Raw genomic sequence first — 56,597 nt, forward strand, 5'->3', positions numbered from 1 at the left:
GCGCCCGCGAGGGTCCCCCGCCCCCAGTCACCCCGGCTGCCACCCCCGCCGCACCGCACCCCGCGGGGGCCGGGGCCTCGGTCGTGGAGGGGCCGTGCGCCCGGGGCGCGCGGGTCGCTCAGTGGGCGGCGCGGGAGCTCCGCGGGTGCCCGGCCTGGTCGGACAGCTGGCGCAGGCCGTTGACGATGCCGCCCACCAGGTCGCCGGCGGCGAAGGAGTTCGTCATCGACAGCACGGCCAGGGCGCACGCGCGGTCGGGCAGCCGGCGGGCGGCGGAGGCGCCGGTGACCACCTCGATCACCCGCTGGCCCGGCGAGACGGCCAGCAGCACCGAGTCGGCCGGGTGGCCGCCGCGGGCGTGCAGCTCCTCGGCGCGGATGCGGGTCTTCGGGCCGAGGTCGCCGATCCAGAGCGTGAAGCGCAGGCCGGTCTCGCGCGAGGACATGGTCAGCGCCTCGTCGAGGCGGGCCAGCTCGCGGTAGCTGAAGACGTTGTCGTAGCCCTCGTCGGCCCGGTTCGGCGCGGTGTCGACCGTTCCGGTGTCGTGGGCGTCGGCATCCAGCACGCGGGTCATCGCGGGTCTCCGGGGAGTGTCGTCGGGGAGGTCGGGGTCACCGGGTCACGGGTCCTCGGGTCACCAGGTGCCGCGGGCGCCGCCGAGCGGGCCGCCCGCCGCGGGGGCCGGCGCGCCGGCCGAGACGGCGGTGGCACCGTGCGAGGCACCGCCCGCGCCGCCGGCGATGACGTGCGAGCCCACGGCGCTCGAGCCGTGCCCGCCACCGTGCCCGCCACCGTGCGCACCGCCGTGGCCGTCGCCGGAGCCGATCGCCGCGGGCTCGCCGTAGAGCGAGGAGCCGACGGCCTGGGTGTCGCCCTCACCGGCCGCGTGGGTCGGGGCGCCCGTGGGCTGCGGCTCGTACCAGACCGGCTCGTGGTCCCACGCCTGGCCGGGCCGGTACCGCACGCCCTGGCGCTTGCGGCCGCCGGGCAGGTAGGTGAGGGCCCACAGGAGGAGGTAGACGGCCAGCGGCGCGACGAGGAAGACGAGCAGGGTCTCGACGACGGTCACGCCCCGGAATCTACCGTCCGGGGAGATCAGCTATGCGTCGGCATGCCAGCCCGGCGGGTGCCGGTGCGCCCACGGGCGGGCCTGCTCCAGCTGCGCGGCGAGCGCGACGAGCGTGACCTCGTCCGCGGGGCGCCCCACCAGCATCGTGCCCACCGGCAGGCCGTCGCCGGTCCAGTGCAGCGGCACGCTGACGGCGGGCTGCCCGGTGACGTTGTACAGCGCGGTGAAGGCGGCGTAGGCCTTCTGCCGCTCGAAGTCGGCCGCTCCGTCGCCGTCGGCGTCGAACCAGCCCAGCGGCCGCGGCGTCATCGTCGTCACGGGCGAGAGCAGGACGTCGAACGCGTCGGTGGCCTCGACGTAGCGGCGGGAGAACAGCCGCAGCGCGGTGAGCGCCTCCATCGCCGCCTGGGCCGACAGCGCCAGGCCGCGGCCGCGCAGCTCGCGGGTGAGCGGCCGCAGCTCCCCCACCCGCTCGGGCGGGACGGGCAGCAGCGTCCCCGACAGCGACCACACCCGCTCGAAGGCGGCCAGCACGTCGGGGGTGAGCAGCCCACCGGGGACGTCGGCCACCTCGTGCCCGAGCGACTCCAGCAGGGCGGCGGCGTCGTCGAGGGCCGCGGTCACCTCCGGCTGCAGGACGGCGCCGGGCATCGGCGACTCCAGCGCCCGCCCGATCCGCAGCCGGCCGACCGGGCGGTCGGCGGCGGCCAGGAAGGTCTCCCCCGGCGGCAGCGGCGGCGCCCACGCGGCGTCCCCGGTGACGGGGCCGGCCATCGCGTCGAGCATGGCTGCGGCGTCGCGGACGGTGCGGGCCAGCGGCCCGTTGGTGCCGAGGCCCGTCACGTCGCTGCCGAACGGCGCGTTGCTCACCCGGCCGCGGGTGGGCTTGATGCCGAACAGCCCGTTGACGCTCGCCGGGATGCGGATGGAGCCCCCGCCGTCGCTGCCCTGCGCGAAGGGCACCATCCCGGCGGCCACCGCCACCGCCGCGCCGCCGCTGGAGCCGCCGGCCAGCCGCTGCGGGTCCCAGGGGCTGCGGGCCGGGCCGACGAGGTCGTTGTCGGTGTAGCAGGGGAAGCCGAACTCGGGGGTGTTGGTCTTGCCGAGGCTGATCGTCCCGGCGGCGGCGAGCTTTGCGACGACGGCGTCGTCGGTGGTGGGCACGAAGTCGGCGAAGACCGGACAGCCGAAGGTGGTGCGCACGCCCGCGGTGTTGTTGAGGTCCTTGATGGCCGTCGGCACGCCGAGCAGGGGCGGCAGCTCGCCCCCGGCCCGCACCCGCGCCTCCGCGGCGGCGGCCGCGGCCAGCGCCCGCTCGGGGGTGACGGTGACGAACGCGCCGAGCCCGGCGTCGAGGGCCGCGACCCGGTCCAGGGCGTGCCGCACGAGCTCGGTCGGGGAGACCTCCCCGGCGCGGACGGCGGCCGCCTGCTCGAGCGCGGTGAGGTCGTGCAGCTGCGTCACGGACGGCGACGCTAGCCCCGGCATGTAGAACCGGCGCCGTGGACCCGACCCGCGCCGCGGCCCAGGCGCTCGACGACGCCGACCCCCTCGCCGGCTTCCGCGCCCGCTTCACCGGGGCGGGCGACGACGGCCTGCGCTACCTCGACGGCAACTCGCTCGGCCGGATGCCGCGCGAGACCCCCGCCGCCCTGGCCCGGGTGGCCGAGCAGGAGTGGGGCCGGGGCCTCGTCGGCTCGTGGGCGTCGTGGATCGACGTCGGCACGCGGGTGGGCGACCTGGTCGGCACCGGCGTGCTGGGCGCCCGGCCCGGCGAGGTGCTGCTGGCGGACTCCACCTCGGTCGACCTCTACAAGCTGCTGGTGGCCGCCGCCGACGCCCGGCCGGGCCGCGACGTCCTCGTCTGCTGCGCCGACGACTTCCCGACCGACCGCTACGTCGTGGCCGGGGTGGCCGCCGCCCGCGGGATGACCGTGCGGGAGGTGCCCGCCGACGTCGACGAGGGCCTCGACCCGGCGGTGCTGGCCGGGGCGCTGGACGGGCGGGTCGCCGCCGTCGTGCTGTCGGCGGTGGCCTACCGCTCGGGCGCGCTGGTCGACGTCGCGGCAGTGACGGCGGCCGCGCGGGAGGCCGGCGCCCTGGTGGTCTGGGACCTGTCGCACGCGGCCGGGGCGGTGGAGCTCGACCTCGCGGCCGCCGGCGCCGACCTCGCCGTCGGCTGCACGTACAAGTACCTCAACGGCGGGCCGGGGGCGCCGGCGTTCCTGTACGTGCGGCGGGAGCTGCAGGAGGAACTGCGGCAGCCGATCTGGGGCTGGTTCGGGCAGCGCGACCAGTTCGCCATGGGTCCGGCCTACGACCCGGTGCCGGGGATCGACCGGTTCGCGGTGGGCACGCCGCCGGTGCTGGCCGCGGCGGCGGTGGAGGTGGGGGTGCGGCTGGTGGCCGAGGCGGGCATCGGCCGGCTGGCGGCCAAGGGGCGCGCGCTGACCGGGCTGCTGGTCGACCTCGCCGACGCCTGGCTCGCCCCGCACGGGGTGGCCCTGGCCAGCCCGCGCGACCCCGCCCGCCGCGGCGCGCACGTGACGCTGGCGCACCCGCACGCCTGGCAGTTGACCCAGGCGCTGGTCGACCGCGGCGTGGTGCCCGACTTCCGCACGCCCGACCGGGTGCGGCTGGGCCCGGCACCGCTCTACACGCGCTTCGTGGACGTGTGGGACGCCCTCGACGTGTTCCGCGGCGTGCTCGAGGGCCGCTCCTGGGAGGGCTACCCCGAGGAGCGGTCCCGCGTCACCTGAGCCCGGTCAGGCGTGCGCGACGACGACGAGGTTCTCGGTCGAGGCCTGGCCGGCGCGCTGGAAGCAGGTGATGAGGACGAGCCGGCCCGGGACCGCCGCCCAGATGTCGGCGGCGCCGGCGAGCTCGTCCTTGTCGTAGCGCTGGGTGCGCTCGACGGTGTAGTCGACCGTGCCCTCGGGCGTGCTGACCTCGACGACGTCGCCGGCGCGTAGGCCCTCGTCGTCGGCCTCGGCGTCGACCAGGGCGTCGAAGCCGTACTCGCCGGTGCCGGTGGCGTGGGCGGCGATGTACACGGTGTTGTCGGCCTGCGCGGCGTCGCCGACCGGGTCGCCGTAGGAGTCGATCCAGTAGGCCGCGGTGAGCAGCGGCGGGTTGATGACCCCGCCGCTCGGGGTGAGCGGCAGGACCGGCAGGTCGAGACCCAGCGCCGGCACCGCGACGTGGACGTCCGACGCCGGCGTCGGGAGGACCGTCCCCTCGGGGGGGAGGGTCGGCTGGGCGGGCTCCCCCGCGGGGGCCGCGGCCACCGGGTCGAGGGACCCGGTGGCCGCGGCGGACCGCCCGTCGGGGGCGACGCCGACGGCGAGCAGTGCGCTGCCGGCGACGCCCAGGGCGGCGACCGCCGTGATCGCGGCGGTGCGCCGCCCCGGTCGCATCAGGCCTGGTCCGTGCCGTCCTCCACCGCGGGGCGGCGGCGGGTGCGGGCGAGGGCGAGGCCACCGGCGCCGGCGAGGACCAGCAGGCCCGCACCCGCGGCGGCGAAGCCGGTCGCGCCCTCGGCCGCCGGGGCGGTCACGCCGGTGTTGGAGCGGAGGCCCGCGTTCCCGGTGACGGCCTGGGTGGTCGGCGCGGCCGGCGGCACGACGGCCGGGGTGTCCGCGGCGACGACGGTGACCTCGACGAGGACCACCGAGACGGCGCCGGACGGCGCCTGCTGGGCGACGACCACGCCGTACTGGCCGGCGGCCGTGCCGGCCGGCAGCACGAAGGTCGCGCGCGACCCGGCGACCTGCGTGGCGAGCGGCGCGGCGGCGCCGGTCGGGTCACCGTTCGCGTCCAGGTTCACCAGGCCGACCTCGACGCCGGTGAGGTCGGGAAGCCCCAGCTCGCGCAGCGGCGAGGCGGCGGTGAGGTCGAGCGTCACGGTCGAGCCGGCCGTCACCGGGGTCGGGAAGGGGCACCGGACGCCGGAGGTCACGTCACAGGGCACCTGCGAGAAGGCGAGCAGCTCGGGGGTGACCGTCACCGAGGCGGGCGCCGCGGCGTCGAAGGTCAGCTCGTAGCCGACCGGGTCGTAGTAGGTCAGCGCCGTGCCGAGGGTGTCGGTGAGGGGCTCGACGAACAGCGTCGCGTCGTCGACGCCGGCACCGTCGTCGGCGGGGAGCGTGACCGTCAGCGTCCCGGTGCCCTGGCCGCTGACCGCGAGGTACAGCGGGTCGAGGGGCGCGAGGGCCGAGGAGTAGGTGACGTCGTAGCTGCCGTCGCCGTCGTCGTCGAAGGACAGCTCGACCTCGGCGGCGGTGTCGTCGAGCTCGACGGGCACCTCGACCTCGAGGGTGCCGGAGTACTGCACCTCGACGGGCGTGAAGACGCCACCGGCGCTGGGGTCGCCCATGGTCATGGGGTCCATGGCGCCGCCGAAGTTCTCGACCGGGAGGGCGCTCAGCACGACCTCGGAGGGCTGCAGCGGGATGACGACGTCGGTCGCCGCGGCGGCGGGACCGGCGATGGAGACGAAGAGCACGGCCGAGCCGATGCCGGCGAGGCCGAAGCGCTGGACCTGCCGGCGCACGGGGGTGGAGCTGGTCACGGGGACACCTCTGTCGACCGCAGCGCCCGGTCGGCGCCGATTGCCGCGGAACGTAGCGTCACCGGGCGGTCTCGCTGGGTGGAGGACATGCACTGTGGGACGGGTGGGACGGGACGGGCGGATGGTGCGATCGGGTGCCGCAGGCCTCGACACGATCTGCCGTCCGGGAGGCCCGGGCGGCGCCGCGGAAGGGCGCGAGTTGCCGAAGGGCGCCGCCGAGGGACGTCGGCAACTGACGGTGCGCTGCCGGCCCTCAGGTCTCGTCGGGGGCGACGCCGATCGGGTTGCGGTCGGGGAACAGGCCGGCGGTGACGACGGCGCGGCGCACCGGCACGAGCAGCTCGCCCAGCCGGTCGCAGCCCGGGTCGCCCAGCGCGCGCCACGGCCCGAGGGCCAGCCGGTCGGTGTCGGCCTCGATGGCGGTGGTCATCGCCAGGCCCTCGGCCGACAGCTCGTCGCCGTCGAGCCAGCCGCGGGTCCGGAGCTCGTCGGCCGCGGCGGTCCACGCGTCGTCGTCCCAGCCGCGGGCGCGCTGCAGCCACTCGCGGTCGACCCGGCCGGCGGCCGCGACGAGCACGTGGGCCCCGGCGCCGGAGACCTCGCGCCCGAGCAGCGCCGCGGTGTGCCCGTCGCCGCGGTGCTCGCGCAGGGTGGTCAGCGCCTGCCACAGCGCCAGGTGCGGTTCGTCGGGCGCGGGCAGCCCCGCGTTGGCCGCCGCCAGCGGCCGGCCGGGCAGGTCGACGGCCGCCGCGGCGGTGGACGCCAGCGCGGCCGCCTCCGCCGCCTCCGGGGACGCCGCCCACTCCCCCAGCACCCGGCGCACGACAGCGTCGACCCCGGCCAGCCGCGCGTCGAGCGCCGCGGCCGGGGACACCGCCTCCCACACGGCCGGCACCCGCCGGGCCACGAAGGACGGCGCGAAGTTGTAGAAGACCGCCGTCACCACCTCCGGGCCGACCGGGCCCAGGGGTGCCGCCCGCAGCGCGAAGTAGGTGGACCAGAAGCCGGTGGTGCCGGCCGCCTCACCGGCCGCCCGCGCCTCCTCGGCGAAGTAGGTCAGCGCGTGGAACGGCTCGGCCAGCGCCCACAGCCGCCGGGCGGTGCCCGCGGATGTCACGCGGGGCCCCCGCTCACGCGCTGACGCTCTCGGGCACGCCGAGCCACTCGCGCCAGCGCGGGTCGACCGTGCGGGCGCCGAGCAGCCGCCAGGCCGCCCCGCTCGGCGTCCGCGGTGGGTGTGGCAGCTTCCAGCCGAGCTCGGCCAGCGACCGGTCGGCCTTGGTGTGGTTGCACTTCCGGCAGGCCGCCACGACGTTGTCCCAGGTGTGGGTGCCGCCGCGGCTGCGCGGGACGACGTGGTCGATGCTGGTGGCCGAGCTCCCGCAGTAGACGCAGGTCTGCCCGTCGCGGGTGAACACCGCCCGGCGGGACAGCGGCACCTGCGCCGGGTAGGGCACCCGGACGTAGCGGGTCAGCCGGACGACGACGGGCACCGGCAGGCTCACCCGCTCGGCGTGGACCACCTCGGCGGCGGCGTCGACCGGCACCGCCTTCTCCGCGAGCACGAGCACGATCGCGCGGCGGCTGGAGACCACGCACAGCGGCTCGTAGGTGGCGTTGAGCAGCAACGTGGCGGCCGTCGTGCCGGACGAGGGCACGGGCAGCCGGGGGACGGGGACGGGGTCGCGTCGCGGACCTGGGTGGCCCACCGGCGACGACCCGGACGCGGAACGCGACACGGAGCACCTCCGACACCCCGGACCGCCGTACCGGGGCGGCCCGCGGGATTGTGCCCATCCTGCCCTGACGAGCGGGAACGGCGCGCGGGGGAAGTCCGGGGCACCTCCCGCCCGCCCGGTTACGGTCGGGCGGTGCGCTACCCCGACGCCGAACGGCTCGACCTCGTCGAGGACCTGCACGGCCACCGCGTGGCCGACCCCTACCGCTGGCTCGAGGACCCGGCCGACCCGCGGACGCGGGCCTGGACGGAGGCGCAGGACGCGCTGACCGCCGGCGTCCTCGGCGCCCTGCCGCTGCGGCCGGGGTTCGCCGCCCGGCTCGAGCGGCTCGTGCACGCCGGCGCCGTGGGCGTCCCGGTGCACCGCGGCGGCCGCGCCTTCTCCACCCGCCGCGACCCCGGCCAGGAGCACGCCGTCCTGCGGGTCCGCGAGGCCGACGGCACCGTGCGCGTCCTGGTCGACCCGGTGGCGGTCGACCCCTCCGGCACGACGACGCTCGACGCCTGGTCGCCGTCGTGGGAGGGCGACCGGCTGGCCTACCAGCTGTCCACCGGCGGCGACGAGGAGTCGCGGCTGTACGTCCTCGACGTTGCCACCGGCGAGCAGCTCGACGGGCCGGTCGACCGCTGCCGCTACTCCCCCGTCGCCTGGCTGCCCGACGGCGAGGAGCTGTTGTACGTCCGCCGGCTGGCGCCGGGACAGGTACCCGCCGGCGAGGAGCAGTTCCACCGCCGGGTGTGGCGCCACCGCGTCGGCGCGGACCCCGACGGCGACGTCCTCGTGCACGGGGAGGGGCTCGACCCCACGAACTACTACGGCGTGCGGGTCAGCCGCGACGGCCGCTGGCTGGTCGTCTCCGCCTCGGCCGGCACCGCCCCGCGCGACGACGTGTGGCTCGCCGACCTGGGCGGGACCGGGGAGCTCCGCGAGCTGCAGGTCGGCGTCGACGCGCAGACCGCCGCCTGGGTGGCCCGCGACGGCCGGCTCTGGCTGCTGAGCGACCGCGGCACCCCGCGCTGGCGGCTCGCCGTCGCCGACCCGGCCGACGAGGCGACCTGGCCGGTCGGCGCGTGGGCCGACGTCGTCCCGGAGGCGGAGGACGGCGTGCTCTCCGACGTCGCGCTGGTCGACGGCGCGGACGGGTCGCTGCAGGTGCTCGCCGTCCACTCGGTCGACGCCACCGACCGGCTGTCGGTCTGGGCCGGGGACGGCTCCGGCCGCCTGGCCGGGGTGACCGGCCTCGGCGCCGGCAGCGTCTCCGGCGTGAGCGCGCCCCCGGAGGGCGGCACGACGGCGTGGGTGGGCTGGACCGACCACGCGACCCCGCCGTCGGTGCTGCGCTGGGACGCCGCCGAGCCCACCGCACTGGTCGAGGACGAGCGCGCCCCCGTGGCCGGCGAGGTGCCGGACGTGACCGTCGTCGAGACGCACGCGACCTCGCGGGACGGGACGCCGGTGCACCTGTTCGTCCTCTCGGCCGGCGGCGCGCCCGACACCCCGCGCCCGGCCGTGCTCTACGGCTACGGCGGCTTCAACGTCGCGCTCACCCCCGCCTGGTCGGCGCAGGCGCTGGCCTGGGTCGCCGCAGGCGGGGTGTGGGCGGTGGCCAACCTGCGCGGCGGCTCCGAGCACGGCGAGGAGTGGCACCGCGCCGGCATGCGCGAGCGCAAGCAGAACGTGTTCGACGACTTCGCCGCGGCCGGCGAGCACCTGGTCGCGCAGGGCTGGACGACGCACGCGCAGCTCGCGGTGATGGGCGGCTCGAACGGCGGGCTGCTCGTCGGCGCGACGCTCACCCAGCGCCCCGACCTCGCCGCCGGCGTCGTGTGCAGCGCGCCGCTGCTGGACATGGTCCGGTACGAGCGCTTCGGCCTCGGGCGCACCTGGAACGACGAGTACGGCACCGCCGAGGACCCCGAGGAGCTCGGCTGGCTGCTGGGCTACTCGCCGTACCACGCGGTCCGCGAGGGCACCGTCTACCCGGCGACGCTGTTCACGACGTTCGAGTCCGACACCCGGGTCGACCCGCTGCACGCGCGCAAGCTCGCCGCGGCGCTGCAGGCCGCGACGAGCGGCGAGGCGCCGGTGCTGCTGCGGCGGGAGACGTCGGTGGGCCACGGCGCCCGGGCGGTGAGCCGCACGGTGGGTCTCGCGGCCGACCAGCTGGCGTTCCTCGCGGCGGCCACCGGGCTGTCCGGGTGGGGCGCGGCGGGTGGCGGGGACGGCGCCGCGACCTGACACGATGGGCGGTGATGACTGCCCTACCCTCCGTGACGGCCGCCGACTCGGGGCTGGCCGACTCGATGCCCGAGTGCGTCTCGGACCCGACGACGCTGTGCGCGAAGGTCTACGACCTGTCCGGGATCGACTGGCTGGCGAACAACGCCGAGGCGCTGATCGCGAAGCCGGCGCGGATCCTGCTGGTCCTCGTCGTCGCCTTCGTCGCCCGGTTCATGCTCCACCGCGCCATCCGGCGGCTCACCGACCGCACCGCCACCGGCGGGGTGCCCACCCTGCTGCGCCCGCTGCGCAACCGGGGCGCCGCCGGGCAGGTCATCGAGCAGGTCGCCGCCCGCCGCACGCAGCGCGCGGAGGCGATCGGCTCGGTGCTGCGCAGCGTCGCGTCGTTCGTGGTCATGGGCATCGCCGTCGTGCTGGTGCTCGGTGAGCTCGGCCTCGACCTCGCGCCGATCGTGGCCAGCGCCGGCGTCGTGGGCGTCGCGCTCGGCTTCGGCGCGCAGAACCTGGTCAAGGACTTCATCGCCGGGATCGGGATCATCCTCGAGGACCAGTACGGCGTCGGCGACGTCGTCGACCTCGGCGAGGCCAGCGGCACGGTCGAGGCCGTGGGCCTGCGGATCACCCGGCTGCGCGACGTCAACGGCGTCGTCTGGTACGCCCGCAACGGCGAGGTCCTGCGGGTCGGCAACAAGAGCCAGGGCTTCGCGCAGGTGGTCATCGACATGCCCGTCGCGCACGACACCGACCTCGAGCGCTGCCGCTCGGTGATGCAGGAGGTCGCCGACGCGATGTACGTCGAGGAGGAGTGGTCGGCGGTGCTGCTGGCCGAGCCGGAGTCGCTGGGCGCCGAGCAGATCACCGCTGCCGGCGTGACGATGCGGCTGCAGGTCCGCTCCACCAGCGCCGACCAGTGGCGGGTCGCCCGCGAGCTGCGGATGCGGCTGCAGGAGCGGTTCGCCACCGAGGGCATCCGCACGCCTCCCCCGCTGCTCGGGGCGAGCACCGCGACCGGGACGGGCGTCCCGTGACCGGGGAGGCCGGCGGAGGCGAGCGGCCCTCCTTCCGCGCGGTCTTCGCCGTCCCGGAGTTCCGGCCGCTGTTCGGCACCTACACCCTGTCGACGATCGGCGACGAGCTCGCCCGGGTGGCGCTGACCGTCCTCGTCTACCAGCGCACCGACTCCCCGCTGCTCGCGGCGGTCACCTTCGGGCTGAGCTTCCTGCCCTGGGTGGTCGGCGGCCCGGTGCTGGCCACCATCGCCGACCGCTTCCCCCGGCACCGCGTGCTGATCGTCAGCGACGTCGTCCGGGCCGTGCTCGTCGCGCTCATGGCCCTCCCCGGCCTCCCGCTGTGGGCCCTGCTGTCGCTGCTGCTCGCCGTCTCGCTGTGCGCGCCGCCGTTCGAGTCGGCGCGGTCGGCGCTGATGGCCGACGTCCTCGACGGCGAGCGCTACGCCGTCGCCTCCTCGCTGACCAACACCAGCTCCCAGCTCGCCCAGGTCATCGGCTTCGTCGGTGCGGGCGCCCTCGTGGGCCTGCTCGACCCGTCGGCGGTGCTGCTGCTGGACGCCGCCACCTTCGCCGTCTCGGCGGTGTGGCTCTCCGCCGGCCTGCAGCGGCGGCCGGCGCCGGCCGCGCCGTCGGACGAGCCGGCGTCGGTGTGGCGGGAGACCGCCGAGGGCCTGCGGCTGATCCGCGGGATCCCGCGCCTGACGGCGATCATCGCGCTGCTGTGGCCCGGCGTGCTGTTCACCAACGTGGCCGAGGGCATCGCCGCGCCGCTCACCGACGACCTGGGCGGCGCCGCGCTGCAGCTCGGCGTCCTGCTCGCCGCCAACCCGCTCGGGCAGACCGTCGGCGGGCTGGTGGTGGCCCGGTTCCTCGGCACGGAGCGGGCCGGGCGGATGGTCCCGGGGCTCGTCGTCGCGTCGCTGGTGCCGGTGCTCCTGGCCGGGCTGGTCGCGCTCGTGGCCGGCCCCGGGCGTGCGGCGTTCGTCACGGTCGTCGTCCTGCTGTTCGTCGGCGGGCTCGGCTGCAGCTGGCTCATCCCGCTCAACGTCGCCTTCGTGCAGGCCGTGCCGGCGGCGTTCCGCGGCCGGGCCTTCGGCGTCGCCGTCAGCGGTCTGTACGGCGTGCAGGGCCTCGGCGCGCTGGGTGCGGGGCTGGCGGCCGAGCGGGTGCCGCCCGCCGCCGTCGTCGCCGTCGCGGGCGGGCTGGGCCTGGTCGCCGTCCTCCCCGGGCTGCTCGGGCTGGTCCGCACCCGACCCGGCGTGGCGGGACGGCACCGCGCTGCGGGACCATCGGTGTCATGAGCGAGGCGAGCCGGTCCCTGCCCTCGGCGCGGACCTTCTACGACGAGGTCGGCGGCGAGCCGGTCTTCCGTCGGCTGGTCGCCCGCTTCTACGCCGGTGTCCGCAGCGACCCGGTGCTGGCGCCGCTGTACCCCCAGGACGACTGGGAGGGGGCCGAGACCCGCCTGCGCCGCTTCCTGGAGCAGTACTGGGGCGGCCCGACGACGTACTCGCAGGAGCGCGGCCACCCCCGGCTGCGCATGCGGCACGCCCCGTTCGCCATCGGCCCGGCCGAGCGCGACGCGTGGCTGCGGCACATGCGCGACGCCGTCGACTCCCTCGACCTGACCGCCGAGCAGGACGCGGCCCTGTGGGGCTACCTGACGATGGCGGCGCACAGCATGCAGAACCGCTGGCCCGACGACGCGCCCGGCGACCTCTCCCCCGCCTGAGCCCCGACCCCTGCCGCCCGCCGTCACCGACGCCGGTCAGGAGCGCGCGCCCGCACCCCCGAGGAGCCCGGTGACCTCCCCTGCCCCCGCCCCGTTCCGCCGCACCGACGCCGACTGGTGGCGCGACGCGGTCTTCTACCAGGTCTACATCCGCAGCTTCGCCGACGGCAGCGGCGACGGCGTCGGCGACCTCGCCGGCATCCGCGCCCGCCTGCCGCACCTGGCCGCGCTCGGCGTGGACGCGCTGTGGATCACGCCGTTCTACCCCTCGCCGATGGCCGACCACGGCTACGACGTCGCCGACCCGCGCGACGTCGAGCCCGTCTTCGGCGACCTGGCGGAGTTCGACGCGCTGCTCGCCGAGGCGCACGCCGCCGGCATCCGCGTCACCGTCGACCTGGTGCCCAACCACACCTCCGACCGGCACGCCTGGTTCCAGGCGGCGCTGGCCGCCGGCCCCGGCTCCCCGGAGCGGGCGCGCTACCTGTTCCGCGACGGCCGCGGGCCCGACGGGTCGCAGCCCCCGAACAACTGGCCGTCGGTCTTCGGCGGGCCGGCGTGGTCGCGGGTGCCCGACGGCCAGTGGTACCTGCACATCTTCGCGCCGGAGCAGCCCGACCTGGACTTCACGCACCCGGAGGTCGTCGCCGACCTCGAGACGACGATGCGGTTCTGGCTGGACCGCGGCGTCGACGGGTTCCGCATCGACGTCGCGCACGGCATGGCCAAGCCCGCGGGCCTGCCGGACATGCAGCCGATGGAGGACACCGGCCTGCTCGACGACCACGGCCCCGGCGACCTGCGCTTCGACCAGGAGGGCGTGCACGACGTGCACCGCCGCGTCCGCGCCGTCCTCGACGGCTACCCGGGCACGATGGCCGTGGGCGAGGTCTGGGTGTCCGACGACGCCCGGCTGGCCCGCTACCTGCGCCCCGACGAGCTGCAGCTGGCGTTCAACTTCAAGCTGCTGACCGCCGACTGGGACGCCGACGACCTGCGCGACGCCGTCGTCCACTCGCTGGAGTCGGTGGCCGGGGTGCCCGCGCCCGCCTGCTGGGTGCTGTCCAACCACGACCGGCCGCGGCACGTCACCCGCTACGGCGGCGGGGAGACCGGCACCCGGCGGGCCCGGGCCGCCGCGCTGCTGCAGCTGGCGCTGCCGGGCGCCGCCTACGTCTACAACGGCGACGAGCTCGGCATGCCCGACGTCGACCTGCCCGACGAGGCGCTGCAGGACCCGATCTGGGAGCGGTCCGGGCACATCGAGCGCGGCCGCGACGCCTGCCGCATCCCGGTGCCGTGGTCCGGCGACGCGCCCTCCTACGGGTTCTCCACCTCGCCGGACACCTGGCTGCCGATGCCCGCGGGCTGGGCGCCGCTGACCGCCGAGGCGCAGGCCGCCAACCCCGGCTCGGTGCTCTCGCTGTACCGGGCCGCGGTGGCGCTGCGCCGCACCTCCCCCGCCTTCGACGGCGAGTCGCTGGAGTGGCTGCCGGCGCCCGAGCGGTGCCTGGCGTTCCGCCGCCCGGGCGGGCTGGTGTGCCTGGTGAACCTCTCGGCGGCGCCGGTCCCGCTGCCCGAGGGGCGGGTCCTGCTGGCCAGCGAGGACGTCGCCGGGGGCACCCTGCCGGCCGACGCGGCGGTCTGGCTGGTCGCCTGACGGCGCGCCTCCCGGGACTCGCCGTCCCGGGAGGCGCCTCCGGCCCGCGCGGGTAGCATCCGGAACGGAACAGAGCGTCACGGGGGACGCTGTCACGCGGTCCTCGACCCCTGGTCGGGTGACCTTCTCCGGGGGAGGCTCGCCCAGCCATGGCGCTGCTGCAGGTCCAGGGTCTGCGGAAGTCCTTCGGGGCCCGCCGGGTCCTGCGGGACGTCTCCTTCACCGTCGACGACGGCGAGGTCGTCGGGCTCGTCGGCACCAACGGGGCCGGCAAGTCCACCCTCGGCGACGTCCTCGCGGGCATCACCGCCGCCGACGCCGGCTCCATGACGCTGATGGGCCACCCGTACGCGCCGCTGTCCCCCGACGACGCCCGCCACCTCGGCGTCGGCGTGGTCCAGCAGCTGGTGCGGATCGACCCCGCGCTCACCGTCGCCCAGGCCGTCTTCCGCGGCACCCCGCAGGCCGGCCGCCCGCAGGCCGAGCTGCGCCGGCAGGCCCAGGTGCTGCTCGCCGAGGTGGCGCTCGACGTCGACCCCGACACCCCGGTCGGCGACCTGCCGCACTTCGTGCACGGCCTGGTGGAGACCGCCCGGGTGCTCGCCGAGGACACCCGGATGGTCGTGCTCGACGAGGTGTCCGCGGCGCTGCTGCCGATGGAGGTGTCGAGCCTGCACGCCGTCACCGGCCGGCTCAGCCGTCAGGGCCGCGGCGTCCTCTACATCAGCCACCGGCTCCCCGAGATGCTCGAGGTCGTCGACCGGGTGCTCGTGCTGCGCGACGGCCGGATCGCCCTCGACCGCCCCGCCGCCGAGCTCGACCCGGTCCGCCTGGCCGCCGAGACCGTCGGCGAGCCGGTGTCCCTGCCGGCGCCCCGCGTGGCGTCGGCGGCGGCCGCCGTCCCGGAGCCCGCCGTCCCGGCGCCCGCCGGAGCGGAGCCGGCGCCGGTGCCGGCGCGCACCTCCCCGCGGCTGGCGCCGTCGGACGAGGTGGCGCTGCGCGTGCGCAACCTGCGGGTGCCCGGCGCCGTGGAGGGCGTGGACCTCGTGCTGCGCCGCGGCGAGGTGATCGGCCTGACCGGCCACCGCTCCTCCGGCGTCCGCGAGATCGCGGGCGCGCTGAGCGGCGAGCTGCCGGCGATCACCGACGAGCTGGTCCTGCACGGCGAGGAGCGCTGCCTCGGCGAGGACGACGCCGCGCTGCACCTGCCGGCCTACCGGCCCGACGACGACGCCTACGGGGTCGACCCGGGCGAGACGATCGCCCGCACCCTGAGCCAGGAGGCGTGGGGCGCCCTCACCGACGTGCGCAGCGAGATCGCCACCCTGCGCGGCGTCATCCGCACCGTGCACCAGCTCGACGTGAAGACGCTGAGCATCACGACGATGTTCGGGGCGTTGTCCGGCGGCGACCAGCACAAGCTGGCGCTGGCGCGGTGGATGTCCTCGGCGCCGCGCGACGTCGTCGTGCTGCACGAGCCGACCCGCGGCCTCGACGTCCGGGCGCGCACGCAGGTGCGCAAGCTGCTCGACGAGGCCACCGCGGACGGCACCTCGGTGGTCGTCGTCTCGGTCGACCCCGACGAGCTGGCCGAGTGCTGCGACCGCGTCGGCATCGTCTCCGGTGGCCGCGTCGCGCGGTGGATCGACACGAGCGAGCTCGCCGTCGACGCCGTCCGCGACCGCATCGTCGAGGCCGCCACCGCCGCCTGAGCGGCCGGGTCACCCCGCCCCGGCCGTCCCTGCCCGGCGCCCTCCCCGGCCCCCGTCCGGGGAGAGCGCCGGAGCGGGTCAGACGGCGACGGCGCCCGCGACGGCGCGCAGCTTGTGCCGGGCCAGCGCCAGGTTCCCGGTGACGCGGTTGAGCACCAGGTAGATGAACAGGCCGGCGTTGCCCTGGCCCTTGAGCACGTTGATCAGGTGGTACTGGCCGGCCAGCGTGATGAGGATGTCCTCGATCTCGTCCTTGAGCTCCAGGTCGGAGATCGTGCGGAGCTTGGCGCGGACCACGTTGGAGTTGCCCGCGGCCGCGACGTTGAGGTCGAAGCCGGGCGTGCCGCCGTAGGCGAGGGCCATGCCGCTGTCGATGTCGACGATGGCCGCGCCGCTGGCGCCGTCGATGGAGAGCAGGTCGGCGATGACGTTGTCGAGCTGTGCCACGGATGGGGCTCCTGTCGTTCTCGGAGGGGGACGCAGCGGGTCGCTGCGCACCGGGTCGGGGTGTGACCCGGGCCGGCCGGGAGGGCCGGCGGGGTGGTGCTGCGGACCGGGCCGGGGCGGTGCCCCGGTCCCGCTCCGCACCGCCCCGGCCGGAGCCGGGTGCGGAGCCTGACGCTGGGCCGGTACGGCGACGGCGGGACGGTCCGGTGCGGGATCCGGGGGCGGCGGTCCCGGCGGGGGGCCCGGTCGGGGTCCCGGCTGCGCTGCCGGGGCCGCCGGGGCTGCCGGCGGGGGCTCCGCCGGTGGTGCCGCCGGGCGCTCCTCCGGAGCGGGACCCGCGTCCGGCCCCGGCTGCGGGTCCCGGTCGGGGACCTGCGACCGCTCCGGTCCTCCTGTGTCCGCGGGATCGACGGGGTCCACCAGGTCATGGCGTCCCCACGACCACAGCGATGCCCACCACCCGGTTGCCATGCCTGTGTTCCGCCTTCGCCGAGGGCCTTGCACCACCCAGACAACACGTCCCGGGAGGGCCGGGCAAACCGGCGGGCGTCTCTGCAGGTGAGCGTGCCGCCACCCACCGCGACGGTCTCGGCGACCCTGCCGGAGGCGGTCCGGAGGGCCCGCGGACGCGCCCGCCCGGCCGCCGCCCCGGCGCACTCCGGTACCTTCCGCCGGGAACTCGCGGGCCCGCCCGCCGCCTGTGGAGGAGACGCCGTGAAGACCCGGGACCTCGCCTACGTCGCCCTCTTCGCCGCGATCATCGCGGTGCTGGGCACCCTGCCGGCCATCCCCGTCGGCGCCGTGCCGATCACCGCGCAGACCCTCGGCGTGATGCTGGCCGGCGCCGTCCTGGGTGCCCGCCGCGGCTTCCTCGCCGTGCTGCTGTTCCTCCTGCTGGTCGCGGTCGGCCTGCCGCTGCTCTCGAGCGGCGCCGGCGGCCTCGCGCCCTTCGCCGGCCCGACGGCGGGCTACCTGTTCAGCTGGCCGTTCGCCGCGGCGCTCATCGGCTGGCTCACCGAGCGCCTGTGGGACCGCTACAACGTCGCCTGGGGCATGGCCGTCAACGTCCTCGGCGGCATGGTGCTCGTCTACGCCGTCGGCATCCCGGTGTCCGCCGCCGTCCTGGACGCGCCGCTGTGGGCCACGGCCACCAGCGCGCTCGCCTTCGTCCCCGGCGACCTGCTCAAGGCGTTCGTCGCGGCGGCCATCGCCGACGTCGTGCGGCGCAGCTACCCGGTGATCGAGCGTCCCCGGCGGGCCGTCGGCAGCCGGTGAGGTTCCGCCGTCCCGGGACGGCCGGGGCGCCCGCCGCGGCCGACGTCGCCGACCCCGGCCGCGGCATCGAGCTGCGCGGGGTCGGGCACCGGTACGGCGAGCGGGTGGTGCTCGACGGCATCGACCTGACCCTCACCGAGGCGCGCGTGGGCGTCGTCGGCGCCAACGGGTCGGGCAAGTCGACGTTCGCCCGGCTGCTCAACGGGCTGGTGGTGCCCACCTCCGGCAGCGTCACCGTCGACGGGCTGGACACCCGCACCCAGGTGCGGGCGGTGCGCCGGCGGGTGGGCTTCGTCTTCCAGGACCCCGACGCGCAGATCGTGCACCCGACGGTGGCCGAGGACGTCGCCTACGGGCTGGAGAACCAGGGCGTGCCGCCCGCCGAGCGGGCCGCGCGCGTGGCGGAGGTGCTCGAGCGGTACGGCCTGGCCGGGCACGCCGACCACCCCGCCCACCTGCTCTCCGGCGGGCAGAAGCAGCTGCTGGCCATCGCCGGGGTGCTCGTCATGCGCCCGGCCCGCATCGTGTTCGACGAACCGACGACGCTGCTGGACCTGGTGAACGCGCGCCGCGTGGCGGGGCTGATCGCGGGGCTGGAGCAGCAGGTGGTCGTGGTGACCCACCAGCTCGACCTGCTCGACGGCTTCGACCGGGTGCTGGTGGTCGACGGCGGCCGCGTGGTCGAGGACGCCTCCCCCGGCCCGGCGGTCGCCGCCTACCGCGCGCTGATGGCCGGCCGGTGACCCTCGCGCTGTACGTCCCGCGGGCGAGCGTCGTGCACCGGCTGCCGGCCGGGGCGAAGCTGCTGTGCCTCGCGGCCCTCGCCGTCGCGCTGTTCCTCCTGCCGACGCTGCCCGCCGCCGCTGCCGCGCTGGCCGGCGTGCTGGTGGTGGGCCTGGCGGTCGCGCGGCTGCCGCCGGCCGTGCTGGCCCGGCAGGCGCGGGCGGTGCGCTGGTGGCTGCTGGCGCTGCTCGTGGTGCACGCGCTGACCACCGACCTGCGCACCGGGGCGCACGTGGCGCTGCGGCTGCTCGCCCTCGTGCTGGCCGCGGCGGTGGTGACGGCGACGACGCGGGTCAGCGAGATGGTCGCGGTGGTCGAGCGGCTGTGCGGCCCGCTGCGCCTGGTCGGCGTCCGCCCGGCGCGGATCGGGCTCGTGGTGGCGATGGCACTGCGGTTCATCCCCGTGCTCGTGGAGCGCGCCGACCGGATCCGCGCCGCACAGGCCGCGCGCGGCGGGTCCCCCCGCGGGGTGCGGGCGCTGCGGACGACGGTCGCCCCGCTGCTGGTGCAGGTGCTGCAGATGGCCCACGACGTCAGCGAGGCGCTCGACGCCCGCGGCGCCGACGACGACCCGCCCCGGCGCCGCCGGCGCCCGGCTCCTGCGGAGGCCTCCCCGTGACCGTGACCGAGATCTGGCTGACCGCCGAGGCCGCCGCCCCGATGCGCCGGGTGCCCACCGCGCGGCTGGTGGCCGGGCAGGGGCTGGAGGGCGACCGCTACGCGCTCGGCGGCGGCACCTGGGCGCGGTACCCGGACCTGGAGAAGCAGCTGACGCTGATCGACGGCGCCGACGTGGCGGCGGTGTCCGCCGAGGTGGGGGTGCCGCTGACGCCGGGCGACACCCGCCGCAACCTGGTGACCACCGGCGTCGACCTGCCCGCGCTCGTGGGCCGCTACTTCGCGGTGGGCGACGCGCTGCTGTTCGGCATGAAGCGCTGCCCGCCGTGCGCGCACCTGGAGCGGCTGACCGGTGCGCGGCTGGTGAAGGCGATGGTGCACCGCGGCGGCATCAACGCCGCGGTGTTCGCCGGCGCGGAGATCGCCGAGGGCGCCGTCGTCCGGCCGGTGACCGACGAGGAGGCCGCCCGCCGCGGCGCGCCGACCGGTGCCGACCGGCCCGTGCCGCGGCTCGTGGCGGGCTGAGCCGTCGGCTCCGTCATCCGCCCGGCCGCCCGGCGGAACCCCGGCGCCCGCCGGTCCGTGGAACCGGTGTGGACACCCTCCGCACGCTGCTGAACCTGGTCTGGCTCGTCCTGCACGGCTGGATGCTGGCGCTGGCCTACGCGCTGGCCGGGCTGATCGCCTGTGTCCTCGTGGTCACCATCCCGTTCGGTATCGCCGCGTTCCGGCTGGCCGGCTTCGTGGTCTGGCCCTTCGGGCGGACGACGGTGCGCGCGCCGGGCGCCGGGGTGGCGTCGGCGGTGGGCAACCTGCTGTGGTTCCTGGTCGCCGGCTGGTGGCTGGCGCTGGTGCACCTCGCGGCGGGCGTCGTCTTCTGCCTGACGATCGTCGGCATCCCGTTCGGCGTGGCGTCGTTCAAGCTGGCCGCCGTCGGGCTGTTCCCGCTGGGCAAGCGGGTGGTCGAGACGGCGCCGCCGCGCGACTGGATGCACGCCGGCGGCGGCGTGGTGCAGGCCGGCGCGTACCGCTGAGGCCTACTCCCCCGCGGCGGCGTCCGGCTCGGGCTCGTCGGCCCAGCGGAGCAGGAACTCCTTCTCGTCGAGGCTGAGCCGGCGCGGCCGGTCGATCGTGAAGTCGAACGGCACGAGCAGGGTGCTGCCGGTGACCGCCAGGCGCTCGTGGTCGAACACCTCGTAGTGGCAGGTGAAGGCGGCCGCGCGGATGCCCGACACCCAGATCTGCACGTCGAGCGGGCGGGCGGAGTAGACGACCGGCCGCTTGTAGGCGATCTCGTGGGCGGCGACGACGGTGCCGCGGCGCAGGCCGGTCCGCTCCTCCAGCGATGCCCGCTCGAAGAACAGCGCCACGCGGGCCATCTCGAAGTACTGCAGGTACACGACGTTGTTGACGTGCCCGTAGGCGTCCATGTCCGACCAGCGCATCGGGACCTGCACCGTGAACCGCACGGTCCGACACCCTGCCGCACCGGTCCCGTGCCCGTCGACCGCGACCTACCGTCGGGACCGTGGACCCGTGGGACGACGGCGCACCGGGCGTGCTCGTCCTGCCGTCGGGCCGCCGCGTGCGGGGCCGCGGGCTGCGCCGTCCCCTGCCGGCAGGCCCGGAGCCGGGCTTCGGCGTCTACCTGCTCGGGCGGCGCCCGCCGGCCCTCGCCTGGGAGGGCCGCTGGGTGCGCTGGCCGGACTTCCGGCTGCCGGCCGACCTCGGCGACCTGCGGGCCGCGCTGACCGAGGCCTGGGAGCGCTCGGCGACCCAGCGGGTCGAGGTCGCCTGCGGCGGCGGGACGGGCCGCACGGGGACGGCGCTGGCGTGCCTGGCCGTGCTCGACGGCGTCCCGCCGGAGGAGGCGGTGGCGTTCGTGCGCCGCCGCTACCGGGCCCGCGCCGTGGAGACCCGCCGGCAGGCCCGCCTCGTCGCCGCGTTCCGCCCGTGAGCGGCCCGGAGACGCCGACGGCCGGCCGGAGCGGGTGCTCCGGCCGGCCGTCGGAGGGCCCGGCCGCGGACTAGTCGCGGGTGAGCTTGCGGTAGGTGGCCCGGTGCGGGCGGGCGGCCTCGGGGCCGAGCCGCTGCACCTTGTTCTTCTCGTAGTCGGCGAAGTTGCCCTCGAACCAGAACCACTTCGAGTCGCCCTCGTAGGCGAGGATGTGGGTGGCCACGCGGTCGAGGAACCACCGGTCGTGGCTGACCACCACGGCGCAGCCGGGGAACTCCAGCAGCGCGTTCTCCAGGCTGCTGAGCGTCTCGACGTCGAGGTCGTTGGTCGGCTCGTCGAGCAGCAGCAGGTTGCCGCCCTGCTTGAGCGTCAGCGCGAGGTTCAGCCGGTTGCGCTCACCGCCGGACAGGACGCCGGCCGGCTTCTGCTGGTCCGGGCCCTTGAAGCCGAAGGCCGCGACGTAGGCCCGCGAGGGCATCTCGACGTTGCCGACCTTGATGTGGTCGAGACCGTCGGAGACGACGTCCCACAGCGTCTTCTTCGGGTCGATGCCGCTGCGACTCTGCTCGACGTAGGAGACCTTGACCGTCTCGCCGACCTTGATGTCGCCGTCGTCGGGCTTCTCCTCGCCGACCAGCATCTTGAACAGCGTGGTCTTGCCGGCCCCGTTCGGGCCGACGACGCCGACGATGCCGTTGCGCGGCAGCGTGAAGGACAGGTCGTCGATGAGGAGGCGGTCGCCGAAGCCCTTGGTGAGATCCTTCGTCTCGACGACCACGCTGCCCAGCCGGGGGCCCGGCGGGATCTGGATCTCCTCGAAGTCGAGCTTGCGGAACTTGTCGGCCTCGGCGGCCATCTCCTCGTACCGCTGCAGGCGGGCCTTGCTCTTGGCCTGGCGGGCCTTGGCGCCCGAGCGCACCCACTCGAGCTCCTCGGCGAGGCGCTTCTGCCGCTTGGCGTCCTTGGCGCCCTCGACCTTGAGGCGGGTGGCCTTGGTCTCCAGGTAGGTGGAGTAGTTGCCCTCGTAGGGGTAGGCCCGGCCGCGGTCGAGCTCGAGGATCCACTGGGCGACGTTGTCGAGGAAGTACCGGTCGTGGGTGACGGCGACGACGGTGCCGGCGTACTTCTCGAGGTGCTGCTCCAGCCACGCGACGCTCTCGGCGTCGAGGTGGTTGGTGGGCTCGTCGAGCAGCAGCAGGTCGGGCGCCTCGAGCAGCAGCTTGCACAGCGCGACGCGGCGGCGCTCACCACCGGACAGGACCGAGACGTCGGCGTCGCCGGGCGGGCAGCGCAGCGCGTCCATGGCCTGCTCGATGCGGTTGTCGAGCTCCCAGCCGTCGTTCTGCTCGATGACCTCCATGAGCTCGCCCTGCTCGGCGAGCAGCGAGTCGAAGTCGGCGTCGGGCTCACCCATCGCCGCGCTGACCTCCTCGAAGCGGGTCAGCGCGTCGCGCAGCGGCTTGACCGCCTCCTCGACGTTGCCGCGCACGTCGAGCTCCTCGTTGAGCGGCGGCTCCTGCAGCAGGATGCCGACGGTCGCCTCGGGCGCCAGCGACGCGTCGCCGTTGGAGGGCTGGTCGAGGCCGGCCATGATCTTGAGGACGGTCGACTTGCCGGCGCCGTTGGGGCCGACCACGCCGATCTTGGCGCCGGGCAGGAAGGACAGCGTGACGTTGTCCAGGATGACCTTGTCGCCGTGCGCCTTGCGGGCACGGGCCATGGTGTAGATGTACTGAGCCACTGGGCGTTCGAGCCTTCCGTCGGTGCGCGGTGTCCGTGCGCAGGGAGGGCGGGCCGGTGCGTGGTCCGGCCCGGCCCCCGTGCGTTCTCGGTCCCGATCCTCCCAGTCGCGGGCGGCTAGTGGAGAGCCGGTTCGGGCAGGGCGCCGTGCGCCGTGCCACCCGCGGACGAGTCGGGGTCCAGCTCGTACAACGGCTCGGAGGGCCCGGAGTAGTCCCGGCCGTCCATCTCGTCCTCCGGCGTCCCGTCGAGCGCCTCCCGCAGCGCCTCGTCCACGGCCTCCTGCACCGGGGGCGCGGCGGTCGTGCTGCGCTGCGTCTTGCGGAACTCGGCCGTGCCCCGGCTCAGGTCGAGGCCGACGGCCCGGGCCCGGATCCGCGGCCGGCTGCCCCGGCCCTTCTCGTTCTCCCACTCCTCGGTGCGCAGGAGGCCGCGGACGACGACCGGGTCGCCCTTGCTGACGCTGGACGCCACGTTGGCGCCCAGCTCGTTCCAGCACTCGACGTCGACGAAGAAGCTGGACCCGTCGACGTAGGTGCCGGTGGCCGCGTCGTAGCGGCGCTCGGTGGAGGCGACGCGGAAGTTGGTCACGGCGCCGTTCTGCGTGCGCACGCGGGTGGGTGAGGCGACGACGTTGCCGGTGACGGTGATCTCGGTGGCGCTCACGGTGCTCCTCGGGGTCTCGCGGCCGGCGCGGTGCCGGCCCGACGACGACCCTGGGCCCGCCGGCGGCCCGCGGACGGCGTCCGCGGCGGCCTGTGGACCCACCGGCGCCTGTGGACGCCGCACGAGCGGATCGTCACCCCGCCGTGCCACGGCGCACACGGGTGCCGCGGGAGGTGCCATCATCGGCGACCGAGCGCCCGTAGCTCAGCGGATAGAGCAGGTGCCTTCTAAGCACTTGGTCGCAGGTTCGATCCCTGCCGGGCGCGCTCCTCCGATCGGTCGCCGCGCACTTGTCGTCGCGTGCAAGTGACGCCGAAGGTCGCCGCAAGTGGCGCGCGGCACGGTGCTCCCGAGCACCCGGGGACGGTCCCGGGCCCGATCGAGGAGCCGGACATGACCCAGGTCCACGACCCCCGCCACACCGCCCAGCCGTACGCCCCCCAGGGACACGGCCCCTACGCCCCGCCGCCGTTCCCGGCCCCCGGCTTCGGCGCCCCGGCGCAGCAGCCGAAGAAGAAGCGCACCGGCGCGATCGTCGGCAGCGTCGTCGCCGTCCTCGTGCTCGCCGGCCTCGGCATCGGCGCGTTCCTGCTCTTCGCCCCGCGGGTCCTCGACACCGCCGCGGCCGAGCGGGAGATCGCGTCGCTGGCGCAGGAGCAGGCCGGCGTGACGCTGACCGACGTCAGCTGCCCCGACGACGTCGACCTCGCCGCCGGCACCGTCACCACCTGCACCGGCTCGCTCGAGGGCCAGGACGTCACCTTCACCGTCGAGCAGACCGACGACGAGGGCAACGTGACCATCGAGAGCGACCAGGTCTACGTGCCGGTGGCCGACGTGGAGGCGCTGCTGACCGAGCAGTTCGCCACCGAGGCCGGCCTGACCGTGAGCTCCACCTGCGACGCCGGCGAGCGCACCGTGCTCGTCGCCGCCGACGGCCTGCAGCTGACCTGCACCGTCGCCCTCACCGACGACCCGGCCAACACCGGCGAGGTCCTGGCGAACGTCGACGCCGCGGGCAACGTCACCTTCGACGCCTCCTGACCGACCGCCCCGCGGGCGCCCCCTGACCCCGGGCGCCGCGACACCTCCTCACAGACGAGTGGCCCGGGACCGCACAGGTCCCGGGCCACTCGTCGTGGTGCAGGTCAGCGCGAGGGTGACCAGCCGATGGCCGGTGCCACGTGCCGCGCGACGTTCTCCAGCAGCGCGGCGTTGTACTCGACCCCGAGCATGTTCGGCACGGTGATCAGCAGCGTGTCAGCCTCGCGGACGGCGGCGTCCTTGGCCAGCTCCTCGGCGACCTGGTCGGGCTCGCCGGCGTAGCTGCGGCCGAAGCGGGCGCGCACGCCCTCCAGCAGGCCGACCTGGTCGGACGAGCGGCGCTCGTCGCCGAAGTAGACGCGGTCGAGGTCGGACACGATCGGGACGACGCTGCGGCTCACCGACACCCGCGGCTCGTGCTCCCAACCGGCCTCCGCCCACGCGGCGCGGTAGCGAGCGATCTGCTCGGCCTGCAGCTCGTCGAACGGCACTCCGGTGTCCTCCGACAGCAGCGTCGAGCTCATCAGGTTCAGCCCCTGGCGGGCCGCCCACTCGCCCGTGGCCCGGGTGCCGGCGCCCCACCAGATGCGGTCGGCGAGGCCGGGCGACTGCGGCTGGACGGCGAGCCGGCCGCGGGCGCCGCCGGTCATGCCGGGGTCGGCGTCGACGACGGTCGCGCCGCGCACCGCGGCGAGGAACAGCGCCGTCTTCTCCCGCGCCAGGTCGGCGTCGGTGGCGCCCTCCGGCGGGACGTAGCCGAAGGCCTCCGAGCCGCGCAGCGCCGTCTCCGGGGATCCCCGGCTCACGCCGAGCTGCAGCCGGCCGTCGGCGAGCAGGTCGGTGGCCGCGGCCTCCTCGGCCATGTACAGCGGGTTCTCGTAGCGCATGTCGATCACGCCGGTGCCCAGCTCGATGCGCGAGGTCCGCGCGGCCATCGCCGACAGCAGCGGGAACGGCGAGGCCAGCTGCCGGGCGAAGTGGTGCACCCGGACGAACGCCCCGTCGAGGCCGAGCTCCTCGGCGGCGACGGCGAGCTCGACGGTCTGCACCAGCGCGTCGCGCCCGGTGCGCACCCGCGAGCCCGCGATCGGCTGCCAGTGACCGAAGCTCAGGAACCCGATCTTCTTGTCCACGCCGGAGACCAGCGCGAGGGGCGGGGCGGATGTTCCCGTTGGGACGGTGTCGTCACCGGATGTGACCAGGTGACCACGACATTCCGAGGGCGGGTTCCGTCACTCCGGCAGGGACGTCGGCGAGGCTGTCCGGGTGACTCTCAGCGCCCCCCACGTGCCGCGGCCCCGGGCCGACCAGCCCGGCGAGCGCGGCAGTGCACCGGCGGGGACGAGGCTGCGGGCCATCGACACGCTGCTGGCCGACCGCGGCCAGATGTTCCGGGCCCTCTTCCTCTCCTCCCCCGTCCCCAAGGCCCTCGTCGACCTCGACGGGCACCTCCTGGTCGTCAACGACGCGCTGTGCGCGCTGGCCGGCCGCGGGATGGACGACATGGTCGGCCGGCACGTCGACCTGCTGGCCCACCCCGACGACGCCCCGCTGCCCGACGCCCCCGCTCCCGGCGAGGACGCCGCCCTCGACCCGTGGCTGCGCCAGGACGGCGAGCGCCGCCTGCGCCGCGCCGACGGCACCGAGCTGTGGGTGCAGCAGAGCCACGACGTCGTCCACCGCAGCACCGGCGAGCCGCAGTTCGCCGTCCTGTCGCTGGTCGACGTCACCGACCGCCGCCGGGCGGAGGAGGACCTGGTCCGTCGGGCGTTCACCGACCCGCTGACCGGCCTGCCCAACCGGCGGGCGCTGACCGACCGGCTCGCCCACGCCCTCGCCCTGTCCCGCCGCCGCGGGCTGCAGGTGGGCCTGGTGCACCTGGACCTCGACCGGTTCCAGGCGGTCAACGACACCCTCGGCACCGAGGCCGGCGACCAGCTGCTCAGCCAGGTCGCCGACCGGCTGCGCTGGAGCACCCGCGTCGAGGACACCGCCGTGCGCCTGGGCGCCGACGAGTTCCTCATCCTCGCCGAGGACGTCGAGGACCTCGACGGCCTGCGGGCGCTCGCCGACCGGCTGCTCGCCGTCCTCGACGACCCGTTCCAGCTCGGCGGCCGGGAGATCGTGCTGTCGGCGAGCGTCGGGCTGACCCTCGGCTCCGACGTCGCCCCCGACGACCTGCTCAAGCAGGCGCACAGCGCGATGACCCGTGCCAAGCGCGACGGCAGCCAGGGCCGCATCGAGGTGCACGACGGCGGCCTAACCGAGGACGAGGTCGACCTGCTGCAGCTGGAGACCGACCTGCGCCGCGCGCTGGAGGAGGACGAGCTCCGGCTCTTCTACCAGCCGATCGTCTCCCTCGCCGACGAGACGCTGCTGGGCTACGAGGCCCTCATCCGCTGGCAGCACCCCAGCCGCGGGCTGCTCCCGCCGGGCGCCTTCCTCGACGCCGCGGAGAACAACCGGCTGACGTCGAAGCTGGGCGCCTGGGTGCTCCGCCGGGCCTGCACCGACGCCGCCGGCTGGCCGGCCGGGCTGCGGGTGCACGTCAACGTGTCCGCGCGGCACCTGGCCGAGGAGGGCTTCACCCGGCTGGTCGCCGACGCCCTCGACGAGTCGGGCCTGCCGCCCGAGCGGCTGGAGCTGGAGATCACCGAGTCGACGGCGCTGTTCGCCGCCGAGGCCACCCTGCAGGCGGTGCAGGAGGTGACCGAGCGGGGCGTCACGCTGGCGCTGGACGACTTCGGCACCGGCTACTCCGCGATCACCGCGCTGCACCGGCTGCCGATCCACACGGTGAAGATCGACCGGTCCTTCGTCGCCGGGGTGGTCCGCGAGCCGTCGTCGGCCGCGCTGGTGCAGGGGCTGCTGCAGCTGGGCCAGGGCATGGGCCTGCAGGTCATCGCCGAGGGAATCGAGGACCTCGACCAGGCCGAGTGGCTGCGCCGGCACGGCTGCGCGATGGCCCAGGGCTACGCCTTCGGCCGGCCCGCGCCGCTGCCCAGCCGCGCCGACACCACGTCCGCCGAGGTCATCGTCGGCAAGGCCGCCGAGGAGGCCGCCGCGGTGCTCGAGGCGGTCACCGGCGAGCTCGAGGCCGTCGTCGCCGAGGACCTGCCGGTGGCCGGCGGCGACGGCATCGACCTCATCGCGCTCGAGGACGACGACGACCTGCCGTTCCCGCCGCGCCCGTTCCTCAAGGTCGTCGACGACACCGACGAGCCCCACCGCGACGGGGACGAGCCCCGCGCCTGACCCTCAGGCGCGGGGCAGCGCCAGCGGCACCGGCCGCTTCGGCGCGCGCCCGTCGCCGGAGGACCGGCCGCGCACCCGGCGGGCGATCCACGGGGCGACGAACCCGCGCACCCACGCCGCCTCCTCGGCCAGCGCCGCCCGCAGCGCGCGCGGCGGGGCCGGGGGCAGCGGGGTGCGCCAGTCGTCGTCGCCGGTCACGGGGACGCCGAGCGCCTCGGCCGCGGCGCGGGCGATCCGCCGGTGCCCCTCGTCGGTGAGGTGGATGCGGTCGCTGTCCCAGAGCCGCCAGTCCAGCAGCCAGTCCGCACCCCACTGGTCGAGCACGACGGCGCCGTGCCGCGCCGCGATCGACCACAGCGAGGCGTTGAACACCGCGACCCGGCCGCGGGTGCGCCGGATGATCGGCGTCAGCCGCGGGTCGACGCCGGTGGCCAGCAGCACGTCGGCGCCGTCGGCCCGGAAGCCGGCCACCGCCTCCTCCAGGGCGGCGGCCAGCCGGTCGGGGTCGGCGCCCGGGCGGAGCAGGTCGTTGCCGCCGGCGACCAGGCTGACCAGGTCGGGCCGGGCGGCGCGGGCCACCGGCACCTGCTCGGCGAGCACCTGGGGCAGCAGCCGGCCGCGGATGGCGAGGTTGGCGTACTCGACGTCGTGCGGCGCGGTGGCGGCCAGGTGCCCGGCGAGCCGGTCGGCCCAGCCGCGGTACTCGCCGGGGCGGTCGGGGTCGGGGTCGCTCAGCCCCTCGGTGAACGAGTCGCCGAGGGCGACGTAGCGGCGCCAGGGAGAGCGGGACGGTGCGGGCACCCGACCACCTCAGCACGCGCCGCCGGCCTCACCCGCGCCAGGTCTCGAGCAGCCGCAGCCAGATCTCGTTGACCGTGGGGTAGGCCGGGACAGCGTGCCACAGCCGGCTGATCGGCACCTCCCCGACGACGGCGATGGTGGCCGCCTGCAGCAGCTCGGCGACCGCCGGGCCGACGAAGGTGACGCCCAGCAGCACCTCCCGCGAGGTGTCGACGACGGCGATCGCGGTCCCCTCGTAGCCGTCGGCGAACAGCGAGGCGCCGGCGACCGAGCCGATCGGGTACTCGACGACCCGGTGCGGCACGCCGGCCTCGCGGGCCTGCGCGCTGGTCAGCCCGACGCTGGCCACCTGCGGGTCGGTGAAGACGACGGCCGGGGTGGCGGCCCGGTCGGCGGTCGCGGTGTACGGCGACCAGTCCTCGACGGCGACCTCCTCGCCGCGGGCCCGGGCGACGATCGCCGCGGCGGCCTGGCGCGCCTGGTACTTGCCCATGTGGGTGAGCTGGCGGCGGCCGTTGACGTCGCCGACGCCGTAGAGCCAGGGCAGCCCGCGCACCTGCAGCGTGTCGTCGACGTCGAGGTACTCCCCCGGCTCCAGGCCGACGGTCTCCACCCCGATCCCGGTGGTGCGCGCCTCGCGGCCGGTCGCGACGAGCACCTCGTCGCCGCGCAGCTCCTCGCCGCCGACGGTGAGCACGACCTCGTCGCCGTCGCGGCGGGCGGCGGTGACGTCGGCGTCGAGGCGGACGTCGACGCCGCGGTCGCGCAGCGAGGCGAGCACGGCGTCGCCGGCCTGCGGCTCGGCGCCGGGCAGCAGCCGGTCGCCGCGCTGCAGCAGGGTGACGGTGGAGCCGAGGGCGTTCCACGCGAAGGACATCTCGCAGCCGACGTAGCCGCCGCCGATCACCAGCAGCCGGCGCGGGGCCTCCTTGGCGCTCGTGGCCTCGCGCGGGGTCCACGGCTGCACGTCGGGCAGGCCGTCGACCGGCGGGACCGCCGCGGCCGACCCGGTGCAGACGGCGACGGCGTGCCGCGCGCTCAGCCGGGTCTCGGTGCCGTCGGGGCCGGTGACGACGACGGTGCGCTCGCCGTCGAGGCGGGCGGTGCCGCGCAGCAGGTCGATGCCGGCGCCCTCGACCCACGAGACCTGGCCGGCGTCGTCCCAGTTGCTCGTGAAGGAGTCGCGCCGCTCGAGGGTGGCGGCGACGTCCTGCTCGCCGGTGACCGCGGCGGCCGCGCCCTTGACCGCCCGCGCCTCGGCGATGGCCTCGGTGCCGCGCAGCAGCGCCTTGCTCGGCATGCACGCGTAGTAGGAGCACTCACCGCCGACGAGGTGCTCCTCCACCAGCACGGCGCTCAGCCCCCCGCGGACGACGACGTCGGCCACGTTCTCGCCGGTGGACCCGGCACCCAGCACGACGACGTCGTAGGTCTTCTCATCTGCGCTGCTCACGGGCCCATCCTGGCCGGTGTGGTCGACTGGCCGCATGCCCGTGTCCCCCGCCGAGTTCAGCGCCGCCCTGCGCCGGTACGCGGCGGGGGTGGGGCTGCTGACCGTCCGCGACGACATCGACGACGTCGGCACGACCGTCACCTCGGTGATGAGCGTGTCGGCCGACCCGCCGCTGGTGGCGGTCGGGCTCACCGCGGACGGCTACCCGGCGGAGGTGCTGGAGGCCGTGGGCTCGTGCGCGGTCAGCGTGCTCGCGGCCGGGCAGGCGATCCTCGCCAGCCGGTTCTCCTCGGCCGGGCGCCCCTCGGCGCGCCACCTGCTGGAGGGCGTGCCGTGGTCGCGGGCGCCGCACAGCGGGGCGGTGGTGCTCGACGGCGGCGTCGTCGGACTGGACTGCCGCCTCGACCGGCTGGTGGAGGCCGGGGACCACGTGCTCGCGCTGCTCGCCGTCGAGGGGGTGCCGGTGCTGCACGAGGACGCCGCTCCCCTGCTCCGCCTGGGCGGCCGCTACGTCGACGCCCCCGGGGGCCGATAGCGCGACAAAGGCCCCGACGGTCGGCGTGACCTGGGACACAGGCGCTTCCCGGCGCGGGCAGGTCTAGCGTCGGGGGCGATGAGCGAGCCGCAGACCCCCGTGCCGTCCGCGCTCCGGCGCGCCCTCGCGCGCGCCGAGCGGGGGGTGACCCTCGACGCCGGCGAGGCGGAGACGCTGCTCTCGGCGAGAGGCCTCGGCGACGGTGAGCCGCTCGACCGGCTGCTCACCGCCGCCTCCCGGGTGCGCGACGCGGGCCTCGCCTCGGCCGGCCGCCCCGGCGTCGTCACCTACAGCCGCAAGGTCTTCATCCCGCTCACCCACCTGTGCCGCGACCGCTGCCACTACTGCACGTTCGTGACCACGCCCGGGCAGCTGCGGGCCCAGGGGAAGGCGCCGTTCCTCTCCCCCGACGAGGTGCTCGACATCGCCCGGCAGGGCGCGGCGCTGGGGTGCAAGGAGGCGCTGTTCACCCTCGGCGACCGCCCCGAGGACCGCTGGCCGGTCGCCGCCGAGTGGCTGGAGGCGCACGGCTTCGACTCCACGCTCGGCTACCTGCGCGCGATGGCGATCCGGGTGCTGGAGGAGACCGGGCTGCTGCCGCACCTCAACCCCGGGGTCATGACCTGGGAGGAGGTGCAGCGGCTCAAGCCGGTGTCGGCGTCGATGGGGATGATGCTCGAGACGACGGCGACCCGGCTGTGGTCCGAGCCCGGCGGCCCGCACTTCGGCTCCCCGGACAAGGAGCCGGCCGTGCGGCTGCGGGTCCTGGAGGACGCCGGCCGCTCCGCCGTCCCGTTCACCACCGGCGTGCTGCTCGGCATCGGCGAGGACGCCGCCGAGCGGGTCGACGCCGTCCTGCAGATCCGGGCCGCGCACCAGCGGCACGGGCACGTGCAGGAGGTGATCGTGCAGAACTTCCGCGCGAAGCCGCGCACCGCGATGGCCGCGCACGACGACCTCGCGCTGCAGGAGTACGTGGCCGCCGTGGCCGTCACCCGGCTGCTGCTCGGCCCGCGGGCGCGGGTGCAGGCGCCGCCGAACCTGTCGGACTCCACCGAGCTCGGGCTGCTGCTGCGCGCCGGCGTCGACGACTGGGGCGGGGTCAGCCCGCTCACGCCCGACCACGTCAACCCCGAGCGGCCCTGGCCGAACATCGACAAGCTGGCCGCGCTGACCGCGGAGGGTGGCTTCACGCTGCGCGAGCGGCTGGCCGCCCAGCCGCGGTACGTGCTGGAGCCCGAGCCGTGGCTGGACCCGCGGGTGCGCCCGCACGTGGCCGCGCTGGCCGGGCCCGACGGCCTCGCCGTCGAGGGCCGGGTCCCGGCCGGGCTGCCGTGGCAGGAGCCCGACGAGGCGTGGGTCTCCACCGGCCGCACCGACCTGCACGTGGAGGTCGACACCCTCGGGCGCACGTCGGACCGGCGCGGCGACTTCGACGCCGTCTACGGCGACTGGGCGGACCTCCGGGACCGGACGACGGCGGCCCGCGACGGCTCCTCCACCGCCCTGGCCGTCGGCGACCCCGAGGTGCACGCCGCGCTGCGCGCCGCCGAGCGCGCCCCGGCCGGCCTCAGCGACGCGCAGTACCTGGCGCTGCTCGGCGCCGACGGCGCCGACCTCGAGGCGCTGACCGCGCTGGCCGACGGCGTCCGCCGCGACGTCACCGGCGACGACGTCACCTACGTCGTGAACCGGAACGTCAACTTCACCAACGTCTGCTACACCGGCTGCCGGTTCTGCGCGTTCGCCCAGCGGCGCACCGACGCCGACGCCTACACGCTCTCGCTGTCCGAGGTGGGCGACCGGGTCGACCGCGCGTGGGCCGCCGGCGCCACCGAGATCTGCATGCAGGGCGGCATCCACCCCGACCTGCCGGGCTCGGCCTACCTCGACCTGGCCCGCGAGGTGAAGCGCCGGCAGCCCGGCATCCACCTGCACGCCTTCTCCCCCATGGAGATCGTCAACGCCTCCGCCCGCACCGGGCTGTCGTTCGAGGACTTCCTGCGCGCGGCGCGGGAGGCCGGCCTGGACAGCGTTCCGGGCACGGCCGCGGAGATCCTCGACGACGACGTCCGCTGGGTGCTGACCAAGGGCAAGCTGCCCGCGGCGACCTGGCTGGAGATCATCGGGACCGCGCACCGCGTGGGCATCCCGACGACGTCGACGATGATGTACGGCCACGTCGACACCCCGGCGCACTGGGTGGCGCACCTGCGCACGATCGCCCGCCAGCAGGACGAGACCGGCGGGTTCACCGAGTTCGTGCTGCTGCCGTTCGTGCACCACAACGCGCCGATCTACCTGGCCGGCGTCGCCCGGCCCGGGCCGACGGTGCGGGAGAACCGGGCGGTGCACGCCGTCGCGCGGCTGCTGCTGCACGGGCGGATCTCGAACATCCAGACGTCGTGGGTGAAGCTCGGCGACGTCGGCACCCAGGCGGTGCTGCAGGGCGGGGCCAACGACCTCGGCGGCACGCTCATGGAGGAGACGATCAGCCGGATGGCCGGCAGCGAGAACGGCTCGCTCAAGACCATCGCCGAGCTCGAGGCGATGGCCGCCGCGATCGGCCGGCCCGCTCGCCAGCGCACCACCGGGTACGGCACCCCGACCGACGAGCGGCTCGCCACCGCCCGCTCGGAGGAGGGCCGCCGGGCGCTGACGCTCTCGATCACCCCGGCCTGAGCCGGGCGGGCACCGCCGGCCGATGAGTCCGCCCGGGCCGCGCCGTCTCCCCCCGTGACACCGGCACGACGCGAGGGAGCACCGATGCTGACCGACACGAGGGCCTTCAGCGGCATCGCCGTCCGCGACCTGGCGGCGGCCCGGCAGTTCTACGGGGAGGTCCTCGGGCTGCGGACGTCGGAGGACAACGGCAACCTCTGGCTGCACCTGGCCGGCGGCCGGGACACGTTCGTCTACGAGCAGCCCTCCGCCACCCCGGCGAGCTACACCGTCCTCAACTTCCAGGTCGACGACGTCGGCGCGGTGGTGGCCGAGCTGACCGCCCGCGGGGTGCGCTTCGAGCGCTACGACGGCATCCCGCAGGACGAGCACGGCGTCATGCGCGGGCGGGGCCCCGACATCGCCTGGTTCACCGACCCGTCGGGCAACGTCCTGTCGGTGCTCGCGGGGGGCCGAGCCGCGGGCTGACGGGCCCGGACGCGCCGATGGGCCGCCGCGGGAGGTCCCGCGACGGCCCACCGGGTCACGCCGTCAGCCGACCGGGTAGTCGACGACGTACCGCGGCTGGCCCTGGTTGCTGGTGTCGGCCTGTGCGCCGACGTCGTTGACCACGTGCCGGATCACGCCGATGCCGTCGAGGTGGACGGTCATCACGTGGTGCAGCCGCACCCCCGGCGTCTCCGGCACCTCGAACCCGCGCTCGGTCGTGATCCCCGGGGCGGCGTTGCGCTGGTAGCCGTAGACCCCGCCGCCGTACAGCTGGTGCCGCTGCACGTCGTCGGCGACCTTGTACCCGGCCCAGCCGAGCGTGCCGTCGGGCTGCTGCCAGTCGGCCTGCGAGGGCGGGTCGTAGGGCAGCTCGTTCTGGTACAGCACCGTGGTGCCGTCCTCGCCGTTCCAGATCGTGTTGAACGTCTGGAAGTGCTCCACGAACAGCCCGGTCGCGGTCACCCGGTCGCCGTTGACCTCCGCACCCACCCGGCCGGTGTTGGTGCGCCACCGGTCGGTGTCGCCGAGGTAGCCGGCGGTGAAGGACTCGAGGCCGTGGTCGGCTCGCCAGACCCAGGTGTGGTCGATGAGCACGTCGTCGCTGTTGACCTCGAGCGCGGTGTCCACCTTGCCCACGTGCGGGCCGCCGACGCGGAAGTAGACGTCGGACAGCGTCGTCGGGTCGGCCGCGTCGGACCGCCCGCCGTTGCCGTTCGGCTTGCCGACCTGCAGCAGCGCCGGCGACTCGACGGCGCCCGCGTCGATGGTCACGCCGGCCACGACGACGCCGGGGACGTCGGCGACCGTCATCGGCACCGCACCCCGGGCGGCGGTCAGCGTCGCGTGCCCGATGCCGAGCACCACGGTGCCCGCGCGCTTGACGTCGATGCTGCGCGCGACGTCGTACACGCCGGGCGTGAGCAGCAGGTGGCCGCCGCGGGCCAGGTGGTTGTTGATCTGCTGCACCGGCGTCGACGGCGTCGCCACGAGGAACTCGCCGATCGGGATGGTGCGCCCCGCCGTCGTCCCCTCGTCCCAGCTCACCCCGCGGGTGTCCTGCCGGGCCGCGGGCACCCGGACGTTCCACCGGCCGTCGTCACCGACGAACAGGTAGGGCTTCTCCCGGCTGACCGGGGTGGTGTCCAGCGTCGTGTACGGCGGGTTCGGGAAGCCCACCTCCGACGGCGCGCCCTCGACGCCGGCGAACACCTGGTTCCACACGCCGTTGGACCACGAGGCGAGCGAGCTGTTGCGGGTCAGCCACTGCTGCTGCGAGCCGTTGACGACGTCGCCGAACGCGGAGTCGGCGATGAACCCGCCGCTGGCGTACTGCGGGCCGGCGGTGCAGTAGTCCATCAGCGACAGCGTGCCGCCGGTGACCTGCACCCGGCGCAGCGAGACCGCCTGGGAGACCGCCCAGAAGTTGGCGGTGGAGCGGCAGCCGTCCTGGCCGGCGGCGTTCACGTCGACGGTCAGGTTGGACACGGTGCGCCAGAAGTTGTTCAGCGCGATGCAGTTGCTGGTGCCGCCGCCGTCGAGGCAGCGGTTGTAGCTCTCGACCTTGCCGTTGATGACCACGTCGGAGGGCTGCTCGCCCAGGCCGGTGATCTCGGTGTAGTAGCCGACCTTGATCTGCAGCGGCTGCTCGTCGGTGCCGTACGTGCCGGGCCGGAAGAGGTAGGCGTAGCGCTCGGTGCCCATCTCGTTGTCGCGCTGGCGCTCCCAGGTGGCGTCGAGCGTCGCCTGGATCTGGCTGACGGGCATGGACGGGTCGAAGACCGTGACGTTCTGCCCGAGGGCCGGCGCGGTCGGGCTGGTGGAGGGCGGCGGGGCGGCGGTGGCCACGCCCGCGGTGAGGGGCGAGACGGACAGGGCCGTCGCGACCGCGAGGGCGGCGCCGAGGCGGCGCCGGGCGGGAGAGGGAGCTGCTGGCTGCACGGACGTCCTCATCGTCGAGGGTGTACGCACGGTGTGACTGCTGTCACGGTGCGGTCACAACGTAGACGATCCCGTCTCGCCTGCCACTCCCCTCCCGGGATCAGGTGGCCGGCAGCAGCTCCCGGCCCGCGGGCGCCGCGGCGGGCAGCGGCTCGTGGTCGTGCACCGGCGCCGGCTGCGGCCGGCCGAAGAGGTAGCCCTGCGCGTGCGAGCAGGCCAGGTCGCCGAGCAGCGCGTGCTGCTCGCGGGTCTCCACGCCCTCCGCGACGACCTCCAGCCGCAGGCTGCGGGCCAGCTCGATGATCGAGGCCACCAGCGTCGTCGAGCGGCCCTCGGAGCCGAGGTCCTGCACGAAGCTGCGGTCGATCTTGACGATGTCGGCGGGCAGCCGGCGCAGGTAGGACAGGCTGGAGTAGCCGGTGCCGAAGTCGTCGATGGCGATCCGCACGCCCAGCTCCCGCAGCGCCCCCAGCTGGCCGACCACCTGGTCGACGTCGCGCAGGAGCACGCCCTCGGTGACCTCGAGCGTCAGCTGCCCCGCTGGCAGGCCGGCGGCGGCGAGCACCCGGGAGACGGTCCCGACGACGTCGTCGTCGGCGAGCTGGCGCGGCGAGAGGTTGACCGCGATGCCGATCGGCCGGCCCGACTCCGCGGTCCACGCGGCGGCCTGCCGGACCGCCTGCTCGAGCACCCAGCGCCCGATCCCGACGATCGAGCCGGACTCCTCGGCCAGCGGCACGAACTCCGCCGGGGGCACCAGCCCCCGCTCGGGGTGCTGCCAGCGCACCAGCGCCTCGTAGCCGGTGGTGACGCCGTCGGCCAGGGAGATCGTGGGCTGGTAGTGGACGGTCAGCTGGCCGGCGGCCGCGGCGACGGCGAGGTCCTCGACCATCGTGGCCTTGTCCTCGGCGGCCTGCGCCATGCCCGGCGAGTAGCGGACCAGGCGGTTCTTGCCCAGCGTCTTGGCCCGGTACATCGCCAGGTCGGCGTTGCGCAGCAGCGTCCCGGGCCGCCGGTCGCCCGCGGTCGCGGTGTCGGCCACCCCGATGCTCACGTGCACCGACAGCGGCCGCCCGCCGGCGTCCACCGGCTCGGCCAGCGACGCCAGCACCCGCTCGCCGACCCGCTCGGCGACGTCGGCCCCGCCGTCGACCACGACGGCGAACTCGTCGCCGCCGAGCCGCGCGACGGCGTCCGAGGGCCGGGTGCTGGCGCGCAGCCGCTCGGCGATCGCGGTCAGCAGCTGGTCCCCGGCGGCGTGGCCGCGGGTGTCGTTGACGTCCTTGAAGTCGTCCAGGTCGAGGAACAGCACGCTGACCGGGCCGGGGCGGGCGGCCAGCAGCCGCTCGGTCAACTCGAGCAGCAGCGTGCGGTTGGCCAGGCCGGTCAGCGGGTCGTGCAGGCCCTGCTGCTCGTTGAGTCGCCAGGAGGCCAGGTGCGCCAGGCTCGCGGCCAGCACGAACACGCCGTGCACGACCGCCCACAGCCACGGGTCGTGCTGCGCGGAGGCGTGCCCGAAGACCTCGTGCGGGAACAGCGCGCCGAGCGCCCCGTGGTGGAGGACGACGAAGGCCAGCGCCAGCCCGAAGGGCCACCAGTCCTGGTAGAGCGAGACCACCCCGACGACGACGAAGAAGGCGAAGTGCGCCTCGGTCAGGCCGTCCATGACGTGCACCAGCAGCGCGCAGGCGACGAGGAGGCTGAGCGAGGTCCCGGCGGCGCGCATCCGGCGGCCGGCCCCGAGCAGCAGGCTGAACGACAGCGGGTAGAGCGTGAGGGCGGCCGAGACGAGCACCGCCACGACCGACTCGCCGCGGGCGAGCGCGAGCGCCGCGAGGCCCGCGGCGCCGAGGACCGACAGCCGCAGGATCATCGTGTGCCGGCGCTGCCAGATCTCGTCGGGCAGCAGCCGGCCCTCGGGGAGCAGGGCGCGGACACGGGCGAGCACGCGGGGGGCCATGCGGTCCCATCGGCGGGATCGGTCGTGCACGACAGGATCGGTCCGGTTCCGCTCCCCCTTCCGGGGTGAGCGGCGCTCAGACGGTGGCGACCGGCTCCGCCCGGGGCGCGGGGACCACCACCGGCGCGGCCGGCACGTCGTGCGCCGGCTGCGGGCGGCCGAACAGGTGCCCCTGGGCGTGCGAGCAGGCGAGGTCGCCGAGCAGGGCGTGCTGCCGGGCGGTCTCCACGCCCTCCGCGACCACCTCCAGGCCGAGGCTGCGGGCCAGCTCGATCATCGAGGCCACCAGCGTCGTGGAGCGGCCGTCGCTGCCGAGCTCGGCGACGAAGCTGCGGTCGATCTTCAGGACGTCGGCCGGCAGCCGGCGCAGGTAGCTCATGCTCGAGTAGCCGGTGCCGAAGTCGTCGATGGCGATCCGCACGCCGAGCTCCCGCAGCGCCGCGAGCCTGCCGACGACGCGGTCGACGTCGCGCAGCAGGACGCCCTCGGTCACCTCCAGGGTCAGCTGGCCCGCGGGCAGGCCGGCGTCGGCCAGGGTCGCGGCGACCAGGGCGACGACGCCGTCGTCGTCGAGCTGCCGCGGCGAGAGGTTGACCGCCATGCCGACCGGCCGTCCCGCCTCCGCCGACCAGACCGCCGCCTGGCGCACCGCCTGCTCGAGCACCCAGGCGCCGATCTCGACCACCTGCCCGCCGGCCTCGGCCTGCGGGATGAACTCCGCCGGCGGCACCAGGCCGCGGGTGGGGTGGTGCCAGCGCACCAGCGCCTCGTAGCCGGTGGTGCGCCCGTCGGAGAGGTCGACCGTCGGCTGGTAGTGCACCTCCAGCTGCCCCGACGACGTCGCCAGCGACAGGTCGGCCAGCAGGTCGACCTCGTCCTGGGCCGCCTCGGCCATGCCCGGCAGGTAGCGCACCAGCCGGTTCTTGCCGAGCGCCTTGGCCCGGTACATGGCGAGGTCGGCGTTGCGCAGCAGCGTGCCGGGGCGCCGGTCGCCGGCGGTGGCGGTGTCGGCGACGCCGATGCTCACGTGCACGGCCAGGGGGCGACCGCCGATGTCGATCGGCTCGGCCAGCGCCGCGAGCACCCGCTCGCCGACGGCGGCGGCCTCGTCGGCGTCGCCGTCGACCACCACGGCGAACTCGTCGCCGCCCAGGCGCCCCACCTCGTCGTCCTCGCGGGTGCACGCCCGCAGCCGCTCGGCGATCGTGACGAGCAGCTCGTCGCCGGCAGCGTGACCGCGGGTGTCGTTGACGTCCTTGAAGTCGTCCAGGTCGAGGAACAGCACGCTCACCTGGCCGCCGCGGCGGGCCAGCCGCGCGACGATGCCCTGCACCAGGCGGGTGCGGTTGGCGAGGCCCGTGAGCGGGTCGTGCAGCCCCTGCCGCTCGTTGAGCCGCCAGGAAGCCAGGTTGGCCAGGCTCGCGGCCAGCACGAAGCCGCCGTGCACGCACGCCCACAGCCACGGGTGGCGGAAGGCCGCACCGTGGTCGAACACGGAGTGCGGGAAGAGCGTGCCGACGGCGCCGTGGTGCAGCACGACGACCGCCAGCGCCAGGCCGAACGGGAGCCGGTCCTGGTACAGCGACACCAGCCCGACGACCACGAAGAAGTGGAAGTGCGCCTCGGTCAGCCCGTCGGCCACGTGCACCAGCAGCACCGACGTCGCCAGCAGGCTCGCCGTCGTGCCGGCCGCGCGCAGCGTGCGGGACGCGCCGGGCAGCAGGCAGAACGACAGCGGGTAGGCCGCCGCCGCGGACGCCGCCAGCGCCGCCGCCGGTGACCAGTCCCGGAGCAGCGCGAGGACGCCGATCGCCACCGCCTGCACCGCGGCGAGCCGCAGGAGCACGGTGTGCCGCCGCTGCCAGACCTCGTCGGGCAGCGGCCGGCCCTCGGGGAGCCAGCGGCGGAGGCGGCCGAGCACGGGGACGTCCATGCGGCGGGTATCGGCCGCACATCCGCACCGGATCAGTTCCGTTGCGTAGTGGTCACCCCGCGGGGTGAGCGGAGCGGAACGAGGCCGTGCGCAACAGCCAGCCGGCACCGGGTAGGACGGCGCGGTGCGAGCCATCACCTACACCCGGCCCGGCGGTCCCGAGGTCCTCGAGCTGACCGACCGCCCCACCCCGCAGCCCGGTCCCGGCGAGGTGCTCGTGCGCCTCGCGCGGGCCGGCGTGAACCCGACCGACTGGAAGTCCCGCACGAACACCCAGCCCGGCCCCGAGGGGCAGGTCCCGGGCCAGGACGGCGCCGGCACCGTGGAGGCGGTCGGCCAGGGCGTCGACGCCGCGGTCGTCGGCCAGGCCGTGTGGGTGTGGGAGGCCGCCTGGCAGCGCCCATGGGGCACCGCCGCCGAGTACACCGTCGTGCCGCTGCAGCAGGCGGTGCTGCTCGGCCCCGACCCCTCGTTCGAGCTCGGCGCGGCCCTCGGCATCCCGTTCCTCACCGCGCACCGCTGCCTGACCCTCGGCGAGTCCGTGCCCGACCGGGTCGGCCCCGGCTCGCTCACCGGCCGCACCGTGCTCGTGCAGGGCGGCGCGGGCGCCGTGGGCAACGCCGCGATCCAGCTGGCCCGCTGGGCCGACGCCACGGTGATCGCCACGGTGAGCAGCCCGCGCAAGGCCCAGCTGGCGGCCGCGGCCGGCGCCTCGCACGTCGTCGACTACCGGCAGCAGGACGTCGTCGCCGAGGTGCGGAAGGTGGCTCCCAAGGGCGTGGACGTCGTCGTGGAGGTGTCGGCGGCCCGCAACGCGGCCGTCGACGCGCAGGTCGTCGGCATGCACGCCGCGGTCGCCATGTACGCCGACGACGGCGGCGCCGAGGTGACCATCCCGGTACGCGCGCAGATGGCGCCGAACGCCCGGTGGAACTTCGTGCTCGTCTACACCGAGCCCGAGCGGGCCAAGGTCATCGGCGTCGAGGACGTCAACGCCGCGGTGCTCGACGGCGCCGTGCGGGTGGGCGAGGACGCCGGCCTGCCCCTCCACGTCTTCCCGCTGGCCGAGACCGCGCAGGCACACCAGGCCGTGCAGGACGGGATCACCGGGAAGGTGCTCGTCGACGTGACCGCCTGATCAGGCGGGCGTCATCGAGGGCAGGCGCTCGGTCCGCTCCGCCACCCGCCAGGCGGCGTGGGCGGGCAGGGCGCGGCTCCACGCCTCGCCGTCGTCGGTGCGCCGCCCGTCGCCGTGCAGCGGGGTGCCGCCGCGGGCGTGCTGCACGCCGTAGGCGACCTGGACGAGCTTGGTGCCCACGCCGCGCCGGCGGGCGGCCGGGCCGACATAGACCTGGTGCACCAGGCCCGGCCCGGTCCACCAGCGCAGGGCGGCCACCTGCTCCTCGCCGCGGACCCCGGCGCGGCGGGCCTCCGCCGCGGTGAGCACCGTGCCGTCGGCGAAACGGGCGTCGGAGAAGGCGACGAGCGTCGTGGCCGGCGGGGCCGCCGCCGGCTCGGGCAGCTCGACGTACCAGAGCAGCGGCGCGGTGGGCATCGCCACCTGCACCGACCGGACGCGGTCCCCGGCGGCGTCCGCGCGCACCAGGAGCTGCCAGCCGCCGGGCAGGCGGCCGTCGGGCAGGTCGACGACGCTGCCGGCCGGGAAGGCGTCGCCGAGGACGGCGGCCAGCACCCGCTGCGCCGGCGAGCCCGGCTCCCCCTCGGCGGGGAGCCGGGCCCACCAGCCGGTGCGCGGACCGTCAGGCACGGCGGGCGCGGCGCCGCAGCACCCCGATGAGCACGACGACCAGCGCGACGAAGAGGACGCCGAAGCCCCAGAGGGTCAGCTCCGACCCGCCGCCGGTGGTCTCGAGAGCCGGCTCGTCGACGGCGTCGGCCACGGGCGCGGGCGAGCTGCTGCCGCCCGTCCCCGTGCCGGCCCCGGAGGTCCGCCCGGCCGAGGTCGCCGGCGCGCCGTCCGACTCGGCGGCGGTCCCGCCGGCAGTGTCGCCCGCGGTGCTGGTCGTGCCGCCGGTCGCCGTCCGCCCGGTCCCCGCGGGCGCGACGGCCGTGCCGGTGCCGGTGCCGCCCGCGGTGCCGGTGCCGGAGCCGGTGCCCGTGCCGGTGCCCGTGCCGGTCGACGTGCCCGTGGTCGGCCCGGCGCCGGTGGTGGTCCCGGTGCCGCCGTCGCCGCCGGTGGGAGGCGTGCCGCCGGTGCCGGTCCCGTCCGGGACGCTCGTGTCGCCGCCCGTGGAGCCGCTGTCCCCGCCGGTCGAGCCGGTGTCCCCTCCGGTCGAGCCGGTGCCACCGTCGCCCGGCACGGGGACGACCGTGTCGCCGTCTCCGCCGGTGTCCCCGTCGGACGGGCCACCGTCACCGGCGGGCGTGCGGGTCAGCGGGCGCGTGAGGGCCAGCGGAAGCGACACGTCCCCCGCGACGGTGAAGGTGGTCGCGGTGTCGGGGTCGTAGCCGGCCGGCGGGTCGGCCGGCTGCAGCGTCCACGAGGAGCCCGGCAGGAGGTGGCCGGTGTGCACCAGCACGCCCTGGGCGTTGCTCGTCGCGCTACCGAGGTCGGTGCCGCCTGCCGCGGGCCCGCCCCCCTCGCCGGGGACCGCCGTCCGCGACGGGTAGCCGTCACCGGTGAGCACGTAGGCGGCTCCCTCGACCGGCACCTGCTCGTCCCCGACCAGCGTGGTGACCGTCGTGGTCACCGTGGTGCGGAAGACCGACTGGACCGGCACGGCGACGTCCTGGCCGGTCCAGCAGTCCGGCCCGGCGCCTCCGAGGAACACGAGCCCGAGGTCGGGCTGGCAGATGCCGACCGTGCCCAGGACGAGGCCGGCCGGGTCGGCGAAGCCGGTCCCCGCACCGGTGACGACCGCCTCGTAGACGCCGTCCACGAGGCGCTCCTCGTCCGTCTCCTCCCAGAGGCCGGCCATGGTCGCCGAGACGGTGCACTCGCCCGCGGGGTCCGTGGTGCAGGACGCCCGCCAGCCGCTCCCGTCCACCGCAGTCAGCGTGACGGTCGTACCGGAGAGGTCGAGGTCGTCGGGCACGGGCCCCTGGGGCGCGACGGTGAACGTGACGTCCTTGCCGGTCCCGAAGGTGGGGACGATCGGCTCCGGACCGGGCTCGGGCGCCGGATCGGGGGTGGTCTCCGGCGTCGGCTGGGTCGTGGGCACCGTCGGCGCGGGGACGACGGGTTGGGTGGCGTTGCCGTTGCCGTTGGCCGCGCCGTTGCCCCCGGGGACCGAGTCGCCGACGCCCTGGCCGTTCGTCGCGCCCTGACCGGAGCCGCCGACGCCGCCGGTCCCCTGTCCGTTGCCGTTCCCGCCCCCGGTGCCGGGCACGGGGTTGAGCGGCGGCGCCGTGTCGGCCGGCCTGTTCTGCCCGGGCGCGTTGCCGTTGTTCGCGCTGCCGTTGCCGTTGCCGGTGCCGTTGCCCGCGCCCTTGTCCGGGCCCGCCAGCGCGGGGCCCGCGGTCGCGCCGGCCACCACCACCAGTCCCAGGCCGAGGGCGGCACCGCGGGAGGCGCCGCGGCGCCACGGGGATCGAGTGAGCTGGGCGGGCATGGGATCTCCTGACACGGTCTCCTGCGACCGTCGTCAGGAGCCGGTCGGAGGGTGCCGCGCCCCCCGGCGCCGACAGCCCCGGGAGACCCGACACGCCGCGGCGACCTGCGGCGACGTCCCGCCGTTCCCACCGGTCACTCGGGCCGGACGTGACCGTCCGGGTCCGGCGGACCGCTCAGCCGGCGGACGGCTCCGGCATCGGCAGCGCGAGACCGGTGCCGGCGACGACGTCGAGGTCGGCGGTGTCGCCGTCCCCGCCGTCCACCCAGGAGGACTCCACGATCGTCACCACGGTGCCGGCGACGGAGCTGGCGTACTCGGCGCGCGAGAGCTCGTCGGGCCCGCCGGGGTAGCGCACGCCCTCGCGCAGCAGGTCGCTGACGTTGCCGCTGCCGTTGGTGTCGGCGAGCGCACGCAGCTGGCGGGCGGCCGCGGCGTCGCCCATGTCGACCGTCGACACCGACACGACGACGTCGCGGCCCTCGACGTCGGTGGACCACAGCGCCCGGGACAGCCCGGCGCAGTCGGTGGACTCGAAGAAGGAGGCGACGTCCCCGTAGGCGTTGCCGAGGCAGGTGTCGGCCGTCTGCACCTGCTGCAGGACGTAGGTGCGCCCGTCCTGGACGCTGGTGGTCCCGGGCGTCGGCCCGGTGGCCGTGGGGGTGGCCGGCGCGCTGGTCGGGGCGGGCGGCTCCTGCGCGGCGGCGTCGCCGTCCCCGCCGCCGGTGAGGCCGACGACGAGCCCGACCAGCAGCGCGACGACGACCAGGCCGGCGACGGCCAGCAGGACCACTCGCCGGCGGTCGGACGGCGGGCGGTCCCGCGGGCCGGCGAGCGGGGCCGGCGGCGGCGCGATGGGCGCGGCCGGGACGGCGTGCGGCCAGCCGCCACCGGGCGGCCCGGTCGGGTCGTCACCGAACAGGCCGCCGAGCCCGCCGGTGTGGTCGGCGGGCTGCTCGGGCGGGGGTGCGAGACCGGCAGCGGGTGCCGGGGCGGCCGCGCCGGACTGCACGGCGGGGGCGTCGAAGCGGGCGGTGGCCGGCGCCGCCGGGGGCGGGACCGGCGCGGCGGGAGGCGCGGGCGGCGCGGCGGGAGGCGCGGGCGGCGCGGCGGGCGGCGTGCCGGGGCCGGCGGACGCCGGCGCGAGCCCCGCGGCGGCGGCCCGCGCCGCGGCCTCCTCGTCGGCACGGATGGCGGCGGCGGCCACGGCCGCGGCGGCCACCGGGTCGACCAGCGGCCCGCCGGGCGCCCGCGCCGGAGCGGGCGCCGGGACGGCCGGAGGCGGCGCGGGGGCGGACGGGGCGGGCGGAGCCGCCGGGGAGGCGCCCGCCGCGGAGGCCGCCATCGCCGCCGGGGCCAGCAGCTCGCGGCGGCGCAGGACGTACGGCGAGTACGGGAAGCCCTCGCCGTTGAGTTCCTCGACCGTGGGTCCGCGGCCCTCGTAGCCCAGCGCGGACAGCGCGGCGCGCACGTCGGCGGTGGTCCACAGCCGCGGGTTGTCCACGCCGGCGTAGCGGGCCGCGCGGGAGACGCCGAGCAGCAGCGAGCGGGACTCGAGGAGGGCCACCTGGTCGCCGTCGCCGAGGTCGCCGTCGGCGGGCACGAGACCGGTGAGGTCGCCCACGAGCACCGTGAGCCGGGCGATCCGCCCCGGCTCCAGCCCGGCGCGGCGCAGCCGCACGGCGGCGTCCATCCCGGCGCGCATCAGGCCGTCGAGCGGCGTGGAGCCGCCGCCGGCGATCTGCAGCACCTCACCGGGGCCGGCGCCCGGGCCGATCGTCCAGGAGCCCTCCGGCGTCGCGGTGACCACGCCGCCCTGGCGGACCTCGGCCACCCGGACGACGGCCACGCCCTCGGGCACGAAGAGCACGGCGTCGGAGATGCGCCGCTCCATCGGCCCGTCGACGACGGGGAGCGAGGCGACGACGGCGCCGCGCACCGCGCCCCCGCGGTCCCAGCGGGTGAGCTCGGCGAACAGTGCTCGCTCCCCCGCCGTCTGCGGCGGCACGGGGGTCAGGGGCAGCACGGGGTCCTCCGGGGAACGGGTGGGGTGCGCGGGCGCACGGGCGCGGCGCGGACCGGGGACGGGCCCAGACGGGCGTCCGCGACCGACGCTACGTCATGTGACGGGCCGGTCCGGGACGTCAGCGGGTCGGCGCGCCGCCCAGGGCCGGGGCCGGCTCGGCGGTGCGGCCGGGCTCGACCGGCTCCCGCCAGGTGGCCAGCCAGCGGCTGTGGGCGACCAGGTCGACCGCCGTCCACAGCGCCGTGAAGGAGGCCAGGACCAGCGCGATCGACCACCACGACCAGTTCCACGGCGGCAGCAGCCCGGCCGCGTCCTGGAGCCAGCCGGCGGCGTAGACCGCGGCGGCCGTGGCCGGCGCCGCGCTCCAGCCGGGCAGCCGGAAGGTGACGGCGAGGTCGATGCAGACCGCCCCGACGAGCAGCACGAGGGGCAGCACCGACGGCGGGAAGTCCAGCGCCACCAGGCCCAGCCACATCACCGCGCGGTAGGCGAGGTAGACCCCGGCGACTGTGGTCGCGGTCCAGCGCAGGCCGACGACCTTCCGCGCGACGACCAGCGAGAGCAGCCCGGCGCACAGCAGCCAGGCCGGGTGCACCCAGGAGGGCACCGGCAACATGAACATCGTGGGCGTCTGGCCCTGGGAGGCGGCGAAGTCCAGCAGCTGCTGCTCCGCCGTGGTCTCCCCCGCCTCGTAGGCGCGCAGCGACAGGACGCCGTACTCCTGGTGCTGGTTCGGGAAGACGACGTTCTCGGCGAAGAACAGCCACAGCCCCAGCGACACCAGGTCGCGGACCCGGCCCGGCGCGGCGTACAGCCACCAGCCGCGGACGGCGCCGGCGAGCATGATCGCCGTGCCGATGTAGAGCAGCGCGTGGCTCGGGCTCCAGCTGGTGATGTCGAGCCCGTTGATGCGGTGGTTGAGGATGTCGATCGGGATGGCCACCAGGAAGGTGGCGATGCCGACCTGCATGAGCCGCAGGGCGCGGCGGTCCACGCCGTAGCCGGTGTAGCTGTGGAACACCACGAGCGCGATGACCACCGCGGTGCCCGCCGAGTTGAGCAGGTGCGGGGGCGCCAGGTCGTCGCGCAGCCACTTGAAGTGCCAGGACACGTCCCAGGACGAGCCGAGCATCTTGAGCAGGAACGCGCCGAGCCAGGCGGTGTAGATCCAGCGCAGCTCCTGCTGGGTGGTCCCGCGCCCGGGCCGGCCGGGCGTCATGTAGGCGAGCCACAGCCAGCGCAGCAGCGCGACCGGGTGCCGGAGCCCGGCACCCAGGGAGCCCGGTGCCGGCGGCACGGTCCGGGCGGGCGCGGAGGGGGCGGGTCGGGGCACGACGGGACTCCCAGGGAAGCGGGTCGGGATGGGCCGAGGCTACCGGCGCGGACGGCGGATTCCGACCCCTCGAGTGGCACCGGTGTGCCGCGTGCGGTAGACGGCGGGCGCACGGGGCGGCCGGGACGGACGGGACGCCACGGCGGACGCGACGTAGGGTCGGTCGCCGTGGCGGACAACGGCGGGCACCTGGTCTGGATCGACTGCGAGATGACCGGGCTGGACCTCGGCCGGGACAAGCTCATCGAGGTCGCCGTCGTCGTGACCGACTCCGAGCTCAACGTCCTCGACCCCGGCCTGGACCTGGTGATCTCCGCCGACGACGCCGACCTGGAGGGCATGGCCGACGTCGTCACCGAGATGCACGCGAAGTCCGGGCTGACCGAGGCGGTGCGCGCCTCCACCCTCACCGTCGCCGAGGCCGAGCAGCAGGTGCTGGCGTACGTGAAGCGGTGGGTGCCTGAGCGGCGCACCGCTCCCCTGTGCGGCAACTCGATCGGCACCGACCGCGGGTTCCTCGCCCGCGACATGCCCGAGCTCGACGACCACCTGCACTACCGGATGGTCGACGTCAGCTCGATCAAGGAGCTGGCCCGCCGCTGGTTCCCGCGGGTGTACTTCGCCCAGCCGCCGAAGGGCCTCGCGCACCGGGCGCTGGCCGACATCATCGAGTCGATCCGCGAGCTGGCCTACTACCGGCGGACGCTGTTCGTCGACCTCCCCGGCCCCTCGACGTCGCAGGCCCAGCGCGCCGCCGGCGAGGTCACCGGCACCTTCGCCGACGTGCTGGCCGCCGCCGACGCCACCCCGCCGGCGCCCGCGCCCGGTGTCACACCCCCGGCCGCGTCGGAGGGCTGAACGGCTCCGGTATCCTCGTCCGTGCTCCCCGGCGCCGCAGGGTCCCGGGAGTGCACGCGGTGGGTGTAGCTCAGCTGGTAGAGCACCAGGTTGTGATCCTGGGTGTCGCGGGTTCGAGCCCCGTCACTCACCCCATGTCCGGAGGCCCCGGTCGGTTCGCCGACCGGGGCCTCCGCGCGTCCCACGCCGATCCCGCCGACGTGGTCGGACCGGGACTGCGGCGCGCGCCCCGGCTGTTGCACCAGTATGCCGCGGGGCGTGCGCGCCGCCGCCCCTCCGCCGTTCCGGCGACCACCGCACCACCCCGGGAGACCTCCGCATGACCACGACCGCCCCGCCCCGCCCCGACGACGCCGGGACCTCCCCCGGGGACGTCGTCGTCGAGGCCGCGCGGCGCCGGACCTTCGCCGTCATCAGCCACCCCGACGCCGGCAAGTCCACGCTCACCGAGGCGCTGGCCCTGCACGCCCGGGTCATCGGCCAGGCCGGCGCGGTGCACGGCAAGGCCGGCCGGCGCGGCACGGTGTCGGACTGGATGGACATGGAGCGCGCCCGCGGCATCTCCATCACCTCGGCGGCGCTGCAGTTCTCCTACCGCGACGCGGTGGTCAACCTGCTCGACACCCCGGGGCACGCCGACTTCTCCGAGGACACCTACCGCGTCCTCACCGCCGTCGACGCCGCCGTCATGCTCATCGACGCCGCTAAGGGCCTCGAGGAGCAGACGATGAAGCTCTTCGCCGTCTGCCGGCACCGCGGCATCCCCGTCGTCACCGTGGTGAACAAGTGGGACCGCCCCGGCAAGGACGCGCTCGAGCTCATGGACGAGGTCGCCGAGCGCACCGGCCTCACCCCCACCCCGCTGACCTGGCCGGTGGGCATCGCCGGCGACTTCCGCGGCGTCCTCGACCGGCGCGACGGCTCCTACCGGCGCTACACCCGGACCGCCGGCGGGGCGACGATCGCGCCCGAGGAGGTCCTCTCCGCCGAGGCCGCGGCCACCCGCGAGCCGGAGGCGTGGGCGCAGGCCCGCGAGGAGGTCGAGCTGCTCGACGAGACCTCCGGCGCGCACGACCAGGAGCTGTTCCTCTCCGGGGAGACCACCCCGGTGCTCTTCGCCTCCGCGGTGTCGAACTTCGGCGTGGCCGCGCTGCTCGACGTACTCGTCGACCTCGCGCCCGCCCCCGCCGGGCGGCCCGACGAGGGCGGCGTCCCGCGCCCGGTCGACGCCCCGTTCAGCGCCTTCGTCTTCAAGGTGCAGTCGGGCATGGACGCCGCGCACCGCGACCGGCTGGCCTACGTCCGCGTCTGCTCCGGCGTCTTCGAGCGCGGCATGGTGGTCACCCACGGCCCGACCGGCCGCCCCTTCGCGACCAAGTACGCCCAGCAGGTGTTCGGCCGCGAGCGGGAGAGCATCGACACCGCCTACCCCGGCGACGTCGTCGGGCTGGTCAACGCCTCGGCGCTGCGCGTGGGCGACACGCTCTACGCCGGCCGCGCGGTCACCTTCCCGCCGCTGACCACGTTCGCGCCCGAGCACTTCGCCGTCGTCCGCAGCCTGGAGACCGCCAAGCACAAGCAGTTCCGCCGCGGCATCGAACAGCTGGAGTCCGAGGGCGTGGTGCAGGTGCTGCGCTCCGACCGCCGCGGGGACGCGTCCCCGGTGTTCGCCGTCGTCGGCCCCATGCAGTTCGAGGTGGCCGCGCACCGCATGGCGCAGGAGTTCTCCGCGCCGGTGCACCTGGAGCCGCTGCCGTACACGCTGGCCATGCGCACCGACGAGGAGTCGGTCGCGGGCATCACCGCGAGCTCCGGCACCGAGGTGATGCGGCGCAGCGACGGCGAGCTGCTCGCGCTGTTCACCACGAAGTGGGTCATGGGCATGGTGCGCAACGGCAAGCCGCACCTGACGCTGGAGCCGCTGGTGGCCGCGCAGCTGGCCTGAGCCGTCAGGGCACCCGCGCCGGCCGGTCGAGCGGGTGCGCCGCCTCGTCGGCGGGCATCCGCGCCAGCAGCACGGTGAGGAGCGCGAGCACCGGCGGCGCGAGCCCGGCGACGAGGAACACCGGCCCGACACCGGCACCCTCGCTGAGCGGCCCGGCCAGCGCCACCGACACGGGCACCAGCGCCCCCGAGACGACGAAGTCCAGGCTGGAGACCCGGCCGAGCAGCGCGGGCGGCACCCGGCGCTGCAGCAGCGTGCCCCACAGCACCATGCCGCCGTGGATGCCGGCGCCGGCCAGCACGGCCGCGCCGACCATGACGCCGACGTGCGTGGCGAGGCCGAAGGCCAGCAGCGGCGCGCAGCCGGCGGCCCACAGCGCCATGGTCGCGGTCAGGTAGCGGCGTGGCAGCGGCCGGGAGGCGACGGCGAGGGAGGCGAGCGCCCCGCCGACGCCGAAGCCGGCGAGCACCAGCGCGTGCTCGAACGGCCCGCCCCCGGCCCGGTCGCGCAGCGCGAACGGCGTGAGCACCTGCAGCGGGCCGGTGGTCGCGAGCAGCATGAGCGAGCCGAACAGCAGCGTGGCCAGCAGCCATCGGGTGCGCACGAGGAAGGCCAGGCCCTCGCGCAGGTCGCCGAGCAGCGACCGGGCAGGGTGCCGCCGCTCGGCGCCGGGCTCGCGCGCGACCGGGAGCAGCGGCAGGCCCAGCACGCACGCGGTGGCGGCCAGTGAGGCGCCCGCGGTGGCCAGCAGCGCCGCGCCCGGGGAGACGGCGGCCACCAGGAGCGCGGCCATCGCCGGCCCGGCCACCTGGTAGAGCACCGGCCGCATGGCACCCTCGAGGCCGTTGGCGGCGAGCAGCTGGTCGGCCGGCAGCAGCGCGGGCAGCAGAGCCGAGTACGCCGGGTAGTGCAGGCCCAGCGCCACCCCGCCGAGCAGGCCGACGACGGCCAGCAGGCCGAGCGGGAGCTCGCCGGCCAGCGACAGCAGGGCCGCCGCGCCGACCGGCACCGCCGACAGCAGCGTGACCGCCAGCAACAGGTGCCGCTGCGGCACCCGGTCGGCCAGCACCCCGCCGGGCAGCGTGGCCGCCAGCGTCCCGGCGGCGGCCAGCCCGGTGACCAGCGACAGCTCCGCCGGCCCGCCGCCGAGCGCCACGACCTGCCACACCGCGGTGACCGCCCACGCGCCGTTGGCCACGAGCGACAGCCCCAGCGACAGCGCCAGCCGCCGGTAGGCCGCCGTCCGCAGCGGGACCAGCGCCCTGGGCAGCGTCACTGGCCCTCCTCCCCCGGCGGCGCGTCCGGCCGGTGGTCCCATCGTCGCCCGCGGGGGCCCGCAGCACGCGCCGGTCCGCGCAGGGCGCAACGCGGACGCGCCCGGCCGCAGCGACACGCCGGGGAGTCCCGCGCCGCCGCATGCCCGGCGCGCCGGGCGGGCACCGGTCCTCCATGACGGACTGGCGTGACTCCCTCGACGGACTCCCGCTGGAGAGCCGCCTCAAGGCGCTGCTCGTCTACGAGCTCGCCTCCGACCGGGTGCCGGGCGCACCGCTGGAGGTGACGACGTCGGCCGTGCGGGCCGTCGCCACGGCGGAGGGGCTCGACCCCACCCAGCCGTGGGTCGGCGCGGCCGCGGCGCGCATCAGTGCGCTCCCGGCGCAGGCGCCGGTGCCGTCGCGGGTGTGACGGCCGGGGCAGCCGGGGCTCCTGCGCCCCGGCTGCCGGACACGCGCCCGGAGGGTGCCGCCGCACCCGCCCCGCGCCTCGGACGCTGGCGCCATGACGACTGCCTACGCCTACGGGACCGCCCACGCCGTCGTGATGGTCGGGTCGGTCGGCACCCCGGAGGGTCTCCAGCCCCGGCAGATCGGGCCGGCGCACGCCACGATCGGCCGGGTGCACGGCCGCAGCCGCAAGTCGCTGTGCGGCGCCTACGTCGCCGTCGACGACCAGGTGGAGTGGCCGCCGTCCGAGCTCGAGGAGCACCAGCTGTGCGCCGAGTGCGCGGAGCTCGCCCGCCTCTGACCGCTCAGCCGCCGGCGACCGAGGGCAGCACCTGCACCACCGCGCCGTCGTGCACGGGGGTCTGCGCGCCCGCGGAGAAGCGGACGTCGTCGCCGTCGACGTAGACGTTGACGAACCGGCGCAGCGCCCCGGCCTCGTCGCGGATCCGCCGCTCGAGGACGGGGTGCCGGGCGGCGAGCGCGTCGAGCAGGCCGGCGACGGTCGGCGCGGTGGGGTCGACCCGCAGCCGCCGCTCGCCGCCGGCCAGGTCGGCCAGCACGCCGGGCAGCACCACCTCGACGGTCACGGCAGCCGGGCCGCGCGCACGCACAGCACGTCGGGCAGGTGCTGCGCCACCGTGGTGAACGTGTCGCCCTCGTCGGCGCTGGCGTAGACGCAGCCGTCGCGGGTGCCGACGTAGACGCCGGTCGGGTCGCCCTCGTCGACGCAGGCCGCGTCGCGCAGCACCGCCGTCCACGACGCCTCGGGCAGGCCGGCGCCGAGCTCGGTCCAGCTCTGCCCGGCGTCGCGGGTGCGGTGCACACGCAGGCGCCCGCCCGGGGGCGTCCGGTCGGCGTCGGCGACCAGCGGCACGACCCAGGCCGTGCCGGGCGTGCGCGGCGAGGCGAGCACCGGGAAGCCGAAGTCGGCGGGCAGGCCCGCGGCGATCGACGTCCACCCCACCCCCGCGTCGTCGCTGCGGAAGACGCCGAAGTGGTTCTGCGCGTAGAGCCGGTCGGGATCGCCGGCGTCGGGGGCGACCTTGTGCACGCACTGCCCGTACTCCGGCGCCGGGTCGGGCAGGAAGGTGGCGGTGATCCCGGAGTTGCGCGGCGTCCAGCCGTCGCGGCCGTCCTCGCTGGCGTAGACGCCGCCCGCGCTCATCGCCACGACCATCCGGTCGGCGGTCGGGTGCGGCAGCACGGTGTGCACGGCGCCGCCGCCCCCGCCGGGCTCCCAGGTGGGCCGGTGCGGGTGGTCCCACAGGCCGCGGACCAGCGCGAAGCTCTCGCCGCCGTCCTCGCTGCGCCACAGCGAGTGCGGCTCGCAGCCGGCCCACACGACGCCCGGTCGCGCGGCGACGTCGGGGCGGAGCTGCCAGACCCGGGCCAGCGCGGCGCCGGTGTCGGCCGGGAAGCGGATGGCGCCCTCGTCGGTCTCCGACCAGGTGCGCCCGAGGTCGTCGGACCAGGTGACCGTCGGCCCCCAGTGCCCGTACTGGACGCCGGCGAGCAGCCGGGGCGCCGCGCCGCGGACGTCGAGCCCGACGGCGGCCACCTCCTGGGCCACCAGGTGCGGGCCGTCGAGGGTCCAGGTGCGCCGGTCGTCGTCGCTGCGGGCCAGCCACAGCCCCTTGCGCGTGCCGATGGCGAGCAGGTCGGCCACGGGTGTCCTCCCGGTCCCGGCGGGGCCCGGCCGGCCCCGCTCGGAGGACAGACCGGGCCGGCTGCCGGAACTGAGCGGTGGCCGCTCAGCGGCGGGTGGCGCCCCCGGGGCCGTCACCGGTCACGTGCGCGCGGCCGTTCTGGTCGGCCAGCCCGGGTGCGAGCTTCTCGGCCTCGGCGCGCAGCTTCTCGGCGGCGGTGGCGTGCTCCTGCGCGTGCGCGGCCCGCTGGCGGGCCTCCTGCTCGGCCAGCCGGGTGCGCTCCTCGACCTCGGCGCGCTCGCGGCGGGCGCGGGCGGCCTGCTCCTCGGCCAGCGCCTGCTCCTTCTCCGCCTGCGCACCGCGCAGGCGCGCCTCCTCGAGGTGCTCGCGCGCCTGCTGGCGCTGCTGCTCGCGGCGCCGCGCCCCGGCGACCCTGTTGCGCTTGGCCAGGGCCAGCGCCAGCACGGCCAGCAGGGCGAGCGCGACGACGACGATGAGCACGATCAACCAGGTGTCCACGGTGGTCCCCCTCCTCGGGTCGAGCGGGGGGTGCCCGGGCGCGGACGCCCGGAAACGGAGATCACTTCAGGGCGGACCCGGCCTGCCACTGGTCCCACGGGACGGTCCAGTCGGCGATGTCGGAGGTCAGCGTGCCGGCGTCGGAGTTGACGATCTCGACGACGTCGCCGGGCTGGGAGAACTCGTAGAACCAGCGGGCGTTCTCGTTCGACAGGTTGATGCAGCCGTGGGACACGTTCTCCCGCCCCTGCTGCGCCACCGACCAGGGGGCGCCGTGGACGAACTCGCCGCTGTTCGACAGCCGCACCGCCCACTTGACCGGCGTGCGGTAGCCCTCGGGGCTGTCGACCGGGACGCCGTAGGTGCTGGAGTCCATGACGCGGTCGGCGTTGAGCTCGGTGACCACGTGCGGGCCGTTGTAGCTCGGGTTGTCGGGGCTGCCGGCGCTCATCGGGAAGTCCTGCACGAGCGTGTCGCCGTCGTAGACCTGCAGCCGGTGGGTGCTCGCGTCGGCCACGGAGACGTGCCGCTCGCCGACGCGGAAGCTGACCGTGCGGTCCTTCTCGCCCCACACGCCGTCGCCGAACGGGACGCCGTGGAGGTCGGCGTCGAGGGTGACGTCGGTCTGCGCCGGCCAGTACTGCGACGGGCGGAAGTGCACCTCGGTGTCGCTGATCCAGCTCCACACGCCGTCGGTGGGCGTGGAGCTGGTGACCAGCAGGTGGCTCTCGACGGCGGCCTTGTCGGTGATCGGCTCGTCGAAGTAGACGCGGATGGGCATGCCGACGCCGACCGTCTGGCCGTCGAGCGGGCCGATCGAGGGCGTGCTCACCGACGCGGGCGTCACCGTGGTGAAGGTGCTGCGCGCCTCGGCCCGCTCGTCGTCGGCGTTCGCGGCGGTGGCGGTCAGCGTGTACGTGGTGCCGTAGGCCAGGTCCTCGTCCGGCGTCCACAGCTCCGTGCCCTCGGCGGGGCCGTCGGTGACCTGCCCGGGCACCGCAGCGCCCGCGCCGTCGGTGACGGTGACCTCGGACAGCTCGCCGTCGGTGACGGAGATCTCCACCGGAGAGGACGGCGCGACGTCGGCCGCGCCGTCGCCGGGCAGCAGCGACACCTGCGCCGGCGGGGCGTCCTCGGTCGTCGGTGCCGCCGCGGAGGTCTCGCCGCCCGCCCCGGTGCACCCGCTCAGCAGGGCCAGCGCCCCCGCCGTGACCAGCGCCGCTGTCCGTCGCACGCCTGCTGCCTCCTCGTCCCCGGCCGGCCGCGGCCCGGTCGGGCACGGCGCGTCCGGGCCCAGTGTCCCCTCGATGTGCGGAACGGCACCGTCTCGGCGTCCCGGCCCCGGCGGCGACCTCCCGCGGGGCGCTGGTATCGTTTCCCCTCGGAGCCCGGCCAGCCGGGCGACACGCGCCATTAGCTCAATTGGCAGAGCAGCTGACTCTTAATCAGCGGGTTCGGGGTTCGAGTCCCTGATGGCGCACCACCCCGAGAGCGACCCCTCCCACCTGGGACGGGTCGCTCTCGTCGTCTCCGGGGCTCAGCCGAGCGCCAGGCCGTGCTCGGCCAGCGCCTCGTCGAGGAGGCGCAGGGCCTTCGGGCCGACGCCGTGCAGCGCGGCGAGCGACGACCGCGGCACACCGGCCAGCTGGTCGAGACGGGTGTAACCGGCCAGCTCCAGGGCGGCGGTGGCCGGCCGGCCGATGGGCGGCAGGGAGTCCAGCGGCGTCATGCCGCGGAGGCTAGCGGCGCACGGCGCGCACCAGCCCGCGGACGCCGAGCACCGCGGCGCCTGCCCCGACCACCCACGGCCCGGCGGTGACGAGCGGGTCGAGCGCCTGGTGCCGGGCGTCGGAGCGCCCGGTCCGGGAGCTGAGCCCGCCGTGGGTGGTCTCCGCGGAGAGCCCGGTCGCGGGCGGCACCGGCCGCCCCGAGGCGAGCTGGCGCAGGGTGCTCCCCCACGCGTCGATGCGGTCGCCGACCACCAGCAGCGTCCAGTGCGCCAGCCGGCCCTCGCTGAAGCGGGCGTAGGCGAACCGGCGCACCGCCCCCGAGACGCCGTGCAGCGGCTGCGCGGTGCCGAACACCGGCGTCACGAACGCGTGCTCGATCGACCGCTCGCGGCCCTCGGCGCCCGGCTGCCGCGCGGGGAAGTCCCACCGGGCGCCGGTGTCGGCCGGGTACTGCAGCTTCGGGTACGACGGCCGGTCGGCGGGGTCGAGGTCGGCGCCCCAGCCGGGGATGCGGGCCCGCAGCTCCTCGCGGCTCGGGGTCGGCGTCCGCTTGTCGCGGAGGTAGGCGCTGGGGATGTCGGACTCGGTCACGGGGACTCCTCAGGCCGCGTCGGGGACGATGACCGGCTTGATGCAGCCGTCGAGCTTGCCGGAGAACACGTGGTAGGCCTCGGCGATGTGCTCCAGCGGGAAGCGGTGGGTGACCACCTCGCGCGGGGTCAGGTGGCCGTTGCGCACGTGCTCGAACATCCGCGGCCACTGGCGCTTGACCGGCGTCTGGTTCATCCGCAGCGTGAGGCCCTTGTTCAGCGCGTCGCCGAACTTCACCGCGTTGGGGATCGGCCCGTAGGCCCCGACCACGGAGACCGTGCCGCCCTTGCGCACGCCGTCGATGGCCCAGTTCAGCGCCACCGGTGAGCCGCCCTGCAGCTTGAGCTTGGTGCCGGCGACGTGCTGGAGGAGGTTGCCGTCGGCCTCCGCGCCCACCGCCTCGATGACGACGTCGGCGCCCAGGAAGTCGGTCTGCTTCTTCAGCTCGACGACGACGTCGTCGTACTCGTCGTAGTCGAGCGTCTCGGCGTGGGCCATGGTCCGCGCCTTCTCCAGCCGCTCCTGCAGGTGGTCGACGACGATCACCCGCCCGGCGCCCATCAGCCACGACGACTGCGCGGCCACCAGCCCGACCGGCCCGGCCCCCAGGACGACGACGGTGTCCCCCTCGGCGATCTCGCCGAGCTGGGCGCCGAAGTAGCCGGTGGCGGCGGCGTCGGTGAGGCAGACGGCGTCCTCGTCGTGCATCCAGTCGGGGATGCGGACCGGCCCGACGTCGGCGAAGGGCACCCGCACGTACTGCGACTGGCCGCCGTCGTAGCCGCCGGTGGTGTGCGAGTAGCCGTAGATCGCGCCGACGGCCGTCGCGTTGGGGTTGACGTTGTGGCAGTTGGAGTACAGGCCGCGGGCGCAGAACCAGCACGACCCGCAGAAGATGTTGAACGGGACCATCACCCGGTCGCCGACGGCCAGGTCCTGCACCGACGGCCCGACCTGCTCGACCACCCCGATGAACTCGTGGCCGAAGGTGTGCCCGACCCGCGTGTCCGGCATCAGCCCGTGGTAGAGGTGCAGGTCGGAGCCGCAGATCGCGGCGAGCGTGACCCGGACGATCGCGTCGTTCGGGTGCTCGATCCTCGGCATGTCCTTGTCCTCGACCCGGACCTTGTACGGGCCTCGGTAGACCATCGCGCGCACGCGGCGCCCCTCTCGTCGTGCCGGGACGCCGGTCGCCGGCGTCCCCGCAGGCGTGCCCGCGGCCCGGAGCCGGGAAACGGCCCGGGGCCGTCCGGCCGGGGTCAGGCGGTCGTGTCCTCCCGGCGGACGGCGGGACGGGACCGGCGGGCAGCCGCCCGGGTGGCGACCCCGAGCAGCCGCCGCAGC

Annotated in this window: 53 protein-coding genes and 3 tRNA genes (1 of these 56 running past the window's edge); 26 read left to right on the top strand and 30 right to left on the bottom strand. The window is 76.1% G+C overall.

Annotation, left to right across the window (positions count from 1 at the left end; genetic code table 11):
• Nucleotides 1-118: 118 nt before the first annotated feature.
• Genes ACI78R_RS19135 through ACI78R_RS19145 form a run of 3 tightly spaced genes read right to left on the bottom strand, consistent with a single transcriptional unit; the run spans nt 119 to nt 2,533 of the window.
• Nucleotides 119-574 carry a DUF5130 family protein gene (locus ACI78R_RS19135; RefSeq protein WP_073419120.1) on the bottom strand — a complete coding sequence of 152 codons (456 nt, stop codon included), beginning with the start codon at nt 572-574 and terminating at the stop codon, nt 119-121.
• 60 nt (nt 575-634) lie between these two features.
• Nucleotides 635-1,069, bottom strand: coding sequence for an aa3-type cytochrome oxidase subunit CtaJ (ctaJ, locus tag ACI78R_RS19140; protein ID WP_457041912.1), 435 nt, complete (start codon nt 1,067-1,069; stop codon nt 635-637).
• A gap of 30 nt (nt 1,070-1,099) precedes the next feature.
• Nucleotides 1,100-2,533 (bottom strand): amidase, encoded by a 1,434-nt coding sequence (locus ACI78R_RS19145; RefSeq protein ID WP_457041913.1) that lies wholly within the window; start codon nt 2,531-2,533, stop codon nt 1,100-1,102.
• Nucleotides 2,534-2,571: 38 nt separating this feature from the next.
• On the opposite strand from ACI78R_RS19145, the gene kynU reads away from it, so the two are divergent.
• Nucleotides 2,572-3,828: a kynureninase gene (gene kynU / locus ACI78R_RS19150; protein WP_457041914.1), complete on the top strand. Its 1,257-nt coding sequence runs from the start codon at nt 2,572-2,574 to the stop codon at nt 3,826-3,828.
• A gap of 6 nt (nt 3,829-3,834) precedes the next feature.
• Here the strand turns inward: kynU and ACI78R_RS19155 are convergent, their stop codons facing one another.
• The 4 genes from ACI78R_RS19155 to ACI78R_RS19170 form a co-directional block, all read right to left on the bottom strand.
• The gene (locus ACI78R_RS19155) at nt 3,835-4,485 is read right to left on the bottom strand and encodes a class F sortase (protein ID WP_457041915.1); all 651 of its coding nucleotides are present in this window, start codon (nt 4,483-4,485) and stop codon (nt 3,835-3,837) included.
• Nucleotides 4,485-5,639: a hypothetical protein gene (locus ACI78R_RS19160; protein WP_073419115.1), complete on the bottom strand. Its 1,155-nt coding sequence runs from the start codon at nt 5,637-5,639 to the stop codon at nt 4,485-4,487. The genes ACI78R_RS19155 and ACI78R_RS19160 overlap by 1 nt, the downstream gene beginning before the upstream one ends.
• 253 nt (nt 5,640-5,892) lie before the next feature.
• Nucleotides 5,893-6,756: an SCO6745 family protein gene (locus ACI78R_RS19165; protein WP_457041916.1), complete on the bottom strand. Its 864-nt coding sequence runs from the start codon at nt 6,754-6,756 to the stop codon at nt 5,893-5,895.
• A 13-nt stretch (nt 6,757-6,769) separates the two neighbouring features.
• Nucleotides 6,770-7,297 carry an HNH endonuclease gene (locus ACI78R_RS19170; RefSeq protein WP_073419113.1) on the bottom strand — a complete coding sequence of 176 codons (528 nt, stop codon included), beginning with the start codon at nt 7,295-7,297 and terminating at the stop codon, nt 6,770-6,772.
• Nucleotides 7,298-7,510: 213 nt separating this feature from the next.
• Between ACI78R_RS19170 and ACI78R_RS19175 the strand changes: the two genes are divergently transcribed.
• The 6 genes from ACI78R_RS19175 to ACI78R_RS19200 all read left to right on the top strand — a co-directional run bounded on the left by ACI78R_RS19175 (nt 7,511) and on the right by ACI78R_RS19200 (nt 15,733).
• Nucleotides 7,511-9,616 carry a prolyl oligopeptidase family serine peptidase gene (locus ACI78R_RS19175; RefSeq protein WP_457041917.1) on the top strand — a complete coding sequence of 702 codons (2,106 nt, stop codon included), beginning with the start codon at nt 7,511-7,513 and terminating at the stop codon, nt 9,614-9,616.
• A gap of 32 nt (nt 9,617-9,648) precedes the next feature.
• On the top strand, nt 9,649-10,647 hold the full coding sequence (locus tag ACI78R_RS19180; protein WP_457041918.1) for a mechanosensitive ion channel family protein: 999 nt from the start codon (nt 9,649-9,651) through the stop codon (nt 10,645-10,647).
• Nucleotides 10,644-11,930 carry an MFS transporter gene (locus tag ACI78R_RS19185; RefSeq protein WP_457041919.1) on the top strand — a complete coding sequence of 429 codons (1,287 nt, stop codon included), beginning with the start codon at nt 10,644-10,646 and terminating at the stop codon, nt 11,928-11,930. The genes ACI78R_RS19180 and ACI78R_RS19185 overlap by 4 nt, the downstream gene beginning before the upstream one ends.
• Nucleotides 11,927-12,361, top strand: coding sequence for a globin (locus ACI78R_RS19190; protein ID WP_073419110.1), 435 nt, complete (start codon nt 11,927-11,929; stop codon nt 12,359-12,361). The genes ACI78R_RS19185 and ACI78R_RS19190 overlap by 4 nt, the downstream gene beginning before the upstream one ends.
• Nucleotides 12,362-12,431: 70 nt before the next feature.
• A complete protein-coding gene (locus ACI78R_RS19195) occupies nt 12,432-14,021 on the top strand; it encodes a glycoside hydrolase family 13 protein (protein ID WP_457041920.1) in 1,590 nt (529 codons plus the stop codon).
• A gap of 149 nt (nt 14,022-14,170) precedes the next feature.
• Nucleotides 14,171-15,733: an ATP-binding cassette domain-containing protein gene (locus ACI78R_RS19200; RefSeq protein ID WP_457041921.1), complete on the top strand. Its 1,563-nt coding sequence runs from the start codon at nt 14,171-14,173 to the stop codon at nt 15,731-15,733.
• Nucleotides 15,734-15,811: 78 nt separating this feature from the next.
• On the opposite strand, the gene ACI78R_RS19205 is transcribed toward ACI78R_RS19200, so the two are convergent.
• The gene (locus ACI78R_RS19205; RefSeq protein ID WP_073419107.1) at nt 15,812-16,180 is read right to left on the bottom strand and encodes a hypothetical protein; all 369 of its coding nucleotides are present in this window, start codon (nt 16,178-16,180) and stop codon (nt 15,812-15,814) included.
• A 714-nt stretch (nt 16,181-16,894) separates the two neighbouring features.
• Between ACI78R_RS19205 and ACI78R_RS19210 the strand changes: the two genes are divergently transcribed.
• From ACI78R_RS19210 to ACI78R_RS19230, 5 genes are all read left to right on the top strand, one after another.
• Complete coding sequence (locus ACI78R_RS19210; RefSeq protein WP_457041922.1) at nt 16,895-17,455, top strand: biotin transporter BioY; 561 nt, start codon at nt 16,895-16,897, stop codon at nt 17,453-17,455.
• On the top strand, nt 17,452-18,198 hold the full coding sequence (locus ACI78R_RS19215; RefSeq protein WP_217651133.1) for an energy-coupling factor ABC transporter ATP-binding protein: 747 nt from the start codon (nt 17,452-17,454) through the stop codon (nt 18,196-18,198). Before ACI78R_RS19210 ends, ACI78R_RS19215 begins: the two co-directional genes overlap by 4 nt.
• Entirely contained in the window at nt 18,195-18,857 is a 663-nt protein-coding gene (locus ACI78R_RS19220; RefSeq protein WP_457041923.1) for an energy-coupling factor transporter transmembrane component T, read from the top strand. The genes ACI78R_RS19215 and ACI78R_RS19220 overlap by 4 nt, the downstream gene beginning before the upstream one ends.
• On the top strand, nt 18,854-19,381 hold the full coding sequence (locus ACI78R_RS19225; RefSeq protein WP_457041924.1) for an MOSC domain-containing protein: 528 nt from the start codon (nt 18,854-18,856) through the stop codon (nt 19,379-19,381). The genes ACI78R_RS19220 and ACI78R_RS19225 overlap by 4 nt, the downstream gene beginning before the upstream one ends.
• A gap of 68 nt (nt 19,382-19,449) precedes the next feature.
• Entirely contained in the window at nt 19,450-19,890 is a 441-nt protein-coding gene (locus ACI78R_RS19230; RefSeq protein WP_073419104.1) for a YccF domain-containing protein, read from the top strand.
• A 3-nt stretch (nt 19,891-19,893) separates the two neighbouring features.
• Here the strand turns inward: ACI78R_RS19230 and ACI78R_RS19235 are convergent, their stop codons facing one another.
• The gene (locus ACI78R_RS19235; RefSeq protein WP_457041925.1) at nt 19,894-20,325 is read right to left on the bottom strand and encodes an acyl-CoA thioesterase; all 432 of its coding nucleotides are present in this window, start codon (nt 20,323-20,325) and stop codon (nt 19,894-19,896) included.
• Between the two features lie 59 nt (nt 20,326-20,384).
• On the opposite strand from ACI78R_RS19235, the gene ACI78R_RS19240 reads away from it, so the two are divergent.
• Nucleotides 20,385-20,813, top strand: coding sequence for a phosphatase domain-containing protein (locus ACI78R_RS19240; protein ID WP_457041926.1), 429 nt, complete (start codon nt 20,385-20,387; stop codon nt 20,811-20,813).
• Nucleotides 20,814-20,883: 70 nt separating this feature from the next.
• On the opposite strand, the gene ettA is transcribed toward ACI78R_RS19240, so the two are convergent.
• Both ettA and ACI78R_RS19250 read right to left on the bottom strand, forming a co-directional pair.
• On the bottom strand, nt 20,884-22,554 hold the full coding sequence (ettA, locus tag ACI78R_RS19245) for an energy-dependent translational throttle protein EttA (protein ID WP_073419101.1): 1,671 nt from the start codon (nt 22,552-22,554) through the stop codon (nt 20,884-20,886).
• A gap of 116 nt (nt 22,555-22,670) precedes the next feature.
• Nucleotides 22,671-23,219, bottom strand: coding sequence for a single-stranded DNA-binding protein (locus ACI78R_RS19250; protein WP_073419100.1), 549 nt, complete (start codon nt 23,217-23,219; stop codon nt 22,671-22,673).
• Nucleotides 23,220-23,412: 193 nt separating this feature from the next.
• On the opposite strand from ACI78R_RS19250, the gene ACI78R_RS19255 reads away from it, so the two are divergent.
• Together ACI78R_RS19255 and ACI78R_RS19260 are read left to right on the top strand one after the other, a co-directional pair.
• Nucleotides 23,413-23,485: transfer RNA gene (locus ACI78R_RS19255), tRNA-Arg, on the top strand.
• Nucleotides 23,486-23,612: 127 nt separating this feature from the next.
• On the top strand, nt 23,613-24,263 hold the full coding sequence (locus tag ACI78R_RS19260; protein ID WP_457041927.1) for a DUF4333 domain-containing protein: 651 nt from the start codon (nt 23,613-23,615) through the stop codon (nt 24,261-24,263).
• 104 nt (nt 24,264-24,367) lie between these two features.
• Here ACI78R_RS19260 and ACI78R_RS19265 read toward each other — a convergent pair whose 3' ends face one another.
• Nucleotides 24,368-25,396, bottom strand: a complete 1,029-nt coding sequence (locus ACI78R_RS19265; RefSeq protein WP_457041928.1) for an LLM class flavin-dependent oxidoreductase — start codon at nt 25,394-25,396, stop codon at nt 24,368-24,370.
• Between the two features lie 133 nt (nt 25,397-25,529).
• On the opposite strand from ACI78R_RS19265, the gene ACI78R_RS19270 reads away from it, so the two are divergent.
• A complete protein-coding gene (locus tag ACI78R_RS19270; protein WP_457041929.1) occupies nt 25,530-27,518 on the top strand; it encodes a putative bifunctional diguanylate cyclase/phosphodiesterase in 1,989 nt (662 codons plus the stop codon).
• A gap of 3 nt (nt 27,519-27,521) precedes the next feature.
• Here ACI78R_RS19270 and ACI78R_RS19275 read toward each other — a convergent pair whose 3' ends face one another.
• Both ACI78R_RS19275 and ACI78R_RS19280 read right to left on the bottom strand, forming a co-directional pair.
• Nucleotides 27,522-28,319 (bottom strand): SGNH/GDSL hydrolase family protein, encoded by a 798-nt coding sequence (locus ACI78R_RS19275; protein ID WP_457041930.1) that lies wholly within the window; start codon nt 28,317-28,319, stop codon nt 27,522-27,524.
• 28 nt (nt 28,320-28,347) lie between these two features.
• On the bottom strand, nt 28,348-29,772 hold the full coding sequence (locus tag ACI78R_RS19280; RefSeq protein WP_457041931.1) for a dihydrolipoyl dehydrogenase family protein: 1,425 nt from the start codon (nt 29,770-29,772) through the stop codon (nt 28,348-28,350).
• Between the two features lie 34 nt (nt 29,773-29,806).
• On the opposite strand from ACI78R_RS19280, the gene ACI78R_RS19285 reads away from it, so the two are divergent.
• The 3 genes from ACI78R_RS19285 (at nt 29,807) to ACI78R_RS19295 (ending at nt 33,457) form a co-directional block, all read left to right on the top strand.
• The gene (locus ACI78R_RS19285) at nt 29,807-30,307 is read left to right on the top strand and encodes a flavin reductase family protein (protein WP_073419095.1); all 501 of its coding nucleotides are present in this window, start codon (nt 29,807-29,809) and stop codon (nt 30,305-30,307) included.
• A 78-nt stretch (nt 30,308-30,385) separates the two neighbouring features.
• Nucleotides 30,386-32,989, top strand: coding sequence for a bifunctional FO biosynthesis protein CofGH (locus ACI78R_RS19290; protein ID WP_457041932.1), 2,604 nt, complete (start codon nt 30,386-30,388; stop codon nt 32,987-32,989).
• A gap of 84 nt (nt 32,990-33,073) precedes the next feature.
• Nucleotides 33,074-33,457 carry a VOC family protein gene (locus ACI78R_RS19295; protein ID WP_457041933.1) on the top strand — a complete coding sequence of 128 codons (384 nt, stop codon included), beginning with the start codon at nt 33,074-33,076 and terminating at the stop codon, nt 33,455-33,457.
• Nucleotides 33,458-33,520: 63 nt separating this feature from the next.
• Here ACI78R_RS19295 and ACI78R_RS19300 read toward each other — a convergent pair whose 3' ends face one another.
• The 3 genes from ACI78R_RS19300 to ACI78R_RS19310 all read right to left on the bottom strand — a co-directional run bounded on the left by ACI78R_RS19300 (nt 33,521) and on the right by ACI78R_RS19310 (nt 39,309).
• Nucleotides 33,521-35,416, bottom strand: coding sequence for a glycosyl hydrolase family 28-related protein (locus ACI78R_RS19300; protein ID WP_457041934.1), 1,896 nt, complete (start codon nt 35,414-35,416; stop codon nt 33,521-33,523).
• Nucleotides 35,417-35,516: 100 nt separating this feature from the next.
• Nucleotides 35,517-37,376, bottom strand: a complete 1,860-nt coding sequence (locus tag ACI78R_RS19305) for a putative bifunctional diguanylate cyclase/phosphodiesterase (protein WP_457041935.1) — start codon at nt 37,374-37,376, stop codon at nt 35,517-35,519.
• Between the two features lie 76 nt (nt 37,377-37,452).
• Nucleotides 37,453-39,309: a putative bifunctional diguanylate cyclase/phosphodiesterase gene (locus ACI78R_RS19310; RefSeq protein ID WP_457041936.1), complete on the bottom strand. Its 1,857-nt coding sequence runs from the start codon at nt 39,307-39,309 to the stop codon at nt 37,453-37,455.
• Nucleotides 39,310-39,433: 124 nt separating this feature from the next.
• On the opposite strand from ACI78R_RS19310, the gene ACI78R_RS19315 reads away from it, so the two are divergent.
• A complete protein-coding gene (locus ACI78R_RS19315) occupies nt 39,434-40,447 on the top strand; it encodes an NADPH:quinone reductase (protein WP_457041937.1) in 1,014 nt (337 codons plus the stop codon).
• Here the strand turns inward: ACI78R_RS19315 and ACI78R_RS19320 are convergent, their stop codons facing one another.
• The 4 genes from ACI78R_RS19320 to ACI78R_RS19335 all read right to left on the bottom strand — a co-directional run bounded on the left by ACI78R_RS19320 (nt 40,448) and on the right by ACI78R_RS19335 (nt 46,240).
• Complete coding sequence (locus tag ACI78R_RS19320) at nt 40,448-41,077, bottom strand: hypothetical protein (protein ID WP_457041938.1); 630 nt, start codon at nt 41,075-41,077, stop codon at nt 40,448-40,450.
• Nucleotides 41,070-42,881, bottom strand: coding sequence for a hypothetical protein (locus ACI78R_RS19325; protein WP_457041939.1), 1,812 nt, complete (start codon nt 42,879-42,881; stop codon nt 41,070-41,072). Before ACI78R_RS19325 ends, ACI78R_RS19320 begins: the two co-directional genes overlap by 8 nt.
• A 175-nt stretch (nt 42,882-43,056) precedes the next feature.
• Nucleotides 43,057-44,907: a hypothetical protein gene (locus tag ACI78R_RS19330; protein WP_457041940.1), complete on the bottom strand. Its 1,851-nt coding sequence runs from the start codon at nt 44,905-44,907 to the stop codon at nt 43,057-43,059.
• Between the two features lie 118 nt (nt 44,908-45,025).
• Complete coding sequence (locus tag ACI78R_RS19335; RefSeq protein WP_457041941.1) at nt 45,026-46,240, bottom strand: hypothetical protein; 1,215 nt, start codon at nt 46,238-46,240, stop codon at nt 45,026-45,028.
• A 168-nt stretch (nt 46,241-46,408) separates the two neighbouring features.
• Here ACI78R_RS19335 and orn point away from each other — a divergent pair, with 168 nt between their 5' ends.
• The 3 genes from orn to ACI78R_RS19350 all read left to right on the top strand — a co-directional run bounded on the left by orn (nt 46,409) and on the right by ACI78R_RS19350 (nt 49,043).
• Nucleotides 46,409-47,098 (top strand): oligoribonuclease, encoded by a 690-nt coding sequence (gene orn / locus ACI78R_RS19340; protein WP_073419084.1) that lies wholly within the window; start codon nt 46,409-46,411, stop codon nt 47,096-47,098.
• 59 nt (nt 47,099-47,157) lie between these two features.
• Nucleotides 47,158-47,233 (top strand) — tRNA-His (locus tag ACI78R_RS19345).
• Between the two features lie 184 nt (nt 47,234-47,417).
• Entirely contained in the window at nt 47,418-49,043 is a 1,626-nt protein-coding gene (locus tag ACI78R_RS19350; protein WP_457041942.1) for a peptide chain release factor 3, read from the top strand.
• 4 nt (nt 49,044-49,047) lie between these two features.
• On the opposite strand, the gene ACI78R_RS19355 is transcribed toward ACI78R_RS19350, so the two are convergent.
• Nucleotides 49,048-50,319: an MFS transporter gene (locus ACI78R_RS19355; protein ID WP_457041943.1), complete on the bottom strand. Its 1,272-nt coding sequence runs from the start codon at nt 50,317-50,319 to the stop codon at nt 49,048-49,050.
• A gap of 173 nt (nt 50,320-50,492) precedes the next feature.
• On the opposite strand from ACI78R_RS19355, the gene ACI78R_RS19360 reads away from it, so the two are divergent.
• Together ACI78R_RS19360 and ACI78R_RS19365 are read left to right on the top strand one after the other, a co-directional pair.
• Nucleotides 50,493-50,729 carry a hypothetical protein gene (locus ACI78R_RS19360; RefSeq protein ID WP_073419081.1) on the top strand — a complete coding sequence of 79 codons (237 nt, stop codon included), beginning with the start codon at nt 50,493-50,495 and terminating at the stop codon, nt 50,727-50,729.
• 93 nt (nt 50,730-50,822) lie between these two features.
• Nucleotides 50,823-51,068, top strand: coding sequence for a hypothetical protein (locus ACI78R_RS19365; protein ID WP_073419595.1), 246 nt, complete (start codon nt 50,823-50,825; stop codon nt 51,066-51,068).
• Between the two features lie 4 nt (nt 51,069-51,072).
• Here the strand turns inward: ACI78R_RS19365 and ACI78R_RS19370 are convergent, their stop codons facing one another.
• The 4 genes from ACI78R_RS19370 to ACI78R_RS19385 all read right to left on the bottom strand — a co-directional run bounded on the left by ACI78R_RS19370 (nt 51,073) and on the right by ACI78R_RS19385 (nt 54,166).
• Nucleotides 51,073-51,354 carry a ubiquitin-like small modifier protein 1 gene (locus ACI78R_RS19370; protein WP_457041944.1) on the bottom strand — a complete coding sequence of 94 codons (282 nt, stop codon included), beginning with the start codon at nt 51,352-51,354 and terminating at the stop codon, nt 51,073-51,075.
• Entirely contained in the window at nt 51,351-52,433 is a 1,083-nt protein-coding gene (locus ACI78R_RS19375; protein ID WP_457041945.1) for a WD40/YVTN/BNR-like repeat-containing protein, read from the bottom strand. The genes ACI78R_RS19370 and ACI78R_RS19375 overlap by 4 nt, the downstream gene beginning before the upstream one ends.
• A gap of 85 nt (nt 52,434-52,518) precedes the next feature.
• A complete protein-coding gene (locus tag ACI78R_RS19380) occupies nt 52,519-52,932 on the bottom strand; it encodes a hypothetical protein (RefSeq protein ID WP_073419079.1) in 414 nt (137 codons plus the stop codon).
• A gap of 61 nt (nt 52,933-52,993) precedes the next feature.
• Nucleotides 52,994-54,166, bottom strand: coding sequence for an Ig-like domain-containing protein (locus ACI78R_RS19385; protein ID WP_457041946.1), 1,173 nt, complete (start codon nt 54,164-54,166; stop codon nt 52,994-52,996).
• Nucleotides 54,167-54,339: 173 nt separating this feature from the next.
• Here ACI78R_RS19385 and ACI78R_RS19390 point away from each other — a divergent pair.
• Nucleotides 54,340-54,415: transfer RNA gene (locus ACI78R_RS19390), tRNA-Lys, on the top strand.
• A 54-nt stretch (nt 54,416-54,469) separates the two neighbouring features.
• Here the strand turns inward: ACI78R_RS19390 and ACI78R_RS19395 are convergent.
• The 4 genes from ACI78R_RS19395 to ACI78R_RS19410 all read right to left on the bottom strand — a co-directional run.
• On the bottom strand, nt 54,470-54,661 hold the full coding sequence (locus tag ACI78R_RS19395; protein WP_457041947.1) for a DNA-binding protein: 192 nt from the start codon (nt 54,659-54,661) through the stop codon (nt 54,470-54,472).
• Nucleotides 54,662-54,671: 10 nt separating this feature from the next.
• The gene (locus ACI78R_RS19400) at nt 54,672-55,253 is read right to left on the bottom strand and encodes a hypothetical protein (protein WP_457041948.1); all 582 of its coding nucleotides are present in this window, start codon (nt 55,251-55,253) and stop codon (nt 54,672-54,674) included.
• A 9-nt stretch (nt 55,254-55,262) separates the two neighbouring features.
• Nucleotides 55,263-56,402 carry a zinc-dependent alcohol dehydrogenase gene (locus ACI78R_RS19405; RefSeq protein WP_245794385.1) on the bottom strand — a complete coding sequence of 380 codons (1,140 nt, stop codon included), beginning with the start codon at nt 56,400-56,402 and terminating at the stop codon, nt 55,263-55,265.
• A gap of 110 nt (nt 56,403-56,512) precedes the next feature.
• Nucleotides 56,513-56,597, bottom strand: the 3' portion of a protein-coding gene (locus ACI78R_RS19410; RefSeq protein WP_457041949.1) for a MarR family winged helix-turn-helix transcriptional regulator. Its footprint extends 374 nt past the window's final position; 85 of the gene's 459 nt are visible here — the last part of the coding sequence; its start codon lies beyond the right edge, outside the window; the stop codon is at nt 56,513-56,515.

The organism is Geodermatophilus sp. SYSU D01106, from assembly GCF_054049995.1.

Bases quoted from the DNA above. Each gene is read 5' to 3' on its own strand.
- ACI78R_RS19155 (WP_457041915.1), bottom strand. From the start codon at position 4,485: ATGCGACCGGGGCGGCGCACCGCCGCGATCACGGCGGTCGCCGCCCTG.
- ACI78R_RS19310 (WP_457041936.1), bottom strand. From the start codon at position 39,309: ATGGACGTCCCCGTGCTCGGCCGCCTCCGCCGCTGGCTCCCCGAGGGC.
- ACI78R_RS19350 (WP_457041942.1), top strand. From the start codon at position 47,418: ATGACCACGACCGCCCCGCCCCGCCCCGACGACGCCGGGACCTCCCCC.
- ACI78R_RS19135 (WP_073419120.1), bottom strand. From the start codon at position 574: ATGACCCGCGTGCTGGATGCCGACGCCCACGACACCGGAACGGTCGAC.
- ACI78R_RS19290 (WP_457041932.1), top strand. From the start codon at position 30,386: ATGAGCGAGCCGCAGACCCCCGTGCCGTCCGCGCTCCGGCGCGCCCTC.
- ACI78R_RS19325 (WP_457041939.1), bottom strand. From the start codon at position 42,881: ATGCCCGCCCAGCTCACTCGATCCCCGTGGCGCCGCGGCGCCTCCCGC.
- ACI78R_RS19360 (WP_073419081.1), top strand. From the start codon at position 50,493: ATGACGGACTGGCGTGACTCCCTCGACGGACTCCCGCTGGAGAGCCGC.
- ACI78R_RS19295 (WP_457041933.1), top strand. From the start codon at position 33,074: ATGCTGACCGACACGAGGGCCTTCAGCGGCATCGCCGTCCGCGACCTG.
- ACI78R_RS19395 (WP_457041947.1), bottom strand. From the start codon at position 54,661: ATGACGCCGCTGGACTCCCTGCCGCCCATCGGCCGGCCGGCCACCGCC.
- ACI78R_RS19285 (WP_073419095.1), top strand. From the start codon at position 29,807: ATGCCCGTGTCCCCCGCCGAGTTCAGCGCCGCCCTGCGCCGGTACGCG.
- ACI78R_RS19405 (WP_245794385.1), bottom strand. From the start codon at position 56,402: ATGGTCTACCGAGGCCCGTACAAGGTCCGGGTCGAGGACAAGGACATG.
- ACI78R_RS19200 (WP_457041921.1), top strand. From the start codon at position 14,171: ATGGCGCTGCTGCAGGTCCAGGGTCTGCGGAAGTCCTTCGGGGCCCGC.
- ACI78R_RS19260 (WP_457041927.1), top strand. From the start codon at position 23,613: ATGACCCAGGTCCACGACCCCCGCCACACCGCCCAGCCGTACGCCCCC.
- ACI78R_RS19190 (WP_073419110.1), top strand. From the start codon at position 11,927: ATGAGCGAGGCGAGCCGGTCCCTGCCCTCGGCGCGGACCTTCTACGAC.
- ACI78R_RS19365 (WP_073419595.1), top strand. From the start codon at position 50,823: ATGACGACTGCCTACGCCTACGGGACCGCCCACGCCGTCGTGATGGTC.
- ACI78R_RS19305 (WP_457041935.1), bottom strand. From the start codon at position 37,376: ATGGCCCCCCGCGTGCTCGCCCGTGTCCGCGCCCTGCTCCCCGAGGGC.